Source organism: Methylorubrum podarium, assembly GCF_040270385.1.
GTDB classification, from domain to species: domain Bacteria; phylum Pseudomonadota; class Alphaproteobacteria; order Rhizobiales; family Beijerinckiaceae; genus Methylobacterium; species Methylobacterium podarium.
Genome location: NZ_JBELQE010000023.1, coordinates 1 through 56,577, shown reverse-complemented (window position 1 = coordinate 56,577; position 56,577 = coordinate 1). Strand labels below are relative to the sequence as shown.

47 protein-coding genes are annotated in these 56,577 nt (G+C 69.9%); 29 read left to right on the top strand and 18 right to left on the bottom strand.

Going from position 1 to position 56,577, the window contains the following annotated elements:
* Positions 1 to 144: 144 nt before the first annotated feature.
* Entirely contained in the window at positions 145 to 1,158 is a 1,014-nt protein-coding gene (locus tag ABS772_RS03520) for a bifunctional riboflavin kinase/FAD synthetase (protein ID WP_350392213.1), read from the top strand.
* A 247-nt stretch (positions 1,159 to 1,405) separates the two neighbouring features.
* Here ABS772_RS03520 and ABS772_RS03515 read toward each other — a convergent pair whose 3' ends face one another.
* Positions 1,406 to 2,410 (bottom strand): 2-hydroxyacid dehydrogenase, encoded by a 1,005-nt coding sequence (locus tag ABS772_RS03515; protein ID WP_238257031.1) that lies wholly within the window; start codon positions 2,408 to 2,410, stop codon positions 1,406 to 1,408.
* 361 nt (positions 2,411 to 2,771) lie between these two features.
* Between ABS772_RS03515 and ABS772_RS03510 the strand changes: the two genes are divergently transcribed.
* Positions 2,772 to 3,365 (top strand): SH3 domain-containing protein, encoded by a 594-nt coding sequence (locus ABS772_RS03510; RefSeq protein ID WP_373875194.1) that lies wholly within the window; start codon positions 2,772 to 2,774, stop codon positions 3,363 to 3,365.
* 71 nt (positions 3,366 to 3,436) lie between these two features.
* Here ABS772_RS03510 and irr read toward each other — a convergent pair whose 3' ends face one another.
* Positions 3,437 to 3,937 carry a Fur family transcriptional regulator Irr gene (gene irr, locus ABS772_RS03505; protein WP_017482654.1) on the bottom strand — a complete coding sequence of 167 codons (501 nt, stop codon included), beginning with the start codon at positions 3,935 to 3,937 and terminating at the stop codon, positions 3,437 to 3,439.
* A gap of 275 nt (positions 3,938 to 4,212) precedes the next feature.
* On the opposite strand from irr, the gene fabA reads away from it, so the two are divergent.
* The 5 genes from fabA to ABS772_RS03480 all read left to right on the top strand — a co-directional run bounded on the left by fabA (position 4,213) and on the right by ABS772_RS03480 (position 8,695).
* Entirely contained in the window at positions 4,213 to 4,752 is a 540-nt protein-coding gene (gene fabA / locus ABS772_RS03500; protein ID WP_350392211.1) for a 3-hydroxyacyl-[acyl-carrier-protein] dehydratase FabA, read from the top strand.
* A 162-nt stretch (positions 4,753 to 4,914) separates the two neighbouring features.
* A complete protein-coding gene (fabB, locus tag ABS772_RS03495) occupies positions 4,915 to 6,141 on the top strand; it encodes a beta-ketoacyl-ACP synthase I (protein WP_350392209.1) in 1,227 nt (408 codons plus the stop codon).
* A 431-nt stretch (positions 6,142 to 6,572) separates the two neighbouring features.
* Positions 6,573 to 7,409, top strand: a complete 837-nt coding sequence (fabI, locus tag ABS772_RS03490) for an enoyl-ACP reductase FabI (RefSeq protein WP_350392207.1) — start codon at positions 6,573 to 6,575, stop codon at positions 7,407 to 7,409.
* 67 nt (positions 7,410 to 7,476) lie between these two features.
* The gene (gene fliP, locus ABS772_RS03485) at positions 7,477 to 8,238 is read left to right on the top strand and encodes a flagellar type III secretion system pore protein FliP (RefSeq protein ID WP_350392206.1); all 762 of its coding nucleotides are present in this window, start codon (positions 7,477 to 7,479) and stop codon (positions 8,236 to 8,238) included.
* 55 nt (positions 8,239 to 8,293) lie between these two features.
* Positions 8,294 to 8,695, top strand: coding sequence for a DoxX family protein (locus ABS772_RS03480; protein ID WP_350392205.1), 402 nt, complete (start codon positions 8,294 to 8,296; stop codon positions 8,693 to 8,695).
* Positions 8,696 to 8,698: 3 nt separating this feature from the next.
* Here the strand turns inward: ABS772_RS03480 and ABS772_RS03475 are convergent, their stop codons facing one another.
* The 3 genes from ABS772_RS03475 to ABS772_RS03465 form a co-directional block, all read right to left on the bottom strand.
* Entirely contained in the window at positions 8,699 to 12,058 is a 3,360-nt protein-coding gene (locus ABS772_RS03475; RefSeq protein WP_350392203.1) for a tetratricopeptide repeat protein, read from the bottom strand.
* A 118-nt stretch (positions 12,059 to 12,176) separates the two neighbouring features.
* Positions 12,177 to 12,572, bottom strand: a complete 396-nt coding sequence (locus tag ABS772_RS03470) for a hypothetical protein (RefSeq protein WP_350392202.1) — start codon at positions 12,570 to 12,572, stop codon at positions 12,177 to 12,179.
* A 150-nt stretch (positions 12,573 to 12,722) separates the two neighbouring features.
* Complete coding sequence (locus ABS772_RS03465) at positions 12,723 to 14,870, bottom strand: S9 family peptidase (protein ID WP_350392201.1); 2,148 nt, start codon at positions 14,868 to 14,870, stop codon at positions 12,723 to 12,725.
* A gap of 424 nt (positions 14,871 to 15,294) precedes the next feature.
* On the opposite strand from ABS772_RS03465, the gene ABS772_RS03460 reads away from it, so the two are divergent.
* From ABS772_RS03460 to ABS772_RS03450, 3 genes are all read left to right on the top strand, one after another.
* Positions 15,295 to 15,732, top strand: coding sequence for a MucR family transcriptional regulator (locus ABS772_RS03460; RefSeq protein WP_350392199.1), 438 nt, complete (start codon positions 15,295 to 15,297; stop codon positions 15,730 to 15,732).
* A 164-nt stretch (positions 15,733 to 15,896) separates the two neighbouring features.
* The gene (locus ABS772_RS03455) at positions 15,897 to 16,091 is read left to right on the top strand and encodes a hypothetical protein (RefSeq protein ID WP_238254588.1); all 195 of its coding nucleotides are present in this window, start codon (positions 15,897 to 15,899) and stop codon (positions 16,089 to 16,091) included.
* A 134-nt stretch (positions 16,092 to 16,225) separates the two neighbouring features.
* The gene (locus tag ABS772_RS03450) at positions 16,226 to 17,035 is read left to right on the top strand and encodes a DUF6456 domain-containing protein (RefSeq protein ID WP_350392197.1); all 810 of its coding nucleotides are present in this window, start codon (positions 16,226 to 16,228) and stop codon (positions 17,033 to 17,035) included.
* Positions 17,036 to 17,334: 299 nt separating this feature from the next.
* Here the strand turns inward: ABS772_RS03450 and ABS772_RS03445 are convergent, their stop codons facing one another.
* The 3 genes from ABS772_RS03445 to ABS772_RS03435 form a co-directional block, all read right to left on the bottom strand.
* Complete coding sequence (locus tag ABS772_RS03445) at positions 17,335 to 17,748, bottom strand: SufE family protein (RefSeq protein ID WP_238254585.1); 414 nt, start codon at positions 17,746 to 17,748, stop codon at positions 17,335 to 17,337.
* A gap of 86 nt (positions 17,749 to 17,834) precedes the next feature.
* Positions 17,835 to 18,914 (bottom strand): sensor histidine kinase, encoded by a 1,080-nt coding sequence (locus tag ABS772_RS03440; protein ID WP_350392195.1) that lies wholly within the window; start codon positions 18,912 to 18,914, stop codon positions 17,835 to 17,837.
* A gap of 152 nt (positions 18,915 to 19,066) precedes the next feature.
* Positions 19,067 to 22,759 carry a PAS domain-containing protein gene (locus ABS772_RS03435; protein WP_350392193.1) on the bottom strand — a complete coding sequence of 1,231 codons (3,693 nt, stop codon included), beginning with the start codon at positions 22,757 to 22,759 and terminating at the stop codon, positions 19,067 to 19,069.
* Positions 22,760 to 23,439: 680 nt separating this feature from the next.
* Here ABS772_RS03435 and ABS772_RS03430 point away from each other — a divergent pair.
* Together ABS772_RS03430 and ABS772_RS03425 are read left to right on the top strand one after the other, a co-directional pair.
* Positions 23,440 to 23,949 carry a PAS domain-containing protein gene (locus ABS772_RS03430; RefSeq protein ID WP_350392192.1) on the top strand — a complete coding sequence of 170 codons (510 nt, stop codon included), beginning with the start codon at positions 23,440 to 23,442 and terminating at the stop codon, positions 23,947 to 23,949.
* 100 nt (positions 23,950 to 24,049) lie between these two features.
* On the top strand, positions 24,050 to 24,214 hold the full coding sequence (locus ABS772_RS03425; RefSeq protein WP_238254349.1) for a hypothetical protein: 165 nt from the start codon (positions 24,050 to 24,052) through the stop codon (positions 24,212 to 24,214).
* 52 nt (positions 24,215 to 24,266) lie between these two features.
* Here the strand turns inward: ABS772_RS03425 and gloA are convergent, their stop codons facing one another.
* Positions 24,267 to 24,707, bottom strand: a complete 441-nt coding sequence (gene gloA / locus ABS772_RS03420; RefSeq protein WP_238254348.1) for a lactoylglutathione lyase — start codon at positions 24,705 to 24,707, stop codon at positions 24,267 to 24,269.
* Between the two features lie 402 nt (positions 24,708 to 25,109).
* On the opposite strand from gloA, the gene ABS772_RS03415 reads away from it, so the two are divergent.
* The 3 genes from ABS772_RS03415 (at position 25,110) to ABS772_RS03405 (ending at position 31,290) form a co-directional block, all read left to right on the top strand.
* A complete protein-coding gene (locus ABS772_RS03415; RefSeq protein WP_350392190.1) occupies positions 25,110 to 26,018 on the top strand; it encodes a hypothetical protein in 909 nt (302 codons plus the stop codon).
* 76 nt (positions 26,019 to 26,094) lie between these two features.
* Positions 26,095 to 28,731 (top strand): aminopeptidase N, encoded by a 2,637-nt coding sequence (gene pepN, locus ABS772_RS03410; protein WP_350392189.1) that lies wholly within the window; start codon positions 26,095 to 26,097, stop codon positions 28,729 to 28,731.
* A 198-nt stretch (positions 28,732 to 28,929) separates the two neighbouring features.
* Positions 28,930 to 31,290: a PAS domain-containing sensor histidine kinase gene (locus ABS772_RS03405; protein ID WP_350392187.1), complete on the top strand. Its 2,361-nt coding sequence runs from the start codon at positions 28,930 to 28,932 to the stop codon at positions 31,288 to 31,290.
* A 69-nt stretch (positions 31,291 to 31,359) separates the two neighbouring features.
* On the opposite strand, the gene ABS772_RS03400 is transcribed toward ABS772_RS03405, so the two are convergent.
* The gene (locus ABS772_RS03400) at positions 31,360 to 31,698 is read right to left on the bottom strand and encodes a polysaccharide deacetylase family protein (protein ID WP_350392185.1); all 339 of its coding nucleotides are present in this window, start codon (positions 31,696 to 31,698) and stop codon (positions 31,360 to 31,362) included.
* Positions 31,699 to 31,891: 193 nt separating this feature from the next.
* Here ABS772_RS03400 and rocF point away from each other — a divergent pair, with 193 nt between their 5' ends.
* Complete coding sequence (gene rocF, locus ABS772_RS03395) at positions 31,892 to 32,821, top strand: arginase (RefSeq protein ID WP_350392183.1); 930 nt, start codon at positions 31,892 to 31,894, stop codon at positions 32,819 to 32,821.
* A gap of 35 nt (positions 32,822 to 32,856) precedes the next feature.
* Here the strand turns inward: rocF and zwf are convergent, their stop codons facing one another.
* Entirely contained in the window at positions 32,857 to 34,335 is a 1,479-nt protein-coding gene (gene zwf / locus ABS772_RS03390) for a glucose-6-phosphate dehydrogenase (RefSeq protein ID WP_238257149.1), read from the bottom strand.
* Between the two features lie 259 nt (positions 34,336 to 34,594).
* On the bottom strand, positions 34,595 to 35,137 hold the full coding sequence (locus ABS772_RS03385) for a PilZ domain-containing protein (RefSeq protein WP_350392181.1): 543 nt from the start codon (positions 35,135 to 35,137) through the stop codon (positions 34,595 to 34,597).
* Between the two features lie 280 nt (positions 35,138 to 35,417).
* Between ABS772_RS03385 and ABS772_RS03380 the strand changes: the two genes are divergently transcribed.
* The gene (locus ABS772_RS03380) at positions 35,418 to 35,579 is read left to right on the top strand and encodes a hypothetical protein (RefSeq protein WP_238255297.1); all 162 of its coding nucleotides are present in this window, start codon (positions 35,418 to 35,420) and stop codon (positions 35,577 to 35,579) included.
* Between the two features lie 68 nt (positions 35,580 to 35,647).
* On the opposite strand, the gene cutA is transcribed toward ABS772_RS03380, so the two are convergent.
* On the bottom strand, positions 35,648 to 35,971 hold the full coding sequence (gene cutA / locus ABS772_RS03375) for a divalent-cation tolerance protein CutA (protein WP_350392179.1): 324 nt from the start codon (positions 35,969 to 35,971) through the stop codon (positions 35,648 to 35,650).
* A 105-nt stretch (positions 35,972 to 36,076) separates the two neighbouring features.
* Here cutA and ABS772_RS03370 point away from each other — a divergent pair, with 105 nt between their 5' ends.
* Positions 36,077 to 36,847: an NAD kinase gene (locus ABS772_RS03370; protein WP_238255299.1), complete on the top strand. Its 771-nt coding sequence runs from the start codon at positions 36,077 to 36,079 to the stop codon at positions 36,845 to 36,847.
* Between the two features lie 28 nt (positions 36,848 to 36,875).
* On the opposite strand, the gene ABS772_RS03365 is transcribed toward ABS772_RS03370, so the two are convergent.
* On the bottom strand, positions 36,876 to 37,115 hold the full coding sequence (locus ABS772_RS03365; RefSeq protein ID WP_407942957.1) for a DUF1674 domain-containing protein: 240 nt from the start codon (positions 37,113 to 37,115) through the stop codon (positions 36,876 to 36,878).
* Between the two features lie 101 nt (positions 37,116 to 37,216).
* Here ABS772_RS03365 and ABS772_RS03360 point away from each other — a divergent pair, with 101 nt between their 5' ends.
* Positions 37,217 to 38,581 (top strand): RsmB/NOP family class I SAM-dependent RNA methyltransferase, encoded by a 1,365-nt coding sequence (locus ABS772_RS03360; protein ID WP_350392176.1) that lies wholly within the window; start codon positions 37,217 to 37,219, stop codon positions 38,579 to 38,581.
* 46 nt (positions 38,582 to 38,627) lie between these two features.
* Here ABS772_RS03360 and ABS772_RS03355 read toward each other — a convergent pair whose 3' ends face one another.
* Positions 38,628 to 38,792 carry a hypothetical protein gene (locus ABS772_RS03355; protein ID WP_350392175.1) on the bottom strand — a complete coding sequence of 55 codons (165 nt, stop codon included), beginning with the start codon at positions 38,790 to 38,792 and terminating at the stop codon, positions 38,628 to 38,630.
* 306 nt (positions 38,793 to 39,098) lie between these two features.
* Here ABS772_RS03355 and ABS772_RS03350 point away from each other — a divergent pair, with 306 nt between their 5' ends.
* Complete coding sequence (locus ABS772_RS03350) at positions 39,099 to 40,172, top strand: hypothetical protein (RefSeq protein WP_350392173.1); 1,074 nt, start codon at positions 39,099 to 39,101, stop codon at positions 40,170 to 40,172.
* Between the two features lie 320 nt (positions 40,173 to 40,492).
* On the top strand, positions 40,493 to 41,689 hold the full coding sequence (locus ABS772_RS03345; protein ID WP_350392171.1) for an aminotransferase class I/II-fold pyridoxal phosphate-dependent enzyme: 1,197 nt from the start codon (positions 40,493 to 40,495) through the stop codon (positions 41,687 to 41,689).
* Positions 41,690 to 41,813: 124 nt separating this feature from the next.
* Here ABS772_RS03345 and ABS772_RS03340 read toward each other — a convergent pair whose 3' ends face one another.
* A complete protein-coding gene (locus ABS772_RS03340; RefSeq protein WP_350392170.1) occupies positions 41,814 to 42,143 on the bottom strand; it encodes a hypothetical protein in 330 nt (109 codons plus the stop codon).
* A gap of 423 nt (positions 42,144 to 42,566) precedes the next feature.
* Between ABS772_RS03340 and fabD the strand changes: the two genes are divergently transcribed.
* The 5 genes from fabD to mltG all read left to right on the top strand — a co-directional run bounded on the left by fabD (position 42,567) and on the right by mltG (position 47,748).
* On the top strand, positions 42,567 to 43,499 hold the full coding sequence (gene fabD, locus ABS772_RS03335; protein ID WP_350392169.1) for an ACP S-malonyltransferase: 933 nt from the start codon (positions 42,567 to 42,569) through the stop codon (positions 43,497 to 43,499).
* A gap of 30 nt (positions 43,500 to 43,529) precedes the next feature.
* Positions 43,530 to 44,270 (top strand): 3-oxoacyl-[acyl-carrier-protein] reductase, encoded by a 741-nt coding sequence (gene fabG / locus ABS772_RS03330; RefSeq protein ID WP_350392167.1) that lies wholly within the window; start codon positions 43,530 to 43,532, stop codon positions 44,268 to 44,270.
* A 261-nt stretch (positions 44,271 to 44,531) separates the two neighbouring features.
* Positions 44,532 to 44,768 carry an acyl carrier protein gene (locus ABS772_RS03325; RefSeq protein ID WP_003599981.1) on the top strand — a complete coding sequence of 79 codons (237 nt, stop codon included), beginning with the start codon at positions 44,532 to 44,534 and terminating at the stop codon, positions 44,766 to 44,768.
* 117 nt (positions 44,769 to 44,885) lie between these two features.
* The gene (gene fabF, locus ABS772_RS03320) at positions 44,886 to 46,148 is read left to right on the top strand and encodes a beta-ketoacyl-ACP synthase II (RefSeq protein ID WP_238258777.1); all 1,263 of its coding nucleotides are present in this window, start codon (positions 44,886 to 44,888) and stop codon (positions 46,146 to 46,148) included.
* A gap of 208 nt (positions 46,149 to 46,356) precedes the next feature.
* Entirely contained in the window at positions 46,357 to 47,748 is a 1,392-nt protein-coding gene (gene mltG, locus ABS772_RS03315; protein WP_350392165.1) for an endolytic transglycosylase MltG, read from the top strand.
* A gap of 166 nt (positions 47,749 to 47,914) precedes the next feature.
* On the opposite strand, the gene ABS772_RS03310 is transcribed toward mltG, so the two are convergent.
* Positions 47,915 to 48,667 (bottom strand): HAD family hydrolase, encoded by a 753-nt coding sequence (locus tag ABS772_RS03310; protein ID WP_350392163.1) that lies wholly within the window; start codon positions 48,665 to 48,667, stop codon positions 47,915 to 47,917.
* Entirely contained in the window at positions 48,651 to 51,038 is a 2,388-nt protein-coding gene (locus ABS772_RS03305) for a glycoside hydrolase family 65 protein (RefSeq protein ID WP_350392161.1), read from the bottom strand. The genes ABS772_RS03310 and ABS772_RS03305 overlap by 17 nt, the downstream gene beginning before the upstream one ends.
* A 508-nt stretch (positions 51,039 to 51,546) precedes the next feature.
* Between ABS772_RS03305 and ABS772_RS03300 the strand changes: the two genes are divergently transcribed.
* The 3 genes from ABS772_RS03300 to rbbA are packed head-to-tail and all read left to right on the top strand — an operon-like array spanning position 51,547 to position 56,542.
* Positions 51,547 to 52,749: an acetate/propionate family kinase gene (locus tag ABS772_RS03300; RefSeq protein WP_350392159.1), complete on the top strand. Its 1,203-nt coding sequence runs from the start codon at positions 51,547 to 51,549 to the stop codon at positions 52,747 to 52,749.
* Positions 52,746 to 53,777 carry an HlyD family secretion protein gene (locus ABS772_RS03295; RefSeq protein WP_350392157.1) on the top strand — a complete coding sequence of 344 codons (1,032 nt, stop codon included), beginning with the start codon at positions 52,746 to 52,748 and terminating at the stop codon, positions 53,775 to 53,777. The genes ABS772_RS03300 and ABS772_RS03295 overlap by 4 nt, the downstream gene beginning before the upstream one ends.
* Entirely contained in the window at positions 53,774 to 56,542 is a 2,769-nt protein-coding gene (rbbA, locus tag ABS772_RS03290) for a ribosome-associated ATPase/putative transporter RbbA (protein WP_350392155.1), read from the top strand. The genes ABS772_RS03295 and rbbA overlap by 4 nt, the downstream gene beginning before the upstream one ends.
* The last annotated feature ends 35 nt before the right edge of the window (positions 56,543 to 56,577 follow it).

Here is a 56,577-nt window from a genome sequence, read left to right as displayed (position 1 = left end):
CGCTTGACCGGGGAGACTGATTTCGCCAAGTCTCCGGCCCCGCGAGCCGGGCCGCACGATCACGGACGCGCCGGCGCTCTCCGTCGGTCCTCTCCCTCCTCGACACGCCCTCGACACCCGCAAGACATCCGATCGCAGGAGCCGATGCCCTCAGGCGACGAGAACGCCGTGCCGCCCGCCGGGACCGGCCTCCCCTCCTCCCCGACGCCCTTCACGGTCTGCCGTGAGGACGATCCGGTGCCGCCGGCCCTCGCGGGTGCCGTCGCCGCGCTCGGAAATTTCGACGGCGTGCATCGCGGCCACAGGACGCTGATCGAGACCGTGCGCGCCGAGGCCGGGTCGCACCCCGCCGCCGTGCTGACCTTCGAGCCGCATCCGCGCGCCTTCTTCGCGCCCGACCAGCCGATGTTCCGGCTCACCGGACCGCGGGCCAAGGAGATCGTGTTCGCGCGGCTCGGGCTCGACGGGCTGATCGTCCGCCGCTTCGATGCACGGCTCGCCGGCACCGGCGCGCGGGACTTCGTGGAGGGCTGGCTGCGCGACGAACTCGGCCTGTCCGGCGTGGTGATCGGCCACGATTTCCATTTCGGCCGCGGACGCGAGGGCTCGCCGGGCATGCTCGCCGATCTCTGCGCGGCGGCCGGCCTCTCCTGCCGGATCGTGCCCGCAGTCTCGGCCGATCCCGGCGACGCGCCGATCTCGTCGAGCGCGATCCGCGCCGCCCTCGCCTCCGGCGACGTGGCGCGCGCCAACGACCTTCTCGGCTATCGCTGGTTCGTGCTGGCCCAGGTGCGCCACGGCGACAAGCGCGGGCGCACGCTGGGCTACCCCACCGCCAACCTCGCCCTCGACTCCTGCGGGCTCGCCCACGGCATCTACGCGGTGCGCGTGCGCCTCGCCGACGGCCGCCTGTACGACGGCGTGGCGAGCTACGGCCGCCGCCCGACCTTCGACGACGGGGCGCCGCTCCTCGAAGTGCACCTGTTCGACTTCGCGGGCGACCTGTACGGGCAGGAAGTCGCCGTCGAGCTTCTCTCGTACCTGCGCGGCGAGGAGAAGTTTACGAGCGCCGAGGCGCTGGTCGCGCAGATGGACGTGGATTCGGCGCGGGCCCGTGCGGCGATCCGGGCCGACCGCGTGCCGTCGATGCTGGACTGAGTAGGCCGGGACGGCGACGACGTTTCGAAGCGCGCCGACCCTCCACGCGATCGCTCCGGCCACTCCGGCAAGCCCATCGCTCCTCATGCTGAGGCGCCCGCGTCGCGGGCCTCGAAGCACGCCCGAACGATCGATCCGACGGCGCCGCCCGCTCGGGAGGAGCGTCGAGGCCTGCTTCGAGGCTGCGGGCGCAGCGCCTCAGCATGAGGACGGGGAGAGACGCCGGAACAAGTCCGTCGAGCACGCCTCAGAGCATGCTCGGAAGGATCCGATCCGGCGGCCGGTGGCCGTCCATGAAGGTCTTGATGTTGATGATGACCTTCTCGCCCATGTCGGTCCGGCTCTCGTGGGTCGCCGAGCCCATATGCGGCAGCAGCACCACCTTGCCGGTACGGGCGAGCCGCACGAGGCGCGGGCTCACCGCCGGCTCCTGCTCGAACACGTCGAGGCCGGCCGCCGAGATCTCGCCGCCCTCGATCAGCCGCGCCAGCGCGTTCTCGTCGATCACCTCACCGCGGGCGGTGTTGACGACGATCGCCTCGGGCTTGAGCAGCTTGAGGCGGCGGGCCGAGAGCAGGTGATAGGTCGCGGGGGTGTGCGGGCAGTTGACCGACACGATGTCCACCCGCGCCAGCATCTGGTCGAGGGATTCCCAGTAGGTCGCGTCGAGGGATTCCTCGATATGCGTCGGCACCCGGCGGCGGTTGTGATAGTGGATCGACAGGCCGAACGCCCGCGCCCGGCGGGCGAGCGCCTGGCCGATGCGGCCCATGCCGACGATGCCGAGGCGCTTGCCCGTGATGCGTCGGCCGAGCATCCAGGTCGGCGACCAGCCGGTCGTCCAGTCGTCGTCGGGAATGATGCGGGCGCCCTCCGCGATCCGGCGGGCCACCGCCAGGATCAGCGCCATGGTCATGTCGGCGGTGTCCTCGGTCAGCACGCCCGGCGTGTTGGTGACCGTGATGCCGCGCTCCAGGGCCGCCGCGACGTCGATGTGATCGACGCCGTTGCCGAAATTGGCGATGAGCCGCAGGTTCGGCCCGGCCTGGGCGAGCAGTCCGGCCCCGATCTCGTCGGTCACGGTCGGCACGAGCACGTCGGCCTCGCGGATCGCGGCGGCGAGCGCCTCCTGCGACAGCGGCGCGTCATCGTGGTTGAGGCGTGTATCGAACAACTCGCGCATGCGCGTCTCGACCGCGTCCGGCAGACGCCGGGTGACGACCACCAGCGGCTTGCGCTTCAACGACGACATGTTTCCTCCCGACGACGCCGCCCCGCGTTCCCGGCCTGCGCCGACCGCCTCCCCGCTCTGCCGCGGAGGCCCGGCTTACGCTCCCTTAACCATGGCGCGGTCAGATGGAGCGGAGGCGGACCGGACGAACCGGCCTGCCGCAGGACGTTCGGCCTCTCTAGCAGAGAGGTCGGCGAACACAATGCGGCCCCGCCCCTGATGGATGAGTGCCGAACGGCCGATCGATCGGGCACCCGCCCGCCGACGTTTGCCGCAGGTGGTCCCGGCATCCGCCGGCCTCGTGCGGAAACGTCACCGCGAGAACGACTTTGGAGCCACGGATCGGAGACGAGGCACGATGCGCCCGCCTGAGCTTCCCTCGATGAACCCGCCCCTCAATCCGCCCATGAATCCGACCCGCCTCGCGCTGCTCGCAGCCCTGTTCGCCCTTCTGGCGCCCCTGACGGCCGAGGCCGCGCCGCCGCCTCCGTCGGAGGTCGGCAAGGGGCCGGTGACGAAGCTGCCGGTTCCGCGCTACGCCAGCCTGAAGACCAACCGCGTCAACCTGCGCGAGGGCCCCTCGAAGGACCACCGCACCTTGTGGGTGTTCCAGCGCGAGGGCCTGCCGGTGGAGATCGTCGCCGAGTTCGAGACGTGGCGGCGCATCCGCGATTCGGAGGGGACGGAGGGCTGGGTGCTGCACTCGCTCCTCTCGGGCCGCCGCACCGCCGTGGTGATCCCGCCCTCCGGCGAGCGCGCCGACGCGACCAAGGCCACCGTGCCGCTGAACGCCCGCGCCGACGACCAGTCGGCCGAACAGGCGCGGCTGCAGCCCGGCGTGATCGGCAGCGTGAAGAGCTGCACCGGCACGTGGTGCCGGCTCGTCGTGCCGCTTCCGGACAAGCGTGGCGACGTCGACGGCTACATCCGCCAGAGCCGCCTTTGGGGCGTCTACCCCGACGAGCGCGTGGAATAGGCGAGAGCCGGAAACGAAGAAGGGCCCGGTGATCCGGGCCCTTCTTCGTCACGATGGCGGCCGGAGCCGAATCAGGCGCGGCCGGACACCTTGCGGCGGCGGAGGCGGACGATCACCTCGACGCCGGCGATCTCCATGCCCTCGGGGGCCTCGGGCAGCGAATCGACCGAGATGCCGCATTCCGGCATGTCGAGAACCTCGCCTTCCTCCTCGAGGAAGAAGTGGTGGTGCTCGCTCGGGTTCGTGTCGAAATAGGCCTTCGACCCGTCCAGCGCGAGCTGCCGCAGCAGGCCCGCCTCGGTGAACTGATGCAGCGTGTTGTAGACGGTCGCCAGCGAGACCGGCACCTTGGCGCGCATCGCTTCGTCGTAGAGCATTTCCGCCGTCAGGTGGCGGTCGCCGCGGCCGAACAGGAGCCAGCCAAGCGAGAGGCGCTGACGGGTCGGGCGCAGGCCGGCCCGGCGCAGGCGGTCGCGCAGGTCCGAGAGCGGGCAGCCCCGGCGCCCGGCGCCATCGACCGGCGAGAGGGACCGGGCGTTCAGTACGGCCTGTAGAGGCATCAGATCGGACATCGCTGGGAACGATTCCCACTTATTTAGAATGAGTATAGCAAGCAAATTATACGGATCATGAAGCCCTGCGGCAACCCGTCCGGGATCCAGGTCAGGCTTGATAGGTGGATGACGCATGGCTCATCCCGCTTCCGCGCGTATCGGACCGTCGTTCACTTCGGGTCGGCGCGCTTTGTGACGGCGGGAAGGCTGTGCTAACGAGGCGCCCATTCCGTCACGCCCCGTCCGCTCTCCGGCATCGGACCCGTCCGTCACTGAGGACCCGTACGTCATCCATGGCCTCTCTCGACCAGCATTCCGACGGCGCTTCTCCGCAGCGCGCTTCGAGCTTCTCCTACGAGGATCTCCTGGCCTGCGGGCGCGGCGAGCTGTTCGGAGCCGGCAACGCCCAGCTTCCGCTCCCTCCGATGCTGATGTTCGACCGGATCACGTCGATCGGGGCCGAGGGCGGCGCCCACGGCAAGGGGCACGTGCTGGCCGAGTTCGACATCCGGCCGGACCTCTGGTTCTTCCCCTGCCACTTCAAGGATGATCCGGTCATGCCCGGCTGCCTTGGGCTCGATGCACTGTGGCAGCTCGTCGGCTTCCATCTCGGCTGGCTCGGTGCGCCGGGCCGCGGCCGGGCACTCGGCGTGGGCGAGGTGAAGTTCACGGACCAGGTCCTGCCGAGCGTCAAGCAGGTCGTCTACGGCATCGACATCAAGCGGGTGCGCCAGGGCAAGCTCGTGCTCGGCATCGCCGACGGCTGGCTGGAGGCCGACGGCCGGCGCATCTACGAGGCGAGCGACCTCCGCGTGGCCCTGTTCCGCTCCTGAGACCGGCGCCGCGCCCCCGCTCCGGAGGATACTTTTCGCGCCGGACCGACGGCCGGATCGGCGGCTGCCCCACGAAGCGCGGTTGAGATTGACCGCGCATCATCCTAACTGACCTCCCGAGGAAACGCCGCACCAGCCGCGGCGCCAGCAGCACGAGCCATCATGCGGCGTGTCGTCATCACCGGGATGGGCATCGTCTCGTCCATCGGCAGCAACACCCAGGAGGTTCTGGCCTCCCTGCGCGAGGCCCGCTCGGGCATCTCGCATGCCGAGGCGCAGGCCGCGCACGGCTTCCGCAGCCAGGTCGCGGGCGCGCCGTCGATTGATCCGGAAGGGGTCGTGGACCGCCGCGCCATGCGCTTCCACGGCGGCGGCACCGCCTGGAACCACATCGCCATGGATCAGGCGATCCGCGATGCGGGCCTCGAGGAGCGGGAGATCTCCAACGACCGCACCGGCATCATCATGGGCTCGGGCGGTCCCTCGACCCGCACCATCGTCGAGTCCGCGGCCATCGCCCGCGAGAAGGGGCCGAAGCGCGTCGGACCGTTCGCGGTGCCGAAGGCGATGTCCTCGACCGCCTCGGCCACGCTCGCCACTTGGTTCAAGATCCGCGGCGTGAATTATTCGATCTCATCGGCCTGCGCGACCTCGAACCACTGCATCGGGAACGCCGCCGAGATCATCCGCGGCGGCCGGCAGGACACGATCTTCGCGGGCGGCTGCGAGGAGCTCGACTGGACGCTCTCCGTCCTGTTCGACGCCATGGGCGCCATGTCCTCGCGCTACAACGACACCCCGGCCCGCGCCTCGCGCGCCTACGACGTCAACCGCGACGGCTTCGTCATCGCCGGCGGCGCGGGCGTGCTGGTCTTGGAGGAATACGAGCACGCCAAGGCGCGCGGCGCGCGGATCTACGGCGAGGTCGCGGGCTACGGCGCCACCTCGGACGGACACGACATGGTCGCACCCTCCGGCGAGGGCGCGGTGCGCTGCATGCGCCAGGCCATGGAGGACCTGAAGGGCGCCAGGATCGACTACATCAATCCGCACGCTACCTCGACGCCCGTCGGCGACGACAAGGAGATCGAGGCGATCCGCGAGGTGTTCGGCGCGGGCGAGGCCTGCCCGCCGATCTCGGCCACCAAGTCGCTGACCGGCCACTCCCTCGGCGCCACCGGGGTGCAGGAGGCGATCTACGCGCTCCTGATGATGAACAACGGCTTCATCTGCGAGAGCGCGCATATCGACGAGCTCGATCCGGCCTTCGCCGACATGCCGATCCTGCGTCAGCGCCGGGACGGGGTGCAGCTCGGCCACGTCATGTCGAATTCCTTCGGTTTCGGCGGCACCAACGCGACGCTCGTGCTCAAGCATCCGGACGCGTGACCGGCGCCGTCTTCGCAACTGCGAGACAATAGCCAAGCATAGCCCGGTCCGTCTTCTGACGGATCGGCGGAACCGACCAATGACCCTCGCGTTCCTGCTTCGATAGGCAGGCAAAGAGCATGATCGTCGCCCTCGCATTGTTCACCGTGATGAGCCTCGCTTTCGCTGCGACTGTCGCGGTGCGGGCCAAGCAGACGCTGATAGACGACGCGCAGGCCGGGACCCGCGGCTACTTCTGAGGAAATTCTTCACCTCCGCACATCGCCGCGCCCCGCCGCACCCGCGCCGGGGCTTTTTCGTGCGTGCCGTGAGTGTGGGCCTGACCTTCGTACACGCGCGGGCGAGCGCGACGCGTGGACAGGCCCTCGCCCGGCGGGCTAAGCCTCGGACGGGGCGCCGCGGCGCCGGGCCGAACGCGTACGGATGAGAGAATGACGGGTTTGATGGCGGGCAAGCGCGGCCTCATCATGGGGGTCGCCAACGATCACTCGATCGCGTGGGGCATCGCCAAGACCCTGCACCGGCACGGAGCGGAACTCGCCTTCACCTATCAGGGCGAGGCTCTGGGGCGCCGGGTGACGCCGCTGGCCGCCTCCGTCGGGTCGGACATCGTCCTGCCCTGCGACGTGGAGGACATCGCCACCGTCGACGCCGCCTTCGCCGCCCTCGACGAGCGCTTCCCCGAGGGGATCGACTTCATCGTCCACGCCATCGGCTTCTCGGACAAGGCGCAGCTCAAGGGCCGCTACGTCGACGTCACGACCCGGGTGAACTTTTCGCGGACGATGACGATCTCCTGCTTCTCCTTCACCGAAATCGCCCAGCGCGCTTCCGCGCGGATGCCGCGGGGCGGCGCGCTGCTGACGCTGACCTATGCCGGCTCGACCCGCGTCATGCCCAACTACAACGTGATGGGCGTGGCCAAGGCCGCGCTCGAAGCCTCGGTGCGCTATCTCGCCACCGACCTCGGGCCCGACGGCATCCGCGTCAACGCCCTCTCGGCGGGGCCGATGCGGACGCTCGCCGGCGCCGGCATCGCCGATGCCCGGCTGATGTACAACCACCAGAAGGCGCACGCGCCGCTGCGGCGCACGGTGACGCTCGACGATGTCGGCAATTCCGCGCTCTACCTGCTGTCCGATCTCTCGGGCGGCGTGACCGGCGAGATCCATTTCGTCGATTCGGGCTACAACATCATCTCGATGCCGCGCCCGGCGGTGCTTCAGGCCCAGGACGAGGCGGGCGTCGTCGGCGACGACGACGTGTGATCCCGCGGGCAGCGTGTCGTCGCGTCGCTTGTGCGCGACCGCGTCACGCCGCAGGGTGCGGTCCGCGATGACCCCCTCCCCCCGCCGGCGCCTGCCGCGATTCACCGCCCTGACGATCGTCACGGCCGTCCTGCTGCTGGCGGGCGGCTCGAGCGCGGCCTGGGCGCAGAGCGTCACCCTCGATCTCGGCGCGGGCGGCACCACCGAGCGGGCGCTCCAGCTCGTCGCGCTGATCACGGTCCTGGCGCTCGCGCCCTCCGTGCTGGTGATGGCGACTTCGTTCACCCGGATCGTCGTGGTGCTGTCGATCCTGCGCTCGGCGCTCGGGACGCAGACCGCCCCGCCCAACACGGTGATGGTGAGCCTCGCCCTGTTCCTGACCGCCTTCGTCATGGCGCCGACGGCGCGCGAGGCCTATCGGGCCGGCGTCGAGCCCCTCGTCGCCGGCCAGATCAGCCAGTCCCAGGCCTTCGAGCGGGCCTCCGCCCCGTTCAAGACCTTCATGCTGCGCAACGTCCGCGAGAAGGACCTCAAGCTGTTCCTCGACATGGCCCGCCAGCCGGCTCCGGCGGGGCCCGAGGCGATCGGCCTGGAGATCGTCACCCCCGCCTTCATGATCTCGGAGCTGCGGCGCGCCTTCGAGATCGGCTTCCTCCTCTTCATCCCCTTCCTGATCATCGATCTCGTCGTCGCCTCGGTGCTGATGGCGATGGGCATGATGATGCTGCCGCCGGCCACCGTCGCGCTGCCGTTCAAGCTGATCTTCTTCGTCCTGGTCGACGGGTGGACGCTGGTGGCGGGCTCCCTCATTCAAAGCTACGGAGGGTGAGGCCCCGGCGTCACGATTCGAGGTTGCGGCGGCCGCGTCGAGAGGAAGTCGAGGCATGGATCTGACGACCGCCACCGCGCAATGGGCGCCGCGGATGCTGAGCATCCTGCGGATCGTCTCGGCGCTGATCTTCATGGCGCACGGCACGCAGAAGATCCTCGGCTTCCCGCCGAGCGCGATGAACCCTCCGCTGATGTCGATGTCCGGCATCGCCGGACTGCTCGAACTCGTCGGCGGCGCGCTGCTCGTGGTCGGGCTGTTCAGCCGACCAGTGGCCTTCATCCTCTCCGGCGAGATGGCGTTCGCCTACTTCATCGCCCACGCGCCCAAGAGCTTCTTCCCGGCCCTGAACGGCGGCGACGCGGCGATCCTGTTCTGCTTCATCTTCCTCTACATCGCCTTCGCCGGCCCCGGCCCGTGGAGCATCGACGCGCAGCGCGGACGGGGCCGCTACTGACCCTCACCCCGGCGGCGGGGACGGCGCCTCCGCGCGGTTGGCCGTCGCGGCGCTGCCGGGCTCCGGCACGGCGCTGTCGGGGTAGCGCTTGCGGTACTCCGAGAGGAAGGCGGCGAGCGTTTCCGCCTTGGTGGCGCGCAGAGCCGCGTCGCGGAAGGCGGCGGAGCGGGGCGCGTCCGGCCGCGTCAGCATGGCGAAGGTGCGGGCATCCGCGCTCTCGGCCATGGGGCCGGCGAACTTCGCCTTGAGCCGCTCGAGCCCGAGCGATTCTCCCGCGAGCCCGTAGGCGATGCCGGCACGGATCACGTCGGCCCGCGCCGTGTCGTCGAGGGGTTTTCCGGAGCGCCAGGCCGGCCCGAGGATCATCTCGTGCGCCTCCCCGGCCTCGCGCCAGCGCCGGGCGGCCCACAGGATGTCGGCCCGCAGCCGCTCGGCATCGGCGCCGGTCTCGCCCTCGACGGTCTCCAGGGCGAGATCGGTGCGGGACAGGTCCGACAGGGCACGCGCGCGCAGCAGCGCGCGGGCGCGGCGCACGTCCTCGGCAAGCTCGGGCAAGTGCGTCGCATCGAGCGTCTGGAGCGCTTCGAGCGGCTTGCCCTCCATCAGGCGGATCGTGGCGAGCCGCGCCGACACCGAGGAGCGGGCCGCCCCCTCCAGGCGGTGATCGATCTGGTACTGCAGCAGCTCGTCGGCAGAATCGAGCAGGTCGAGGGCGACGAGGCGGTCGGCCAGGCGCCGCACGATCTCGTCGGCCCGCCGGCCCGCGGGCGCGAAGTCCTTGAAGTCGAAATACAGCGCCAGCGCCTCGACGCCGCCGAGCTTCTCGCCGCGCGGGCCCAGGAACAGGTCCTCGAACACGGCCATCGCCCGCTCGTGCAGGGCGCGGGCGATCGGCGCCTGCGGGTTGAGGGTGTTGGCGCGGCGCGCGGTGGTGAAGATCTTGCGCCAGCGCCCGGCTTCCTCGTAGAGGCCGCCGAGGGCGCCGAGCGTCCCGATCTCGGTCGGGCCGCCGTGCCAGGTCAGGGCCAGGACCTCCAGCTGGTCGATCGCATCGGGCAGGGTCGTCTTCCCGAGCGCGTGGCCGAGGGACGCCGCGCGCAGCGTCGCCTCCGCCGCCAGCGGCCAGGGTGCCTGGCTCCGAAGCGTCTCGTAGGCTGCCAGCGCCGCCGCGCCGCGCCCGGTCGCCTCGTCCATCTTCGCCCGCAGCAGGGTCAGCCGATCCCGCGTGTAGTCGGTCGCGGCACGGCTGGCGGCGACCGATTCCCGCGTGACCGCCTCCCAATCGCCGGTCTCGACCGCGGCTTCGGCGGCGGCGGCGTGGAACACCGAGGCGAGAGGCTCGGGGTAGCGCTCCAGGACCGACTCGCCGGCGCGCAGGGCGCTCGCCGCCTCGCTCCACCGGCCGGCCAGGGCGTCGGTGTAGCCACGCCAGAGCCGGGCTTCGGGATTGGTGGTGAGCCGCTCCTCCGAGAGGAGCTTGCGCGCCTCCTCGGTCCGTCCGATCCGGGCGAGCAGGATGCCGCGCAGCAGCACCGTCTGGCGGTCGCCGTCGATCACGACGTCCTCGGCGGCGGCGGCATTCAAGGCGCCCAGCGCCTCCACGTCGAGGTCGTTGGCGATCATCGCCTTGGCCAGGGCGAGGCGGGCGGCGCCGCGGTCGCGGCGATGCGCCTCGACGGCGGCGGCAAGGCCCTCCCGCAGCGTGGCGCGCACGTCGCCGCGTTGCGCCTTCTCCCAGGTTTCACGGTCGATCGCCAGTTCCGTGACCGCACCGACGGGCGGATCGGCGGGGCGGGAGACGCCCGACACCGAGAGTCCGCTCTCCCGGCCTTCCTTGCCCGCCTCCTTGCCGCCCTCACGGCCGATCGTCACGCCGTCGAGGTCGGGCCGGACGATGAGGTCGTCGGCATTGGCGAGCACGGCGAGGCCGAGACGGCTCGGTATCAGCTCGAACTCGACGAAGCGCTGCGCCTTGACCACCCCCGCCGGACGCGTGCCGTCGGAGGTGACGACGGCGATGCGCTCGCCGTCGAGATCGAGCCAGCCGGCGGGACCGGCCGCGGGCAGCCGCAGGGTGATCCCGAGCCGGCCCTGCGCGGACGGGATGCGCTGGGCGGTCAGGCTCTCGCTCGGCGAGAGGCCGTCCCCGGTCACCAATTCCCAGCCGTCGGGTTCGGTCACCGGCAACAGGTCCACGAGCCGTCCCTTGGGCATGGCGAAGCGAAGGACGGTGAAGCTGCCGACGCGCCGCGGGGGCGCGACGGCGACGAGGCCGGTGGCGCCGGGCGGCGGCACGGCGACGGGATCGGTCGTGGCGAAGACGAGGGTGGCAATGCCGCCGCGCTCGAACAGGGCCGCGGGCACGCGTTTGGCGAAGGGAAAGACGAGGCCCGATCCCGCCTTGCGCGACACGGGTGCCGGCGCCGCGCGGCGCATCGCCGACGCGTCCGCGGCCTGCGCGGCCGGTGCCGCCGCTGTTTTCGCGGCGTCCTTCGGCTCCTCCTTCGCCTCGCCTTTGGCGCCGGCGGCCGATGGTGCCGGGCTCTCCGCGGGCTTCGGCTTCGGGAGGAAGTCGATGGTGACGACATCCTCGTCCCGCGCGGTGGCGAGGCTCACGCCCTCGGCCGGGCTCGCGACGATCCGCGCTTCGCCCGCCTCCGTCTCGACGGCGACACGGCCGATGCTCGGGGACAGACGTCCCCGCAGCGCCAGGTCGTCGATGCGCCACGTACCGGGCAGCGTCAGGCGCGTGCCCGCACCGTTCGGAGCGAAGGCGGCCTCGGTGCCCTCCGGCAGGCGCAGCGCGAGCCGGGTCCGCGCTTCGGTATGGGCGAGTTCGAGGGTGAGCGGGCGCGGCACCGGAGCGGGATTGCGCGCCTTCAGGCTCGCCTCGGCGGCCGCCGCCCGTCGGGCGAGGTCGGCCACCACCTCGATGGGAAGCGGCGGCAGAAAGCCCTTCCAGTTCTCCGGCAGCAGGTCGATGAAGACCTGCTCGCCGGCATCCTGCACGTTGATGCGGTAGGGGCGCTGCAGGGCGAGGCGCAAGGCCGAGCCGTCGGGGTCGCGCCGCACCACCGCGACGAAATCCGGCATGCCCGCCGCGATCCGCTCGGGGCCGGCGCCCACCGATTCGCCGAAGCTGAGCACGAGGATCGCGCCCGAGAGCCGCGCCTTGACGGCGACCGGTTCATCGAAGGTGAGGACGATGCGGCCGTAGCCCTCCGGCGGCTGCGCGCCCTTGGCCGAGACGAGCCGGGCCGCCTCCGCCCCCGACATCCAGGCGCAGAGACCGGCGGCGAGGCCGGCGCGGAGCAGAGCCCCACCCAGACGCAGCCGCTTTCCCTGACCGGCCCGTCCCCCCATCGCGCGAAACGCCCGCCTGTTCGCGGCGGCCAACCTCCGAAGGAGGCGTGCCGCCGAACGCCACTCGTGCGGGCACTCTCGCTCAGCGCGGTGAACGGGCGCTTAAAATGGGCCTCGGTTACAAGGCCTTGCGCAGGACGAGGCCGGGGATCGCCGTGCCCTTCTCGCCGAACATCTCCTGCGCCTTGCGGCAGCTCTCATCGACGTTCTTCCGGTAGGCTTCGGTGTAGCCCATGCTGCGCATGAGCAACTCGCCCTTCGAGATCGCGTCGAGATCGACGCCCATGGCGGCCACCACCGACTTGAACCGCTCGTAATCGGGCCGAGCCTCCTTGCACGATTCGCCGACGAAGCGGACGAGCCCCGCCAGCTTGGCGGCGTTCGCCTCCTTGCGCTCCTGCGCCGTCTGCGGCGCCTTCGGAGCGGTCGCGCCGGCCTCGGGCGCGCCCTCCTCGGCCATGGCGGCGAGCGGCAGCGCGAACAGCATCGCGGCTGCGATCGCGAGATGCTTCATCGTGTTCCTCCCTAATGGTCTGCTTGATTATTATTCTGATCTTATTTTTGCTGGGGCAGCATAGCAAAGACGCGCGTGTTGTTCTGCCCTCTCCGCCCGATTTTGTCGAAGCCCGGCCGCGCGATCGGTCGCGGCCGGGCTCGAACGTCCTCAGGCCGCCGTCCCGGCGCGCCCGGCCGCCATCAGGGCGAAGGCGTAGATCAGCCCGACCTCCTCCAGGCGGTCGAACCGGCCGGCGGCGCCGCCGTGCCCGGCCTCCATGTTGATCTTGCACAGGATCGGGCCGCCGCCGGTCATGGCGGCACGCAGCCGCGCCACCCATTTGGCCGGCTCCCAGTAGGTCACGCGCGGATCGGTGAGACCGCCGAGCGCAAGGATCGCCGGATAGGCCTTGGCGGCAATGTTATCGTAGGGCGAGTAGGACAGGATCGTTTGGAACGCCGCCTCGCTCTCGGCCGGATTGCCCCATTCGGGCCATTCCGGCGGGGTGAGCGGCAGGTCCGCGTCGAGCATGGTGTTGAGCACGTCGACGAAGGGCACGTCGGCGACGATGCCGGCGAACAGCTCCGGGGCGAGATTCGCCGCCGCCCCCATCAGCATGCCGCCCGCGCTGCCGCCATGGGCGACGATGCGCCCCTGCCTCGTATAGCCCGCCTCGATCAGCGCCCGGCCGCAGGCGACGAAATCGGTGAAGGTGTTGGGCTTCTTCTCGCGCTTGCCGTCGAGGTACCAGTTCCAGCCCTTCTCGGTGCCGCCGCGGACATGGGCGATGGCGTAGACGAAGCCGCGATCGACGAGGCTCAGCAGGTTGGTGCGGAAGCCCGCCGGCATCAGCGTGCCGTAGGAGCCGTAGCCGTAGAGCAGCAGAGGCGCCGAGCCGTCGAGGGTGAGCCCGCGACGGTGCAGGAGCGAGATCGGCACGCTCTCGCCGTCCGGCGCCGTCGCGAACAGGCGCCGGGTGACGTAGTCGGCGGGCTCGTGGCCGCTCGGCACGGCCTGGCGCTTGCGCAGGATGCGGGCGCGGGTGACGCAATCGTAGTCGTAGGTCTCGGCCGGCGTCGTCATCGAGGAATAGACGAAGCGGATGCGTGCCGTTTCGAACTCGTAGCCGGGCAGGAGGCCGAGCGAGTAGGCTTCCTCGGCGAACGAGACGGTGTGCTCGTCGCCTTTCATGTCGCGCACGACGATGCGCGGCAGAGCGTTCTCCAGTTCGAGCCGCACGAGGTGATTGCCGAGCACGTGGAGGTGCCGGATCATCACGCCGGGCCGGTAGGGCACCGCGTCACGCCAGTTCTCCCGCCCGGTGGCGTCGAGGGGGCAGGTGACGACCTTGAAGTCCACCGCGCCGTCGGCATTCGTCAGGATGACGAGATACGAGCCCCAGTGCTCGACCGAGTAGATCAGCCGCTCCTGGCGGACCGCGACGCAGCGGAGCGCTCCCTCGTCGTCGGCGCGGTCGAGCAGGTGGACCTCCGCGGTCTCGTGGTCGCTCGCCGTGACGGTGAGGTAGGTGCCCGACTGCGTGCGGCCGATATGCACGAAGAAGCCCGGATCGGCCTCCTCGTAGACGACCGAGTCCTCCGCCTGATCGGTGCCGAGGCGGTGGCGCATGACGCGGGCCGGACGGTGGTTCTCGTCGAGCGCCACGTAGAAGAAGGCGGTGCCGGTCGCGTTCCAGACGGCGTCGCCCGCGGTCGATTCGACCCGTTCCGGCCGGTCCACGCCGGTGTCGAGATCGCGCACGCGGATGGTGTGGAGTTCCGAACCCTTTGTGTCGACGCCCCAGGCGAGGAGGCGGTGGTCGTCGGAATGGGCGGCGCCGGCGATCTCGAAGAAGGCGAGGCCCTCGCCCTCCTGATCGCCGTCGAGCAGGATCTGCTCGCCGATCTCGCCGTCCTCCGGCTCCTCCGCGATGCGGTGGACGGTGCGCGGGCGGCGGCAGATCAGCGGGTGCTGCCCGCCCTCGCGGTGGCGGGAATAGTAGGCGAAGGGTCCGTCGGGCTCCGGCACCGAGGCGTCGTCCTCGCGGATGCGCCCCCGCATCTCGGCGACCAGGGCCTTGCGCAGGTCCGCGGCGCCGCCGAGCGCCGCCTCGGCATAGGCGTTCTCGGCCTCGAGATAGGCGCGGATGTCCGGCGCCAGCGCCGCGGGGTCCTTCAGCACCGCGCGCCAATTCTCGTCCTTGAGCCAGGAGAAGGGATCCTCGACGCGCCGACCGAACAGTTCGAAGGCGTGCGGGCGCGCGTCCGCCGCGGGCGCCGCGGGCGGCAGGGCGAAGGGGGGTGGCACGAAGGTCATCGCCGAACTCCGGTCGGAACGCGTGGGTGACGCTGATTGGGACGCTGATGGGAACGCGTGGACTGGCAGGCGGTGTGCCGTGCCGCGGCGCCCGCCGCAAGGCGGCCGAGCGCCCGGTGCCGCGATCGGTCGTCCGGCCCGTCGCAGCCGATCGGACGCTCGAAGCGACGCGAGCTGGAGCATTCACGGCAAATTGTGCACGTGCCGGAGGCGGCGAACCCGTTCAGTTGTGCATACCCGTTCTGTCTTGCAGGTCTAAAGTAGATGTTCTAGGCAGAACCGGTGACTGAGGGGGCGTCACTCCAAACCGAAAACAAGCGGCACGATTGCACAAGCCGGTCCTTTCCTGTCCGTTTCGCGTCTTCCTGTTGGACGTTGGGCTGGATCGATTGTGCGCGATGCATGCGAAGGGACAACCCAGAACATGAACGAACCCGAGACGTCGGTCGATTACGTCGCTCTCACGGCCGACATCGTCGCCGCCTACGTGAGCAACAACCCGGTCCCCGCCGCCGAGCTCGCCGGCCTGATCGGCGGCATCCACGGCGCCCTGATCCAGGTCGGAAGCGGCCGTGTCGCCGCACCGCAGCCCGTCGTGCAGGAGCCGCAGCAGCCGGCCGTGCCGATCAAGAAGTCGATTCAGCCCGACTACATCGTCTGCCTGGAGGACGGGCGGACCTTCAAGTCGCTGAAGCGGCACCTGCGCGCCAAGTACAATCTGTCTCCCGAGCAGTACCGCGCCAAGTGGGGCCTGTCGCCCGACTACCCGATGGTGGCGCCGAACTACGCCAAGGCCCGCTCCGATCTCGCCAAGGCGATCGGTCTCGGCCAGGTGCGCCCGGGTTACGACGCGGCCGCCTGATCGCGGTCCGACGCTCGTCTCAGGCGGAATCCACTGCGCCGCGCTCGGCGTCGGCGCAGTGGATTGCCGACTCATCTTCGACCGGCCCGGTCATCGGACGGACCGAATCATCTTATCAACACGTTTGTCGTGGAACGGAGGAAGCGTTGCTGCATTCCTTCGACATGAGCGACGACGATCTCCACGAACAACTGTCCAAGACCAATACGGCGTTGGCGGAGTGGGCCGCCCGCTCCGCCTGCGAGAGCGATCAGCTGATCGAGCGCTTCGAGCGGATGGGCTACGAGGTGCGCGGCAAGTCCGAGGACGAGATCACCGAGATCCTCAAGAAGGCGCCGACCAAGCCGGCTCAGGCCTGACGCGGATCCGATACCAGCGTGACGGTGCAACCAGTGGCAGCACCGAAGGCTGTCAAGACTTGTATTAGGACGATTTTCCCTTAGCTTCCCGCCGTCGGTTCGGTTCGGGTGGCACGATGAGTAAAGAACAAAACATGAACGAAGCGGGCTCCCTCGGTCGAGAGGCCGAACGCCTGCTGGCGGCGCTGGCATCCGATGGCGCCTACGCCTTCCCCGATCCGAGCGCGCCGGAGACGCTGATCGTGCGCAGGGGTGGTCAGGGTGTCTCGCTGGGGGCGGGGCGCTTCTCCGCGCGGGCGGGCGAGACCCTGGTGGCGGCCGATCTCGCGGCCCGGGACGACGGGCGGCGCAACCGGCTGGTAATCGGGGCGGCCGGACGGGCGCGTCTGCGGCGCGCCGAGGCCTGCGGACCCGACAGCTTCCGGATGCAGCATCTCGCCGTCGTCCGGGAGACCTCGGGTGACGCGGAGCGGCTGCGGGACACGGCCGAGAGCCCTCTCGCCTGGATGGCCCGCCGGCGCGGACGCGACGGAGAACCGATGATCGACGCGGCCGCGTTCGCCGCGGGGGAGCGGTTGCGCCACGACCTCGCCGCCGCGCAGCTGCTGCCGCAGCTCTCGGCCGACTGGACCGCGCCGCGGGTCGATGGCGGCGGCCCGCGCGATCCGGCCTCGGCCTCCGACCGGGTCATCGCCGCGCGTCAGCGGGTCGATCTCGCGCTGGCGGCGGTTGGCTCGGATCTGTCGGGCCTGCTGATCGACCTGTGCGGCTTCCTGAAGGGCCTGGAGCGGATCGAGGCGGAGCGGCGCTGGCCCGCACGCTCGGCCAAGGTGGTGGCGCGCATCGCGCTGGGGCGACTCGCCGAGCATTACGGCATCGCCCGCGAGGCGACCGGGCCGGAGCGGGCGCGTAGCCGCGCCTGGCGCTCGCCGGAAGTCGGTTAGCTGTGAATCCTACGCGTTCCGGTTGATCACTTCGGTTTCACCATCCGCCGTCATCCCGGGGCCGCGCAGCGGTACCCTGGATCCACCCGTGATGCGCGGCTGGAATATGGCGTCCAGGCCAGTCGTGGATTGCACGCCTCCGGCGCGCCCCTTCGGGTCCGGGTTCGCTTGTCAGCGCCCCGGAATGACGGGAAGCAGTATCAGACCCAAAGTCTCCCTCGAGAGCCGGATGTCGGCTTATCGGAGGACGCTCCGGTATGGCGCGCGACGCTCCGATGCGCGCCGCCGGCCTCGACCGATCAGGACACCCGGCTCGCGTCGCGCTGGATCTTCTCGACCATGGCACGGACGCCGTTCGAGCGCTTCGAGGTGACGTGCGCGCCGAAATTGAGCTGCTTGAGCAGGTCGAGCCCGTCCAGCTTCGCGGCCTGTTCCGGGCTCTTGCCGGAATAGAGGGCGACCATGAGCGCGACGAAGCCCTTCACGAGGTGCGAGTCGCTGTCGCCCACGATCGTCAGCCCGCCGCGGTCCTCGTCCGTCGAGACCACGAGCCAGACCTGGCTCTCGCAGCCGCGGACGAGGTTCTGCTCCGATTTCCAGGCCTCCGGCATGGGCGGCAGGGCGCGGCCAAGCTCCATCACGTAGACGAGTTGCTCGTGCGGGTCGTCGATGAGTTCGAAGTTCTCGATGATGGTGTCGAGGTCGGGCAGCATGGCACACGCGTTCAGGAGCGTCGGACGGTCGAAGCGGATATAGCGACCGCGGGCCGGGCCTGCGAGGGTTCCCCCTCGCGGACGTGTCAGCGCAGGGCGGGCGGCAGCGAGGGCGGCACGTAGGCCCGGGCCTCCGGCAGTTGCAGCAGGAGCGGATCGGCGGCCGTCGCCGTGCCGCTCACGGCGATCTCAGCCTGGGCGGCGTAGGCGGCGATGAGACGGGGGCCGAGCTTCGGCACGCCCTCCCGCCCCTCGACCGCCGCCTCGCCGGAGCCGGAGATGATCGCGAGACGCACCGGCGCCCCGACGCCGGCATCGATGCGGATGACGATGCCGCAGGTCACGGTCTCGTTCGTGGCATCGAGGCATTCGGCGACGATCTCGGCGACGATCATGCCGAGAGCGTTGGCCGTGCGGGGCTCGACGAGGCTCGTCCCCTCCCCCTCGATCCCGACGCTGATCCGTCCGGCCCGGCGCAACTGCCCGAGTCCAGATGCGAGCCGGCGTAGATAGTCGCGCAGGTCGATCGACGCGATATGCGGCGCCTCGTGGAGGTGCTGCTGCACCAGGGCGATCGCTCGCACCCGTTGACCCAGAGCATCGAAGCTGCCGCGGCACGCTTCCGGCGCAGCGCGGCCGTAGAGGCCGATCAAGCTCACCATCACCTGGAGGTTGTTGCGCACCCGGTGATAGATCTCGGCCAGCAGCGTCTCCTTCTCGAGAAGCGCGTGCTCGGCATGCTCCTCGGCGTTCTTGCGATCGGTGATGTCGAAGCACGAGCCGAGATAGCCGTGAAAGACCCCGTTCTCCTCCAGCGGACGGCCGGTATCGAGGAGCCAGCGATAGGCGCCGTCGTGGCGGCGCAAGCGGAACTCGACGGTGAACGGCAGGCGCGATTCGAAGGCTTTCGCGACGATCTCGGCGTGCCGCGTGAAATCGTCCGGATGCAATCCCTGGCGCCAGCCATCGCCGATCTCGTCGGCCAGGAGGCGCCCCGTGAACTGGAGCCAGCACTCGTTATGATAGCTGGAGCGCCCGGAATCGTCCGTCCGCCACATCATCAGCGGCACATGGTCGGCAAACCGACGGAAGCCATCGCCGAGGTCGAACGGGGTCTCCATCCCGCCAATCCCCGAAAAGCCGCCCTCTGGCGTATCAGCACCCATTCCGCTCGTCTGTTCGCTCGTCGCAACCCGGAAACAAGTTCATCTCTGCGCCGGTCAACGTCCGCGATGTTGGCCCGTTCCGGCCCGTCCACAACTCGATAAATCCGTCCGGCCAAGCAAGCCCCCGCGGCACGCTCAAGCCCGGCCAAGCTTCACGAATGCTCGATCATCTCCTGGATGCGTTCAGCGAACCGCTCAACCGGAAAGGGCTTCGTGATCATCTGGATGTCCGGGTCGAGCCGGCCGCCGCCGAACATCGCGTTCTCGGCATATCCCGTCATGAACAGCACCTTGAGACCGGGGCGCAGGGCGCGGGCTTGCTCGGCGAGAAGGCGGCCGTTCAGGCCCGGAAGGCCGACATCGGTGACGAGGAGATCGACCCGGGCGCGCGAGCGCACGATGTCCAGGCCCGACGGCCCGTCCTGCGCCTCGATCGTCCGGTAGCCGAGATCGCGCAGCACCTCCGTCACGAGATCGCGCACGACCGGCTCGTCCTCGACCACGAGCACGGTCTCGTTCCGCTGCGAGCGCATCGGTTCGGGAGCAGACGCCGGCGCCGGCTCGTCCGGCAGGGCGCCGCGGTGGCGGGGCAGGTAGATCGTCACCGCCGTTCCCCGGCCGGGCTCCGAGCTGATCCTGACCTGCCCGTCCGATTGGCGGGCGAAACCGTAGATCATCGAGAGACCGAGACCGGTTCCCATGCCGAGCGGCTTCGTCGTGAAGAACGGCTCGAAGGCCCGCGCCGCGACCTCCGGCGGCATGCCGAGCCCGGTGTCGGTCACGCGGACGCAGACATAGGCGCCCTCGAAGGCCTCCGGGTCGCGCGCCCCGGGCTGCAGGCTCAGCTCGGCGGGATCGAGCCGGGCATTGCTCGTCTCGATCATCAGCCGGCCGCCGTTCGGCATCGCGTCGCGGGCATTGATGGCGAGGTTGAGCACCGCGTTCTCGAGCTGATGCGGATCGCAGAGCGTGAGCCACAGCCCCTCCGCGGCGACGATCTCGAGGCGCACCTGTTCGGGCAGGGAGCGGCGCAGCATGTCCTCCATGCCGGTGACGAGGGCGTTCATGTCGACGGGCTTCTGCTCCAGCGGCTGCCGCCGGGCGAAGGCGAGCAGGCGATGGGTGAGCGAGGCGGCGCGGTGGGCGGAGGACAGGGCGGCCGCGGCGTAGCGCTCCAGCGCATCGACGCGGCCCTGGGCTATGCGGGTCTGCATCAGGTCGAGCGAGCCGACGATGCCGGTGAGCAGGTTGTTGAAGTCGTGGGCGATGCCCCCGGTGAGTTGCCCGACCGCCTCCATCTTCTGTGCCTGCCGCAACTGCTCCTCGGCGAGGCGCTGCTCGGTGATGTCGCGGCCGATGATGTGGAAGCAGTCGCCCTCCGGCACCGCCGTCCACATCACCGTGCGCCGGCGGCCGTCCCGAGTGAGGATGCGATCGACGAAATCGGTGACCCGCTCGCTCCCGGCGAGCCGGACCAGCACCGCACCGGTCGCGGAATGATCCTCGGGATCGATGAAATCGAGGAAGGGCCGCTTGAGCAGCTCCCCCTCGCTCCAGCCGAGCAGACGCTCCCAGGCCGGATTGACGCTGCGGAGACGGCCGTCGAGCTCGGCCGTTCCCATCAGGTCGGTGGTCGTCTGCCAGAGACGGTCGCGCTCGCGGGTGCGCTCGCCGACCTCGCGCTCCAGCATCGCCTCGATCCGCTTGGCGTCCGAGATGTCCGTCACGAACAGGTAGGCGCCGTCGGTGGATCCGTCCGGCATCGGTCGCGGCAGGTAGCGGATATCGGCGATGCGGGCGCTGCCGTCCCGGCGGGGCCAGGCCCGCTCCGCGCGCACCTCGCGGCCGGCGCGGGCGGTCTCGAAGCGTGCCTGGGCCTCGGCGGAGGCCTGCGGACCGACGAGCGTCGCCAGGGTCTGGCCGAGCGCCTCCGCCGGGGAGGTTCCGAACCAGTCGGCGCTGGCGGCGTTGGCGAAGCGGCACAGCCCGTCCGCATCGAAAAAGGCAATGAGGACCGGCAGCGAGTCGGTGATCAGGCGCAGCTCGCGGGCATTGGCGCGCTCGGACTGCTCGGCACGGGCGCGCTCGGCCGCGTGCCCGACGCGCTGGGCGACGTCCTCGACGAGCCCGATCTCCTCCGCCCGCCAGAGGCGCGGCCTCGGCTCGTGCAGGTAGAGGATCGCCCGCAACCGTCCGTCGCGGAGCAGCGGCACCACGACGAGGGACCGGCAACCGATGGAGTCCCAGGTCACGGCGTAGGTCCGCCCGGCGCGGGGGTCGGCGTAGCAATCCTCGACCACGAGGGTCTGGCCGGCCCAGAGTTCCGCGATCACCGCGGGGCCGAACCCTTCGAGGATGCGCGACTCGCCCGCGAGGCTCGTCACCGACGGGTCGCGGGTCCAATCGCGCTCGACCCGCACGATCTCGCCGGTCTCGTCGATCTCGCCGTAGCCGGCCCGGGCCGCGCCGAGATGGGCGCCGAGCGCCGCGGCGGCGGCCAGCGTCACCGCGTGCGGATGATCCGCCTCCCGCAACCGATCATTGAGGCCGAGCAGGAAGGCCTGCCGGTCTTCCGCCAGCCGGCGGTCGTGGATGTCGGTGCAGGTGCCGAACCAGCGCACGATCCGCCCGTCCGAGTCCCGCACCGGCTGGGCCCGGCCGAGCACCCAGCGGTAGAGGCCCGAGCGGTGACGCAGGCGATACTCGATCTGGTAGGATTCGCCCGTGGCGAGGGCACGCCGCCATTCCGCCCAGGCCCGATCCTGGTCGTCGGGGTGGAACATCCCGTTCCAGGCCTCGCCGTCGGTCGAGCCGGCGGGGACGCCGGTATATTGGTACCATCGGGCATTGTAGAAATCGTGGTATCCGTCGGGCCGCGTCGCCCAGATCATCTGATCGATCGAGTTGGTGATGCCGCGGAAGCGGTCCTCGCTGTCGCGCAGGGCCTGCTCGGTGCGCTTGCGCTCGGTGATGTCGAAGCTGACGCCGGGAAAGCTCTGCGGCGTTCCGTCCGCCGCGAGCGCGCAGCGTCCCTGGGCGGCGACCCAGCGGATGCCGCCATCCGGCTGGACGAGACGGTATTCCGCATCGAATCGCCCGCCCGTCCGCAGGGCCGCGTCGATGCTCGATTTCAGGTACGGCACGTCGTCGGCATGCACGCCGGCGAAGAAATCGCCGAGGGGAGCCCCGGCTGCCGCCTTGGCGGGATCGACGCCGTAGAGCGCGGCGAATCGCGGATCCGCCGTGACGCGGTCGGCGGCCACGTCCCAGTCCCAGATGCCGATGCTGCCGCCGGCCGAGAGAGCCATCTCCAGGCGCTCGTCGCTGCGGCGGCGCGCCCGCTCGGCCAGGACCTCGGCGGTGGTCTCCGCCGTGACGCAGATCATGCCGTTGATGCGGCCCGCATCGTCGCGCACCGGAGAGTAGGTGAAGCTCCACCAGGTCTGCTCGGGCACACCGTAGCGGTGCATGACGAGCGGCAGGTTATGCTGCGACACGCTCTCTCCCCGCAGCGCAGCATCGACCAGCGGCCCGATATCGTCCCACAGGTCGGCCCAGATCTCGCGGAAGCGTGCGCCGAGCGCCCGCGGCAACCGATCACCGAAGATCGGCCGATAGGCGTCGTTGAAGAAGGAGATGCCGTCGGGCCCCCAGGCGAGGAACATCGCCGCCGGGCAGGCGAGCATCGTCGCCAACGTCGTGCGCAGGGAGACCGGCCAATCCTGCAGGGGTCCGAGCGGCGTGTCGGGCCAGGGGTGAGCCAGGATCTCGCGGCCCGTCTCACCACCTTCCAACAGAAAGCGGAGATGGGCCGGGACGTTGGCGCCGTCGGCCGGCGGAATCATCGAGCAAGGCTCCGGAGGCCGCAACCGATATCTGTACGGGAGAGGGACAAGGCGTTTCCGAGGAGACGGGACGGCTCCTCCTCTTAAGCCGATGCAACCGTGACGGCGAGCCACGCTGCCCCGGTTTCGTGGGCGCCATCCCGCCGATCACCGCAGAATCACACGGCGCGAACCGGATCGGGAAACCCTCGGCGACCCGCAAAAGCCTCAGATTTCGAAGCGTTCGCGGAAGACGGAGCTGAGATACGATTCACAACAAATGAGAAATTTTCCGCATCGGCAGAGATGAAATTCGTCCGACCGACGACGACGTCCAGTCCTATTTCGCATTGCAACAAGTTCACTCGGCTTTTCATCGCCGAGGCATCAACGAAATGTGATTAAGACGCTTGCCTCATCCGGCGAGACGTGCATTCTACCCCTTGTCCGCATCAGACCCGGCGAGAGAGCCCAGTCCGGCCTAACCGGCCGTTCATGGCGTCGAGGAGCGACCGCCCCCGGAAGCTTCGAGGCACAATCCCGCAAGGGTTGGACGATCTGGAGGGTGGTGCCCCGGCGCCGCTCCGAAGGACCCATCGGGCCGGCCGAAGCGTCGGAGGGTCCCCAGGAACCCATGACAGAGGGGGGCACGAAGTGCTGGCAGCAGGCATTTCGAATGCCTGCCCGTCGTGGGGAGCCTGATGGATACGAACGATTTCGCCTACGATTTCGACGCTCCGGACTCGGATTGGAATTACGAGCCGTCGCGAGCCGATCTGTTCCGGCAGATCGATGCGCCTCTCTACACCACCGACTCGGACGGCTGGCTGACCTACTACAACGACGCCGCCGCCCAGCTCTGGGGGTTCCGCCCCGTGCTCGGCAAGGCCCGCTGGTGCGGGTCGTGGCGGCTGTTCGAGGCGGACGGCACGCCGCTGCCGCACGAACTCTCGCCCATGGCTGTCACCCTCAGGGAGGGCCGCGCGCCGCGCGGCATCCAGATCGGCCTCGAGCAGCCGGACGGGAGCCGGATGGCGTTCATGCCCTACCCCACGGCCCTGCGCGACGGCGAGGGTGCCGTGGTCGGCGGCTGCAACATCCTCCTCAAGGTGGAGCGGCCCAGCCTGCGCGTCACCCTCCGCAGACCGCTGCGGGGCCGGCCGACCCTCCGCGCTGCCCAACTTGCGGGCATGCACAGATGTTCGGCGTGACATTGCCGGTCACGACGCACCGATCCACCTCACCGGAGCGGGGCACTCCGCGGAATGATCCGGCGGCGCGCCCCGCGGCCTGAAAGAACAGGAGGAAGCCATGTCGGTCGAGACCAACTGGAGCCTCGACGCCGTCCAGAGCCTGCGCAGCATGGCCCGCGAGGGCGTGCCCGTTTCCGTCATCAGCCTGAGGCTGAAGCGGCCGGTCGACGCGGTCTGCGCCAAGCTCGCCGAACTCGGCATCACGCCGAAGGTCGAAGTCTGACCGGTCCGGATGGACGCCCGCGGCGGCGAGCCCGGGCGCCCACCCGCCGGATTCACCAGGATCCGGTGTTCTCCATGGACGCCCACGGCTCCTGCGGCGGCTTCGATCCGCCCTTCTGCAGGATCTCGATGGAGATCCCGTCGGGCGAGCGCACGAAGGCCATGTGCCCGTCGCGCGGCGGCCGGTTGATGGTCACTCCGGCATCCTTCAGCCGCTGGCAGAACGCGTAGATGTCGTCGACCTGGTAGGCGAGGTGCCCGAAGTTGCGCCCGCCCGAGTACTCCTCCGGATCCCAGTTGTAGGTCAGCTCGATCAGGGGCGATTTCGTCGCCTCGGCGCGCTCGACATCGCCCGGAGCGGCGAGGAAGACGAGGGTGAAGCGGCCCTTCTCGTTCTCGACCCGCCGCACCTCCTTGAGGCCGAAGGTGTCGACGTAGAAGGCGAGCGCGCGGTCGAGATCCGCGACGCGAACCATCGTGTGCAGGAATTCCATGGCCACACCGGATGATGACAGGGGTGGCCGGCTATCTGGCCCGAGGCGCGCACCCGTCAACCGCTCCCGCGAACGGGACGCGGGCTTCGTGAGCCGGAGGGCTGCACGGGTGACGAAACGCAGCCGCGCGTCATGGACCACAGCAATTTGAAGTAACAAATATTTGACGGGTCCGTAGCATCCTCGGAATTGCTCGACGTTGCTGCATCGCCTACCGGGTTTTGCGAATTTTCATCAGACGATGCCAAAGATGAATTGCAGGAATTGTCACACAACGTCCGTCTCTGAATTGGCTCAGACGCAACGATTCAAGCCGAAACAATCGACTGCCCGGCAACCAATTCGAGAACGATTGCCTGCCGTGGCGGCTCGATCGAATGCGGCGAACGCCGGATACGACGCGTGACGACGGGATCGATCATCCGCGGGATCGGCGTGGTCGAACATGCCACCCCCGAGCAGATCCTGGCGCATCCCGAGTTCCCGACGGCGCGGCGCGTCTACGTCTCGGAACACGCCAAGGTCTACGAGGCCGCGATGTTTCCCGCTCAGTTCGGGGCCGATGCCGGGCGCGTCACCACGCTCGCCATCATCGTCTGCCAGCATGCCGGCTACGATCCGGCCGACAGGGCGAGCTGGCCGACGCTGAGCTACCTGAAGGACACCGTCGCCCGCTTCGGCTTCGCGAGCCCCAGGCTGATCGACAGCTTCGTCGCGCGTCTCGTGCAGACCGGCTACCTCGAACTCCGGCAACAGCCGGAGGACAACCGGGTGCGTCTCCTGTGCCCGACCGAGCGGCTGCTGGCCTGGGACCGCGAGTGGATGGCGGCCCATTACGCCGCCCTCGACGTGCTCTATCCCGAGCCGGGCTTCGCCCCGCCGCGGCAGCGCGACCCGGCCTTCCAGGCGGCCCATGCCCGGTCGGCCATTGCGGCGTTCGACGCGATCATCGCGATGATGTGGAGCAACCTGGAGATCATCTTCTTTCTCAGCAGCACGAGCGCGCTGATCATCCTGCTGTCGCTCTTCGAGATGGGGGGCAGCGATCCGGAGAGCCGCATCCGCGAAGCCGACCTCGTCCAGCTCGCACCGCGCTTCGCCGTCTCCCGCAGCCATGTGCGCAACATCCTGGCGGTGGCGCAGGAGCGAAACTTCATCGTCCGCGCGGGGCCGCGCAACGCCTACATCCATCTCACGCCGCACTGGATCGCCGCCTTCGACCGCTTCATCGCCGGCAGCCTCGCCCAGAGCGACCTCACCTACCGCCTCGCCCTGCGGCATCGGGCGGAACAGGCGTGCTCCGAGGCCTGATCGAACCGCGACGGATTTCGCTTCCCGGCGATCGCATCTAGAAGGCGAGACCCATTTCGATGGCGAGCCTGGCCCGATGCGCACCGAGACACCCCCGACCGTCCGCCTCGAGGATTACCGGCTGAGCGATCATCTGATCGACCGGGTCGAGCTCGACGTGCGCCTCGACCCGCACGATACGCGCGTGACCGCGACCCTAGCGCTTCGGCCGAACCCGGCGGGCCGCGCGGCCGCGCCCCTCGTCCTCGACGGCGACGACCTCACCCTGCTGGCGCTCGAATGCGACGGGCAGGCGGTGGCGCCCGATGCCTACCGGGCCGACGCCTCCGGCCTGACGCTGCACCGGCCGCCCCAGCGCCCCTTCACCCTGCGGATCGAGACGCGGCTCGACCCGACCGCTAACACCAAGCTGATGGGGCTCTACCGCTCCAGCGGCGTCTACTGCACCCAGTGCGAGGCCGACGGCTTCCGGCGCATCACCTACTTCCTCGACCGGCCGGACGTGCTCGCCGTCTACACGACCCGGATCGAGGCGGATCGCGACTCCGCCCCCGTTCTCCTCGGCAACGGCAACCCGGTCGAAGCCGGGGATGTCCCGGGGACGGGGCGGCACTACGCGGTGTGGCACGACCCGCTGCCGAAGCCGGCCTACCTGTTCGCCCTGGTCGGCGGCCGCCTCGACCGGGTCGCCAAGTCGTTCACGACGATGGAAGGACGCGCCGTCGAGATCGCCGTCTACGTCGAGCCGGGCAAGGGCGACCGGGCCGCCTACGCGCTCGACGCGGTGGAACGCTCCATGGCCTGGGACGAGACCGCGTTCGGGCGCGCCTACGATCTCGACGTGTTCAACGTCGTCGCCGTCTCCGACTTCAACATGGGGGCGATGGAGAACAAGGGCCTCAACATCTTCAACGACAAGTTCGTGCTCGCGAGCCCCGAGACCGCGACGGACGCCGACTACGCGGCGATCGAGGCGATCATCGCCCACGAGTACTTCCACAACTGGTCGGGCAACCGCGTCACCTGCCGCGACTGGTTCCAGCTCTGCCTGAAGGAGGGCCTCACCGTCTTCCGCGACCAGGAATTCTCCTCGGACATGCGCTCGCGCGCCGTCCACCGGATCGCCGAGGTGCGCAACCTGCGGGCCCGCCAGTTCGTCGAAGATGCCGGCCCCCTTGCCCATCCGGTGCGGCCGAAGCAATATGCCGAGATCAACAACTTCTACACGGCCACCGTCTACGAGAAGGGCGCCGAGATCGTGCGGATGCTGCGCACGCTGATCGGCGAGCCGGCGTTCCGCGCCGGAATGGACCGCTACTTCGCCGACAACGACGGCACAGCCGCGACCGTCGAGGACTTTCTGAGTGCCTTCGAGGCGGTGACGGGCCGCGACCTCTCAAGTTTCGCCGAGTGGTACGAGCGGCCGGGAACGCCGCGGGTCGCCGTTTCCGGTACCTATGACCCGGCCGCCCGGACCTACCGCCTCGCCTTCCGCCAGACGCGCCCCGGCGCCGGGGCGGATGCGCCGCCCCTCGTCATCCCGGTCCGCGTCGGCCTCGTCGGTGCCGAAGGCCCGCTCGACGGGGCGACGAGCGGGCGCGTCGAGGCCGGCGTCTTCGTGCTGGAGGCGGCCGAGGATGCGCTGACCTTCGAGAACGTGGCGGACGAGCCCGTACCGTCGCCGTTTCGCGGCTTCTCCGCACCGGTGCGGGTGGAGAGTCCCCTCGACGCCGCCGCGCGCCTGACCCTGCTGCGCCACGATCCCGACAGCTTCAACCGATGGGAGGCGGCGCAGCGCGTCGCCCTGGGTCTGATGGCGGCGCAGGCCCGCGGCGAGGCATCGGAAGACGCCGGCGCCGACGCCTTCGTCGCCGCGCTGGATGCCTTCCTCGACACGGAAGCCCTCCGCGATCCGGCTTTCGCCGCCCAGATCCTCACCCTGCCGGGCGAGGGCGAGCTCGCCGACGAGATCGGAACGGACACCGACCCCGACGCGATCTTTTCCGCGCGCCAAGCGCTGCGCCGTCGCCTCGGCGCGGGCCTGCGCGAACGCCTGACGCGCCTTCGCGAGACCCTGGCCGAGCCGGCGGGCGCGGCCTTCTCGCCGGACGCTGCCTCCGCAGGGCGGCGGGCGCTGCGCAATGCCGCCCTCGACCTGATCGCCGCGGCCGACGCGGAAGCCGGCACGGCCCTGGCGCAGGCGCAGATCGAAGCGGCCACGAACATGACCGACCGCCTCGCCGGGCTCGCGACCCTCGCGCTCCTGCCGGGCGAGGCGCGGGAGGCCGCGCTGACCGCCTTCGCCGGGCGCTACGCCGACGAGCCGCTGGTGCTCGACAAGTGGTTCGCGATCCAGGCGATGATCCCGGAGGACGGGACGGTAACGCGGATCCGCCGTCTCCAGACCCATCCGGCCTTCGCGATGACCAACCCGAACCGCGTGCGCTCCCTCATCGGCAGCTTCAGCCTCGCCAACCCGACCCAATTCAACCGTCCGGACGGCGCCGGCTTCGACCTTCTGGCCGAGGCTGTCCTGGCCATCGACGGCGCAAACCCGCAGCTCGCCGCGCGCCTGATGACCGCCTTCGGTCCCTGGCGTCGCCTCGAACCGGGGCGTCGGGCCGCGGCCGAGAGCGTCCTGCGTCGCATCGTTGCCACGCCGGCTCTTTCTCGTGATGTGACCGATATCGCGACAAGGAGCTTGGCCGGCTAGTTAAGACTCTGTTGAGTAATGTATTTCGGCGACTCGCAGCCGTTGGGACAGCCGGCGGAGCGTCGTGTTTTGTCAACGCTCCGGCCAAAAAACAGCGTGGACAAACCCACGCCACCGTTGTCCAATGTGAATACGATTCGAAGCAACCGGCGCGGCCCAAGCCGAGGCGCCGTTTCCAGACAATGTAGAGGTGTCGCTATGTCGGGGGCGGTTTCCGCGTCCCTGTCCGCGCGCGCGCGTGCGGACACGATCCTCGGGATCCAGCGTACGACCGGCACCGCCCAGGCCCGTCTCATGCGGGCGGAGACGTGGCTCCGCTACGCGCTACCGGCCCTGCTCGTTGTCTTCATGCTCACGCTCCTCGGCGTGGCGATCCTGCAGATGCGGGGCCGCCACGAGCAGGCGATGCACGTGGCGACACGCGAGGTCGAGGCGTTCGCCCGACTGGCAGCCCTGTCGCTGTCGAACGAGGCCGCTGCGAGCGAGACGCGGCTCGAGCGCGTGCTTCCGGTTCACCTCCTGCCGGCCGGTCGCGAGGTTCTCGTGATCGGGCCGACCGGCCGGATTCGCGCCGCCTATCCCCAGCCCGGCCCGGCCGGCACCTTCGCGGGCTATCTCGCCGAGGGGGAACCGATCGTCATGCTCGGCGAGAGCGCCGGCCCGATGAGGGTGAATCTGCAGGCGGGCGGGCAAGCGGTGGTCGTCACGCGCCGCTTGTCCGACGGCTCGGGCGAGGTGGCGGTCGTCCAGAAATTCGAGCCGTTCGTCGCCGACTGGTGGCGGGCCTTCGGTCACCACGCGATCTCCCTCTCCGCCATCGGCCTCGTGCTGGCGGGGATGGCCACGGCCTACATCCTCCAGACGCAGCGGGCGCAGGCGGCGGACGAGGTCTGCGAACTGGTCAAGCAGCGCCTCGACACGGCCTTGGGCCGCGGGCGCTGCGGCCTCTGGGACTGGGACATCGCCCGCGGCACGATCTTCTGGTCCGATTCGATGTACGCCCTGCTCGGCTACACCCCGGAGAAGGACCTTCTCTCCTTCGGCGACGTGAACGCCCTGCTGCATTCCGAGGACGGCGATCTCTACAGCCTCGCCCGCCACCTCGCGGCGAGCCACGCCACCGTCGATCACGAATTCCGCATCCGCAACGCGTCGGGCGAGTGGATCTGGCTGCGCACCCGCGCCGAGATCGTGGAGGATGCGGCCGACGGCAGCCGCCACCTCGTCGGCATCGCCATGGACGTCACCGAGCAGCGCCGCCTCGCCGAGTTCACCGCCACCGCCGACATGCGCCTGCGCGACGCGGTGGAGGCGATCTCCGAGGCCTTCGTGCTGTGGGACGCCGGCAACCGGCTCGTGCTGTGCAACTCGAAATTCCGCGACCTGCACGCGCTCGCCAGCGAGGACGCCGTTCCGGGCCGCCGCTACGACGAGGTCATGGGACAGGGCGCCCTCCCCCCGGTGCGCCGAGGCATCCCCGGCGCGGAGCGCGGCACGTCCCGCACGTTCGAGGTCGAGCTCACCGACGGGCGCTGGCTCCAGGTCAGCGAGCGCCGCACCAAGGACGGCGGCTACGTCTCGGTCGGCACCGACATCACCAACCTCAAGCGCCACCAGGAACAGCTCGTCGCCTCCGAGCGCGAACTGATCGGGACGGTCAAGGATCTGAAGCGTTCCCGGCGCACCCTGGAGACCCAGACGCAGCAGCTCGCCGACCTCGCCGAACGCCATCTCGACCAGAAGGCCCGCGCCGAGATCGCCAACCAGGCCAAGTCCGAGTTCCTGGCCAATATGAGCCACGAACTGCGCACGCCGCTCAACGCGATCATGGGCTTCGCCGAGCTGATGGAGAGCGAGGTCTACGGAGCCCTCGGCTCACCCCGCTACGCCGACTATTGCCGCGACATCCAGCAGAGCGGCACCTACCTGCTCTCCGTCATCGACGACATCCTGCACATGTCGCGCATCGAGGCGAAGCGGGTGAAGCTCGTTCGCCGCACCATCGATCTCGACACGGCGATCGCCTCGGCGGTGACGCTGGTGGCCAAGGAGGCTTCGAGCAAGTCGGTCTCCATCGACATCGAGCTGGCCGGAACCCTGAACGTCCTGGCCGACGAGCGGGCGCTCCAGCAGATCCTGCTCAACATCATCCAGAACGCCGTGAAGTTCACGCCGGAGGGCGGCCGGGTCGCCCTGCGCGGACGCTCCTGCAACGGCTTCGCCCACCTGTTCATCGGCGATACCGGCATCGGCATCCCGAAGGCGGCGATCTCCAAGCTCGGGCGGCCGTTCGAGCAGGTCGAGACCAACCTCACCCGCAGCTACAAGGGCTCCGGCCTCGGCCTCGCCATCGCCCGCTCCACCGCCGAGCTGCATGGCGGCTCGCTGCGCATCCGTTCGGAGGAAGGGGTCGGCACCCTGGTGCTGGTGCGGCTGCCGATGCCGACCCCCGACCGACTGGCCGAGGTCGGCCGGGAGGCCGAGCGGGACACGCTGACGGCGATCGGTGAACTGGCCGGCGCCACGCGGGCCAGGGTCGACACGATCGCGGCCCTGTAACGACCGGTCCGCCCGGTCAGTCCGGCGGATACGTCGCGATCCAGTGGCGGGCGATGTCGAGGCGGCGCGTCACCCAGACACGGTCATGGGCTGCGATGCGGTCGAGGAAGCGGACCAGCCCCGCCGCGCCTGCGGGAAGACCCGCCACAGCTGCCAGAAGCCGGCGCGGGCGCCGTACTCGCAGACCGATTCGACGCTCAGGCTCCGCCGTCCCGGCGAGGGCAGCGGCGGCACCGCCTCCGTCTGGTAGCCTTCGGAGGCCGCGTCGCCGTCGAGGATGCTGTTCTCATCCCCCTCCTCGTGGTTCACAACAACTGCACGGCGATGCGGGCCCCTTTCGGCCGGATGGGCTGCGGGGCGACCGTAGCCGACGTGGTCGCGGGGATAGGCGGAGTCGCTCGGACGCACGGCGTGTTCTTCAGGCCGGGACGGCCCGGCATTTTCCGCACGGCGAAGGCCGGACCTCAATCACGCCGACACATCGTTGATGTCCTTTCCTCTCTCGCGAGACAAAGGTCGCGGGGGTCGGCGGATCGGGACCGCATCGTGACGCCGAGGCCGGCGCGGCCCCCCGGCGCATCGTGTTCGGAAGGAAGCATCCATGCCGTCATCGTCCACCATCGACCTCATCGGCGCACCGATCGAGATCGGCACCAGCGAGCCGGGCGCGGTGATGGGACCGGCGGCGCTGCGAACCGCCGGGCTGGTGCGGGTGCTGCAGGATCTCGGCTTCACCGTGACCGACCGGGGCGACCTCGCCCCCGACGGCGCACAGGGCGAGCGCGACCTCCCGGCGATCCGCGCCTGGATGACCGGGATCGCGCGGGCGGTCGAAACCGCCCTCGATTGCGGAAGCCTCCCCCTCGTGGCGGGCGGCGACCACAGCCTGTCGCTCGGCTCGATCGACGGGGTGCTGCGCCATTGCGGCCGCACCGGTCAGCCGCTCTTCGTGCTGTGGCTCGACGCCCATGCCGACTTCAACACCCTGGAGACCTCGCCCTCGGGCAACGTCCACGGCATGCCGCTGGCCGCCCTGTGCGGCGAGCCCGGCTTCGACGGCCTGTTCGATGGCGGCGAGCGTCCCTTGCTCGATCCGCGGCGCGTCCACCTGTTCGGGCTGCGCTCGATCGATGCCGGCGAGCGGGCCATCGTGACCCAGCGGCAGGTGAACATCGTCGATATGCGCACCATCGACGAGTTCGGCGTGGTGGCGCCCCTGCGGCGCATTCTCGACCGGGTGGCGGCCGAGAAAGGACACCTGCACGCGAGCTTCGACGTGGACTTCCTCGATCCCACCATCGCGCCGGGCGTCGGCACCACGGTGCCGGGCGGCGCGACGTTTCGCGAGGCGCATCTCATCATGGAGATGCTGTGCGATTCGGGTCTCGTCGGCTCGCTCGATGTGGTGGAGCTGAACCCCTTCCTCGACGAGCGCGGGCGCAGCGCCCGGGTGCTGGTCGAGCTGGTGGCGAGCCTGTTCGGCCGCCGCATCCTCGACCGGCCGACCGAGCTCCCGCCGCTGGAGGCGTGAGCCGCATCGGCCGGCCTCCTCCCACCGACGCGGCGTCAGCCGATCTCTTCATGCCACGTGCGGCCGTCGCGCTCGATCAGGGCGATCGAGGCGGTCGGCCCCCAGCTTCCGGCGGCGTAGGGGCGCGGCGGCTCGGGACGGTCGGCCCAGGCCTTGAGCAGCGTGTCGGCCCAGGCCCAGGCCACCTCCACCTCGTCGCGGCGCATGAACAGGGTGGCGTTGCCGCGCACCACGTCCATCAGGAGCCGCTCGTAGGCATCCGGATAGCGCTGCTTGAACGTCTCCTCGAAGGAGATGTCGAGGTTGGTCGGGCGCAGGCGCATGCCGCCGGGGCCCGGATCCTTGGTCATCACTTCGAGCTTCATCCCCTCCTCCGGCTGGAGGCGGATGACGAGGCGATTCGGCTCGCGCCCGAAGGCGTCGGCCGGGAAGATCGAGAACGGCGAGGCGCGGAACTGCACCACGATCTCGGACAGCTTCTTCGGCAGCCGCTTGCCGGTGCGGATGTAGAACGGCACCCCGGCCCAGCGCCCGCTGCGGACTTCGAGCTTGAGGGCGACGAAGGTCTCGGTCCGGCTCGCGGCGTCGCTGCCGAGATCCGCCTGATAGCCCTCGACCGGCCGGCCGCCGACCGCGCCCGCCGCGTACTGCCCCCGCACCGTCACAGCCTGCACGTCGGCGGATGTGATCGGCTTGAGGGCGCGCAGCACCTTCAGCTTCTCGTCGCGCACCGAATTGGCGTCGAGCGAGATCGGGCTCTCCATCGCCGTGAGGCAGAGAAGCTGGAGGATATGGTTCTGCACCATGTCGCGCAGGGCGCCGGAGGTGTCGTAGTAGCCGCCGCGCCCCTCGACGCCGACCGTCTCGCCGACCGTGATCTGCACGTGGTCGATCACGTCGGCGTTCCAGAGCCGCTCGAAGATCGTGTTGGCGAAGCGCAGGGCCAGGAGGTTCTGCACCGTCTCCTTGCCGAGATAGTGGTCGATCCGGAAGATCTGGCTCTCGGGAAACACCGCGCCGACGGCGTCGTTGATGGCGCGGGCCGATTTCAGATCCTTGCCGATCGGCTTTTCGAGGACGACGCGGCTGTTTTCGCCGATCAGGCCGTAGCGATCGAGGTTGCGGCAGATCGAGCCGTAGAGATCGGGCGAGGTGGCGAGATAGTAGGGCCGGATCCGGTCGGGCCGCTCATCGAGCATGGCCTTCAGATCGTCCCAGCCGTCGTCGCCCAGCGCGTCGACCGCCACGTAGAACAGGTGATCGAGGAAGCCGGCGAGCTTGGTCTCGTCGATATCGGCCGCCGGCACGAAGCTCTTCAGGGCGTCGCGGGCGCGCTCCCGGAACTCTTCCAGGGTCATGTGGCTGCGCGAGGCGCCGATGATGCGGCTCGTCTCGGGGATCTGGGCGTCGCGGTAGCGCTGATAGAGGGCCGGGAGCAGCTTGCGCTGAGTCAGGTCGCCGGTGGCGCCGAACACGACGTAATCGAAGGGCGAGACGGGGATGATGGTGGCCAAGAGCGGCTCCCGGGTTTCGCGCGGGTTTCGAAGCGCCGATGCGCGTCGGAGGGCATTCCGGCGGCTCCGCACCTCTCACCCGACAGTCCGCCGAAGCGCCCAGCGGCGTCCGGCACGGTGGGTTATCGGTTTGCAGCGACGCCGCGCAAGTGCGCTGCCGAACAATCGATCGGCGTTGCACGGCGACGGCGGGCGGACGGCGGGACGATCCCCCGTCCGGCGCGGGCGGCGGCGGACCGACACCCGAGGCCTGATCGCCTCAGTCGGAAAAGCTGCGGCTGCGGCGCTTGCCGATCGAACTGTAATTCGGGGTCTGCTCTTTGACGGCCGACTTCTTCTCCTCGACGACCGGCAGCTTGGCGATGCGCTCGATACGGACGCCGGCGTAATTGCCCCTCCGCCACGCCAGATTGACCCGCAGCACGAAGTCCCGCCCCAGGATCCGGAGCATGAACGAGGACGGCAGCACGTAGGCCTCGGGCACGCCGAGCTTGGCGCCGGATTTCGAGATATCCTTGACGTTGCAGGGAATTTCGGTGCCGTCGAACAGCCGGATCAGCGCGATCCAGTTGGTGGAGGTCCGCTCCTCCCGCCGCGCGACGACAGACGCCTCGTCCTCCGCTGAGGCATCCCCCAACGTCAGGTCTGACGGAAGTTCGGCGACCGGTGGATGCGGGCTCGGCATAGGGGCCATGGAAGAGGGCGTCTGGCGATCGATGCTAACGGGAAAGTGTTGATGCAAAATTTGCGTTGCGGCAGGCTGCCCTGGCACGCGCCGGCCGAGGCGCGCGAAGCCGATCACATGTTCGTTGAGAGGCGACGCCCTCGACGTCCCCGGGGCAACCACGGGCGGGGCCGCGGCGGCGGCATGCGGAGCATGTCGAGGATTGACTTGCGCGACGGTGAGCCGAACTCTTCTTGGAGAGTGCCGACCGCGTCGCAAAACGAGCCGGCTCTTCTTGCGCCGCAGCGAAAATAGTTAGTGAAGCCCCGCTCAAACCGGCTTGCAAGACATGAACGGCTGATTAACGTGGCCCCATCGTAACGCGTCCGATGTTCGACCCCTGGCAGGGAGCGGTCCCATGTCCGAGCTCATCCGCGTGAAACCGACCCAGGACGGCACCTACACCGTCTATCGCGGGTCACTGGCCCTCGTTTCGGGCCTGACGAGGCTGCAGGCCGAGCGCTACGAGGCGAGCATCGCTCGCCAGCAGCGCGGTCTGTCACCGCTCGTCGGCGCCTGACGCGCCCAAACGACGACCCGAGGGCGCGGCTCCGGCGAGGAGGCCGCGCCCTTCCCATGTCGCCCTCGTCAGACGGGACCGGTCTCCGCCCGGATCCAGGCGGCGGTGTCCGGGTCGGCGTCCGAGACCGCCAGGTGCAGGATGATCGGCGTCTCGTAGGGATGGCGCCGCTTCAGCTCGGCCGCGAGGGCATCGGCCAAGCCTTCGCGGCTCTTGAGGATCGCGACGACTTCGGTGCCGCGCTCGACCGCCCCCTTCCAGGCGTAGACCGACTGCATCCCCGGAATCACGTTGACGCAGGCCGCGAGGCGCGCGCGCACCAGGGCCTCGCCGACGTCGAGCGCGGTCGCGGCATCGGGAAAGGTCGTGTAGACGAGGAGCGGGCGCTCCATGCTATGGCTCTCCCCTGGCAGGCCAGGACCCGATCGCGGGTGCCCGGCGCGTGCCCCGAGTGAGACCGGCTCGGCCTCTTCCCGTCAACAGGGCTGACAGCACGGATGCCGCGTCGCTTTTCACGGATCGCCTTCGTGGCGAGCCCCACGCCCGAGGCGCGGGAGGCGGCGGACCTTCTGATGCGCCGTTACGACCACGTCCCGCCCGAGGAGGCGGACGTCGTCGTGGCGCTCGGCGGCGACGGCCTGATGCTCCAGGTGCTGCACCGCTTCATGAACGCGCCCAAGCCGATCTACGGCATGAATCGCGGCACGGTCGGCTTCCTGATGAACGAGTTCCGGGAGGACGGGCTGCTCGACCGCCTGGAGGCGACCAAGCGCTCGACGATCCACCCGATGACGATGATCGCCACCGATACGGAGGGGCGCAGCCACACGGCGCGGGCGATCAACGAGGTCTACATGCTGCGCCAGACCCACCAGACCGCCAAGCTGCGGGTCTCGGTGGACGACCATGTGCGCCTGCCGGAACTGATCGCCGACGGCATCCTCGCGGCGACGCCAGCCGGATCGACCGCCTACAACCTCTCGGTCGGCGGGCCGATCCTGCCGCTCAACGCGCATCTTCTGGCACTGACGCCGATCTCGGCCTTCCGGCCCCGGCGCTGGCGCGGTGCGCTGCTGCCGAATTATGCCCGCATCCGCATCGACGTGATCGACGCCGAGCACCGCCCCGTGGCGGCGGTGGCCGACCACACCGAGTTCCGCCGCGTCTGCACGGTGGAGACGTGGCTCGACCACGCCACCAACCTCGTGCTGCTGCACGACCCCGGCCACAGCCTCGAAGAGCGCATCCTGCGCGAGCAGTTCGGCTGATTGTGCGGGAGGGTCATCGGGGTTCGCGTCAGAAATCGCTGGCGAGGCCCTTTACCTCCCAATCCGCGTAGCGGACGGGCTCCAGGCCGCCGCGTCCCAGCGATTCGGGCCGCTCGGCGATCTTGGCGGCGCGGGCATCGATGGCCGCGCGGCGCTCGGCCGCCTCCGCCAGCGCCCGCTGCGCCGCCGGGGACAGAATGCGCGGCGCCGCGTCCGGCTGCTTGCCGTCCTCCTTGGCATCCGCCTCCGCCATGCCGATCTCCTTCATCACTCGCTTCACGTCTTGCATCCTTTGCCGACAGATGTGACTGCGTCGGCTCCGGGACGAGACCCCGCCGACCCCTTTTCGCTGAGAACGGCCTTTCACGCGTGGCATCGCCCCCCAAAAGCCGCACGCCGCCCTCTTTCGACCCGTCCGTCCCGGGTCTCGCGGCGCGCCACGTCGCCCGCGAGGCGGTCGCGACCCTCCTCGGACCGGCCCGTGGCCTGGCGCTGGAGGATGCCCTGGCGCAGGCCGGGCGCGGGGCGCGGCTGGAACCCGGCGAGGCCGCGCTCGCCCGGGCGATCGCCACGGCGAGCTTCCGCCGCCTCGGCTTCATCAGGGCAGCGCTCGCCGCCCGCCTGCGCGACGGCCTCCCGGAAGACCGGCCGCACCTGCTCGCCCTGCTGGTGACCGGCGCCGCGCAGATCCTCGACCTCGCGGTGGCCGATCATGCCGCCGTCGATCTCTCGGTGCGCCTCGCCAAGGCGGATCCGCAGATCCAGCATCTCGCGCCGCTGGTCAACGCGGTGCTGCGCCGGATCGCCCGCGAGCGCGACGCGATCCGGGCGCAGGAAGACGATCCGCTCGCGCACAACACGCCGGACTGGCTCGCCCGGCGCTGGCGGGCGGCCTACGGCGAGGAGGCGGCGCGGCGCATCGCCGCCGCCCATCTGGAAGGCGCGGCGGTCGATCTCACGGTTCCGCGCGATCCCGAGGTCTGGGCCGAACGCCTCGGAGGCCTGCGCCTCGATCTCGGTTCGCTCCGGCTCGCCGAGGTGCGGGAAGCGGTGGCCGAACTTCCCGGCTACGCGGAGGGGGCATGGTGGGTGCAGGACGCCGCCGCCGCCCTGCCGGTGCGCCTGCTCGCGCCCGCGCCGGGCGAGCGTGTCGCCGACCTCTGCGCGGCGCCCGGCGGCAAGACGGCGCAGATCGCGGCCGCGGGCGCGGTGGTGACTGCCGTCGATCGCTCGGCGGCGCGGCTGGAGCGCCTCGGACGCAATCTCGAACGCCTTGGCCTGTCGGCGGAGGTGGTGACGGCCGACGCCCTGGCGCTCCCGGAGGACGCCCCCTTCGATGCGGTGCTGCTCGACGCGCCCTGTTCGGCGACCGGCACGATCCGCCGCCACCCCGACGTCGCCTGGACGAAGAGCGAGGCGGACGTGATCCGCCTCGTGGGCCTCCAGCGCCGGCTCCTCGACAAGGCCGCGCGGCTGACCCGGCCCGGCGGACGCCTCGTCTACTGCACCTGTTCCCTGGAGCCCGAAGAGGGCGGCGGGCAGGTGGCGGATTTCCTCAGTCGCAACCCCGATTTCGAGCGGATCGCGATCACCCCCGACCGATTGGCCGGCCATGCCGAGCTGATCGATGGGTCGGGCGACCTTCGTACTCTGCCGAGCCATCTCGCCGGCGGCACCGGCCGGGCGGGCGGCCTCGACGGCTTCTACGCGAGCGTCCTGCGGCGGCGGGGCTGAGCCCGCGCCTGTGATCCTGTGATCCGGGATAAGCGGGCGGCGCGCTTCAGCAGCAATAGGTCCTGAGGCCGGCGCCGACCATGGCGAGCCCGGTCACGAGCGACACGCCACCGGCCATCTCCATCCGGGCGGTCCAATCGGGGTAGCGCGGCGCCCGGCCGGCCAGGACGACGCCGCAGGACAAGCTCACGAGGCTGAGCAGCGCAATCATCCATCTTCCCCGTCGAGCGACCATCGCGGCGCCGCTCCAGCCGTCACCACACGGTCTTCGATGGCGTTAACGCGCGAGCCGCGCCGACGGGCATCCCCGCTGTTCCCCTTCTCCACAGCCGAGCCGAGCGAGCGGAAGGCTAGCTTTGGACAAAAGGCGGTGCAGCTCATGCCCTTTGCATAACCTTTGTTGCGCAACCGCTGTTAACCAATCGTTGAATTGGGGTAAACAAAGCCTTAGCAAGGTCGCTCGACTTCGTTTAAGTATTTTTTGCACAACGAACCTTCCTCCCGTTTCGGCGGCCCTATGACCCACGTGTCCAGCTTCTGGGTGCGCTCTTCCGTCATGCTTGCAGGCGCAGCAAGCTTTCTTCTGCTCGGAACCGGGGCGGCCAGCGCCCACGTCAAATGGTTTTGTGCGTTCGACGTCGCCGGCCAGCCGCGCGGCCTCGAACAAGTCCTCTGCGTCGACTTCGAATTGCTGACCGGGCTCGCCCTCGTCTGCCTGATGTTCGGTTGCCTGACCGAGGGGACTTCGCTCGGCACCTCGATCCTCAACGCCCTCGACCGCGTCACCGCGACCGTGCGGGACAACAGCGTCCTGATCGTGCGGGCGGTGGTCGGCTTCTTCCTCGTCTCGCTCTGGAACCAGGGCGGGATCATCCTGACGCCGGAACTCAAGACCGACCTCGCCTGGATCTCCTGGCTTCAGCTCGCCATGGCTGGGGGCCTGCTCTGGAAACGCACCCTGCCCTTCACCGCCGCGGGCATCGTGTTCCTGTTCGGCTTCGCCATCTGGAACTACGGCGTCTTCCACCTCGCCGACTATCCGGTGTTCCTGGGCGTCGCCGCCTTCCTGGCGCTGACCGCCTTCGACCGCACCCTGTTCGGCCAGCGCCCGATCGACGTGGTTCGCATCGCCGCCGCGATCACCCTGATGTGGGCCTCCGTCGAGAAGTGGGCCTACCCGCACTGGACCGACCCGCTCATCGCCGCCAAGCCCGGCATGACGATGGGCGCCTCGCCGGAGCTCTTCATGCAGGCCGCCGGCGTCATCGAGTTCACCCTGGCCTTCGCCCTGGTCTGGACCCCCCTCGTCCGCCGCGCCTCGGCGATCATCCTGACGGCGGTCTTCATCTCGGCCATCTTCGAGTTCGGCAAGATCGACGCGATCGGCCATTCGGGCATCATCGCGGTCCTGATCGCCATCGCCGCCGACGACGCCCGGGTTCCCGCCACCCGCCGCGACGTGGTTCTCGCCCCGGTCTACTATGCCAGCGCCCTGATGCTGTTCCTCGGCGTCTACTACTTCGCCCACAGCGCCCTCTACGGCGACCGCTACGGGATCGGCGCCGGCCTGAGCGGGCTTCCGGTGATCTGACCCGGCGCCGTCCTCACGCTCGAACGGTTCGGGGCGCCTCCTGCACGAGGGGGCGCCCCCGAACCGTTACGAGCCGGGCGGCATCAGCCTGAGAAAGATGTCCGCAAGCGTTCCTTCATGGTTCGCTAAGTTTACCGATCTCAAACGCTCATGATCTCGGCGCCTGAGCAGAAAGACCACGCCCTGTCGAAGGTCGCGGAAGAAGCAATTCGTTAAATACGACCTGATGCATTTTTCCTACACCGGCGCCGTTTAACGCGATGGCAAGCCGCCCGGACCGAAAGTCTGCCCCGTAACGACGCGGCACCGGACGGGATGGCATGAGACATCGTGAGCAGACCGACGCGACGACCCAGGACCGCGCGGAGGGCGTGCGCCGCCTTCCGGGCGCTCCGGCGCCCGGCGACGCGCACGCCTTGCGCGGGCTCGATTTCGCCTCGCAGGATTGTCTAGGCCTCTCCACCCATCCCGAGATCGTCGCCACCGCGGCCGACACCCTGCGCCGCTTCGGCGTGCGCAGCGTCTGCGCCGCGGCCGAAGCCGGCGACCCCGGCCTCGCCGTGGCGCTGGAACGCCGGATCGCCGACTTCCTGCAGATGGAGGAGGCCCTCCTCTGCCCGACGGGCCGGGCCGCCGTCCACGCCGTGATCCGCGGCCTCGTCCGCCCGGCCGACCACGTGGTGATCGATGCCGCGATCCGCGGCAGCCTCCGGGAGAGCGCCGAGGACGCGACCGACAACCTGCGCGCCTTCCGCCACCTCGATCCCGAGGATTGCCGCGTTCGGCTCCGGGCCATCCGCGCCCGCGACGGGGAGAACGGCATCCTCGTCGTCACCGAGAGCCTGTCCTCGCTCGATTCCGGCACGCCGGACCTCGTCGCCCTGCGAGCCCTGTGCGACGAGTACAGCGCGACGCTCCTCGTCGACGTCGCCCAGGATCTGGGCTGCCTCGGCGAGGACGGGCGCGGCCATCTCGGCCTCCAGGACATGCTGGGCAAGGCCGATCTCGTGACCGGCAGCTTCTCGAAGAGCTTCGCCTCGAACGGCGGCTTCGTGGCCGCCCGGACCCGCGCGGTGACGGCGTGCCTGCGCGCCGGCGAGGCGGCCGCTCAGGCCCTCTCGCCGATCCAGCTCGCGGTGATCCTCAAGGCCTTCGCCATCCTCGACGCGGCCGAGGGACGGGAGCGCCGCACCCGGCTGATGCGCAATGTCCTGAACCTGCGCACGGCCCTGCGGGATCGCGCGCTGATCGTCTGCGGCGAGCCCTGCACCTGCGTCTCCGTCGAGATCGGCTCGGGCGAACGCGCACGCCGCGTCGTCCACCACCTGGCCGAATTCGGCCTGCTGGCCGACCTCGCCGCGCTGGATGAGACCGGCCGTCTGCGCCTGCACGTCACCGCCGGCCATTCCGATGCCGAGATCGCGCGGGCTGCCGCTTGCGTCGCCGAGGCTCTGGACCGGGCGCGGGCCGATGCAACCGGCGCCGCGCGCCGTCCGAGGCTGCGCGCCGCCGCTTGAAGCAGCGCTCGATTGCGTCGCGATCGTACGCTGCTCTGAGTCTTTGATTTGCCGCGTTTTCTGCGACGAGCCGGCACCCGTTTCGTTGGCGAATGCGTTATCCGTGCGGCTTCCGGACGAGCCGTCAGAGAACCATGCCGCGGGCATCCGCTTCCCGCTCGACGGCGTCGAGCAGGGCGCGGGAGGCGATCAGGCGTCGGTCGATCATCGGATCGGTCAGCCGATCGATCCAGAGCGGCCACGTCGCCCGCGCGTCGAGAGCCCGGCCCTCGAGATCGTTGCGGACGACGCGCAGATAGGGTGCCCCGCCGGGTCCGAGCCGGTCGAGGGTGACGCGCAGGTCGCGGCGAAACTCCTGCGAGATCCGGGCGAGGCCGGCATGGGCGGATTCGTAGGCGCCGATCAGAGCATGGGCGTGCCCGACCGCCTCCTGGGGAAACATCGTGCGGAACATGGCGGGTGTCTCCGGCAGGTGTCTCGTCAGGCTTGTCCAATCAATGCACGGAAACGTTCCGGGTTCTGATCGTCGCATGGATAATGTCCGGCGGTCGGAGCCAAGCTCGACGTCGATCCGAACGCCGCGACCCGGTTGGAGCTTGGCTATTTCGACCGTCTGATCTTGTGCAGCGCATTGTTGACAGTCGCCGCACGTGATGCGACTGCGCCGCACCTTGGTGCCTCACGAAACGCTCGCCGTGCCGTCGCGGTCGACGCGGGCGCGGTCCGTGACCGGGCGTTTCGTGAGGCACTGTCAACAGGGTCTCTCGACGATCCCGGTCAGCGGCAGTCCATCTCCCGGCTGCCCGCCTGCGGCGTGATCTCGGGCGCGACCCGATCCGCCGGGGCCGCCGCTCCGGTGCCGAGGCGACGGGACGACATGACGCGAGCCTTCATCTTTCCGGGACAGGGCAGCCAAGCGGTCGGCATGGGCAAGGCGCTGAGCGAAGCGTCCCCGGCCGCCCGGCAGGTGTTCGAGGAGGTCGACGCGGCCCTCGGCCAGAACCTCTCCCGGCTGATGTTCGAGGGCCCGTCCGAGGAGCTGACGCTGACCGCCAACGCGCAGCCGGCGCTGATGGCGGCGAGTCTCGCGGTGCTGCGCGCGCTGGAGGCCGAGCGCGGCCTCGATCTCGCCCGCGACGCCGCCTTCGTCGCCGGCCACTCGCTCGGCGAGTACTCGGCGCTGGCCGCCGCCGGCACCGTCTCGATCTCCGACGCCGCCCGCCTGCTGCGCATCCGCGGCGAGGCGATGCAGCGGGCGGTCGCCCCGGGCGTCGGCGCCATGGCCGCCCTGCTCGGGCCCGATCTCGCGACCGCGCGCGACATCGCGGAGGAGGCGGCGCAGGGCATGGTCTGCGACGTCGCCAACGACAACGGCGCGGGTCAGGTCGTCCTCTCCGGCCACCGGGAGGCGGTCGAGCGGGCGATGGCGCTCGCGCAAGGGCGCGGCGTACGCCGCGCCGTGCTCCTCAACGTCTCCGCGCCCTTCCACTGTGCCCTGATGGCGCCGGCCGCCGAGGCGATGCGCCGGGCACTCGCCGAGGTGGCGATGAAGCCGCCCGTCGTGCCGGTCTACGCCAACGTCACCGCCGGCCCGCTCACCGATCCGGACGCCATCCGCGACGCGCTGGTGACTCAGGTCACCGGCACCGTGCGCTGGGCCGAGAGCGTCGCCGCCATGGCGGAGGCCGGCATCGACCGCTTCCACGAACTCGGCGCCGGCAAGGTGCTGACCGGCCTCGTCAAGCGGATCGCCCCCAATGCGTCCGCGAGCGCGGTCGGTACACCCGACGACGTCGCCGCCTACGCCTGAATTTCCACGACGATCAGAAGAGCCGACACCATGTTCGACCTCACCGGCCGCAAGGCCCTCGTCACCGGCGCGACCGGCGGGCTCGGCGGAGCGATCGCCCGGGCGCTGTACGCGCAGGGGGCGCACGTGGCGCTGTCCGGCACCCGCCGCGCGGTACTCGACGAGTTGGCGGCCGAACTCGGGGGCGAGCGCGTCGCGGTGGTCGAGGCCAACCTCGCCGACAAGGACGCGGTGGAGGCGCTGCTGCCGGCGGCCGAATCGGCGCTCGGCGGACTCGACATCCTGATCAACAATGCCGGCATCACCCGCGACAACCTCTTCATGCGGATGAAGGACGAGGAGTGGGAGGCGGTTCTCAACGTCAACCTCACCGCCGCCTTCCGCCTGTCGCGGGCCGCCCTGCGGGGCATGATGAAGCGCCGCTATGGCCGCATCATCGGCATCGGCTCGGTGGTCGGCGCCACCGGCAATCCGGGACAGGGCAACTACGCGGCAGCCAAGGCCGGGCTCGTCGGCATGACCAAGGCGCTGGCGGCGGAGGTCGCCACCCGCGGGATCACCGTGAACTGCATCGCGCCCGGCTTCATCGCCTCGGCGATGACCGACGCGCTGAACGAGAAGCAGCGCGAGACGATCCTCACCCGCGTGCCCGCGGGCCGGCTCGGCACCGGCGCCGAGATCGGCGCGGCGGCCGTCTATCTGGCCTCGGAAGAAGCGGGTTACGTGACGGGGCAGACGCTGCACGTCAATGGCGGCATGGCGATGTATTGAGAATGTCCACAAAGGCGTGTTTCGACCCGAAAACCACGGCGATGAACGCTTTCTGAACCGCCCCTCGCCAGAGCGGAAACCCTGTGTTAACACCCGGCTCAGCCGTGCAGGGGAGTTGACGGTTCAGCGGGTTGCGGCTTTTCCAAACCACGCGCGATCGAACACCGGCCGTCCAGAAGAAGCCCCGAAGCGGGAAGGCGGCCACGGCGCTTTCGTCAGAAGCACACACCATCACGATCGAGAAGACGAGGACCAACAACGATGAGCGATATCGCCGAGCGCGTGAAGAAGATCGTCGTCGAACACCTGGGCGTCGAGCCTGAGAAGGTCACCGAAGCCTCCAACTTCATCGACGATCTCGGCGCCGACAGCCTCGACACCGTCGAGCTGGTGATGGCGTTCGAGGAGGAGTTCAACGTCGAGATCCCGGACGACGCGGCCGAGACCATCCAGACGGTCGGCGACGCGATCAAGTTCCTGGAGAAGAACTCCGCCTAAGGCGGTGTCCTCGCGCGGGCGGGGTCGACGAGACCCCGCGCGCCACCAGTTTTTGAACCAAGAGTCCTTCGGGGCGGATGAGTCCTTCCAAGGACAGCGGATCGTTGGGATCAGGCAATGCGTCGGGTGGTGATCACGGGTCTGGGGATGGTGTCGCCGCTGGGTGGCAACGTCGAGCACACCTGGAGCCGCCTCGTCGCCGGTGACAGCGGAGCTTCCGCGGTCACGGCCTTCCAGACCGACGATCTCGCCTGCCGGATCGCCTGCACGTTGCCCTTCGGTGACGGCTCCAACGGCACCTTCAATCCCGATCAGTGGATGGAGGTGAAGGAGCAGCGCAAGGTCGATCCCTTCATCGTCTACGCCATGGCCGCCGCCGGCCAGGCGCTCGACGATGCCGACTGGCACCCGAAATCCGACGCCGACCAGGAGGCCACCGGCGTCCTGATCGGCTCCGGGATCGGCGGCATCGGCACGATCTACGACGCGTCGGTGACCCTCCACGAGAAGGGGCCGCGTCGCATCTCGCCCTTCTTCATCCCCGGCCGCATCATCAACCTCGCCTCGGGCCAGGTCTCGATCCAGCACGGGCTGAAGGGCCCGAATCACGCGGTCGTCACCGCCTGCTCCACCGGCGCGCACGCCATCGGCGACGCCTCGCGGCTGATCGCGCTGGGCGATGCCGACGTGATGGTGGCCGGCGGCACCGAGGCACCGGTCAACCGGCTGTCGCTCGCGGGCTTCGCCGCCTGCCGCGCGCTCTCCACCGGCTTCAACGACCAGCCGGCCAAGGCGTCGCGCCCCTACGACCGCGACCGCGACGGCTTCGTCATGGGCGAGGGCGCCGGCATCGTCGTGCTGGAGGCGTACGAGCACGCCAAGGCGCGCGGCGCCAAGATCTACGCCGAGGTGATCGGCTACGGCCTGTCGGGCGATGCCTACCACATCACCTCGCCCGCGCCCGACGGCGACGGCGGCTACCGCTGCATGAAGGCCGCGGTGAAGCGGGCCGGGATCGATCCGTCCGAGATCGACTACATCAACGCCCACGGCACCTCGACCCCGCTCGGCGACGAGCTGGAACTCAAGGCGGTGGAGCGGTTGCTCGGCGACGCCGCCTCCAAGGCGTCGATGTCCTCGACCAAGTCGGCCATCGGCCACTTGCTCGGCGCCGCCGGCGCGGTGGAGGCGATCTTCTCCGTCCTCGCGATCCGCGACGGGGTGATGCCGCCGACGCTCAACCTCGACAACCCGTCGGTCGAGACCGCGATCGACCTCGTTCCGCACGAGGCCAAGCGCAAGCGCGTCGACACGGTTCTCTCGAACTCCTTCGGCTTCGGCGGCACCAACGCTTCGCTGCTGATGCGCCGGGTCGCCTGAGGGCGGCCCTCGCCCGACGGTGTGTGGCCGCCTAGCCGCAGGCAACGCCATTTCGCCACAAAACGGCTTACACTGCCTCGCAAAACGCCCGGTCCGCAGCCGGGCGGAGATTTTGTGAGAGACGCCCGTCGAACGCTCGGCAACGGCCGAGCGACCGGGGGACGGCACCCTGAGCGGGGCGCCGCGAAGGGCCACAGCAGGATTCCGGATGTTTCGCAGACGACAAGATCCGCCGTCTCCGCCGCCCGCTTCCGAGGAGCCGTCGCTGCCGAACCGGCCCTCGCCGCGCAGTCCGAGCGAGGCGATCAAGCCCACCGTCGCCCCTCCCCCACCCGAGAAGCCCGAGCGCCGCCGCGGCGGCCTGCTCGCCACCATCAGCGGGTTTCTCACCCTCGCCGTCGTCCTCGCGCTCGGCGCCCTCGTCGGGCTCACCCTGCTCAACCGTCAGACCTCGGAGCCGGGACCGCTCCCCGCCGACAAGGTCGTGGTGATCCCCAGCCGCAGCGGCACCTCGGAGATCGCCAGCATCCTCGCCCGCGAGGGCGTGATCGAGCATCCGAGCCTGTTCGAGATGGCCGCCCGGTTCAACGGCAAGGGGCCGCTGAAGCATGGCGAGTACATGTTCAAGGCCCATGCCAGCGTGAAGGACACGATCGAGACCCTGACCAACGGGCGTCAGGTCCAGCACGCCATCACCTTCCCCGAGGGCCTGACCTCCGAGCAGATCGTCGCCCGGCTCAACGACAACGACATCCTGTCCGGCGAGGTGGCCGAGACGCCGCCCGAGGGCTCGCTCCTGCCCGACACCTACAAGTTCGAGCGCGGCGCCACCCGCCAGCAGATCCTCAACCTGATGCGCGCCAAGCAGCGCGAGGTGCTGAACCAGATCTGGCAGCGCCGCAGCGCCGACGTGCCCGTCAAGACGCCGGCCGAGATGGTGACGCTGGCCTCCATCGTCGAGAAGGAGACCGGCCGGGCCGACGAGCGGCCGCGGGTGGCGGGCGTGTTCGTCAACCGCCTGCAGAAGCGGATGAAGCTGCAATCCGATCCCACCATCGTCTACGGCCTCGTCGGCGGGCGCGGCACCCTCGGGCGCGGCATCCTGCGCTCCGAGATCGAGCGCCCGACCCCCTACAACACCTACGTGATCGAGGGCCTTCCGCCCGGTCCCATCGCCAATCCGGGCAGGGCGGCGCTGGAGGCGGTCGCCAACCCGTCGCGCACCAAGGATCTCTATTTCGTCGCCGACGGCACCGGCGGCCACGCCTTCGCCGACTCGCTGGAGGGCCATCAGCGCAACGTGACCCGCTGGCGGCAGGTGGAACGCTCCCGGCAGCAGTCGCAGCAAGCCGATCCGGGCGCGGTCGACAAGGTCGATCCGAACACCGCCGAGCCGAATGCGGGCCAGCCCGGCCGCGCCTCGGCCTACGCGCCGGGCTCGAACGCGACCTTCGCGCTCGACGGCGCGACCACCGACGGCGCGGGTGGGCAGCGACCGAAGGCGTTCGACGCCTCGGAGGGAACCAAGCTCGACCCCCTGCGCAACAAGACCTACGATCTCGGCTCGCCGAAGACGGTCCCGGCCCTGCGCAACCCGTAACGGGGCCGGTCGCGGACCGGCTCGTTGCCTTCGACTCCCCCGAGCTTTTCCCAATCCCGTCATCGCGAGCGGCGGCGAAGCGATCCAGGGCGCGAGCCCTCCGGAAAGGTCGCGCCCTGGATTTCTTCGGCTTCGCCTCGCAAGGACGGAGGCGGAACCGAAGCGGTCAAACGGATGAGGTATGCGGGTCAGGCCCGGACCGTCGTTGCAACACTCCGTCCGACAAGGCGCTCACATCGAGGTCATCGAGCGAGGTGAGCACGAGGTCGGCGCCCGCCGCCCGCAGCAGGGCCGCGTCGCCGAGCCGGGCGATGCCGAGCCCCGCCATTCCGCCGGCCTTCGCCGCCCTGATCCCGGCCGGCGCGTCCTCGACGACGAGGCACGCGGCCGGAGGGACCTCCACCGCCCCGGCGGCGAGTCGGAACAGGGCCGGATCGGGCTTGCCGCGCGGCACGTCGCGCCCGCTCACGTCGGCGTCGAACAGCGACAGCAGAGTTCGTCCGTCGGGCAGGATCACGCGGGCCAGCATCGCGTCGGCGTTCTTCGAGGATGAGGCGAGCACCGTGCGCAGAGCCGTCTCCCGCAGCGCCACCGCGAGACGGATCGCGTCGGGAAAGGCCGTGAAACGGTCCTCGGCGATGAGCCGGTCGATCACCGCCTGCTTCTTCCGCCCGAAGGCGGCGGCATCGGTCGCCGCCCCGGCGGCGCCGAGACGCTCCAGCGTCGCCCGCGCCCCCTCCAGCCGCGGCTTGCCCGCGACATGAGCCTGATAGAAGGCCGTGGTGAAGCCGGTCGGATCGGCGAAGTCGGCGAGCGCATCGCGCCACGCCTGCTCGTGGGGCGAATCGACCAGCACGCCGTCGACGTCGAAGATCACCGCGCGCAAGGCCCCCGACACGGCGTCAGGGCTCGCAGGCATGGGCGTCCCCATCGGTCGGGCGGATCGCCCGCGTCACCGTCGGCTCGGCCGGCGTCAGGCGGACGCGCTCCCCGGCATGCCACAGGGTCAGTTCCTCGCCCGCCTCCAGCCTGTAGGTCGCGGCGGCGTGGTCGAGTTCGACCCGGATCGTCCGGCCGCGGATCCGGAGGGTGAAGCTCAGCCGCTTCCAGGCATCAGGCAGGCAGGGTTGGAAGCTGATCCGCCCGCGCGTGTCGCGCATCCCCGCGAAGCCGTAGACCAGCGCGAGCCACGTGCCGCCGATGGCGGCGATGTGCGCGCCGTGCATCATGTTCCCGCCGATATCGGACAGGTCCATCGCCAGGGCGAAGTTGAAGTAGTGGATCGCCTTCTCGCGCAGTCCGATCTCGTTGGCGACGATGCTCTGGATGCAGACGGACAGGGACGAGTCGTGGGTCGTCAGCGGGTCGTAATACGCGAAGTTCCGCCGCTTGGCCTCGGGCGTGAACTGCTCGCTCAGTAGGAACATCGCGAGCACCATGTCGGCCTGCTTGATCACCTGCGAACGGTAGAGGTTCAGCGGGTGGTAGTGCAGCAGGAGCGGGTAGCGATCCTCCGGCGTGCCGGCGAAATCCCACCGCTCCAGATCGAGGAAGGCGTCGTCCTGGGGATGCACCTTCAGCCGCTCGTCGTAGGGCAGGTACATCCGCCCGGCCGCCTGATCCCAGGCTTCGGCCTCGTCCGGCTCGAGGCCGGTGCGGCGCACGAGCGTCGCGAAGCTGTCGGGGTCGTTGCGCTCCAGCCTCCGCACGGTCTCGGCGGCGTAACGCAGGTTCTCCCGCGCCATCAGGTTCGTGTAGCAGTTGTTGTTGACGATGGCCGTGTATTCGTCCGGCCCGGTCACGCCGTGGATGCAGAAGCGGCCGCCCATGCGTTCCGAGAAGAAGCCGAGATCGCACCAGAGGCGCGCGGTCTCGACCAGGATCTCGGCGCCGTAGCGGCACAGGAAATCCGCGTCGCCGCTGACCTCGACGTACTGGCGCAGGGCGAAGGCGATGTCGGCGTTGATGTGGTACTGCGCCGTCCCCGCGGCGTAGTAGGCCGAGGCTTCCCGCCCGTTGATCGTGCGCCAGGGAAACATCGCGCCGCGATGGCCGAGTTCGCGTGCCCGGTCGCGGGCGCTGTCGAGCATGTCGTAGCGCACCTTGAGGAGGCTGCGCGCCATCGGCGGGTTGGTGTAGATCAGGAACGGCAGGACGTAGATCTCGGTGTCCCAGAAATAGTGGCCCTCGTAGGTCCGGCCGGTCAGCCCGCGGGCGGCGATGCCGTGGCCCTCCGCCCGCTCCGAGGCCTGCATCAACTGGAACAGGTTCCAGCGGACCGCCTGCTGGATCCGCGGGTTCTCGGCCTCCACCGCGACGTCGGCGCGCTCCCAGAAGCGGGCGACGTCGGCGTGCTGGCGGGCGCGGATCGACGCGAATCCGCTCTCGACCGCGCGGTCGAGCGTCCATCCCACCTGCGACCGGATCGCCTCGGGCGCCGCGCCGGCGGAATAGTGATAGCTCAGGTATTTGTGGATGCGGATCCCCCGCCCCGGCGCGAGGGTGGCGCGGAAGACGACGCGGGCGAGGTCGTCGCCGACGCTCGCCTGGACCGCGAACGGGCCATCGGCCGCGACGACGTGGTCCATGCCGCAGCCGAGCACCAAACCTGAACTCGCGGTGCGATAGCTGAGGATCGCGCGCAGCGCCTCCGCTCGGGTCCCCGTGGGATGCAGGACGCGGCCGACGAACCCTTCCGCCAGGCGCGGGTCGCTGGTGTCGGCGGCGAGCGGCTGGTCGTTCCGCAGCGCGGAGGCGATCACCACCTCCGCCTCGGCCTCCTCCGCCGTCAGTTCGTAGGCGAGCGCGGCGAGGTGGCGGTGGGCGAGCGAGACGAGGCGAAGCGTCCGCAGGCGCAGGCGCTTGCCCGCCGGCGTCGCCCAGGTGACGTCCCGCTCCAGGGTTCCGGTCCGGAAATCGAGGGCGCGCCGATAGGATAGGATCTCGGCTTCCGGGAGGGTGAAGGGTTCGTCATCGACGGAGAGGGACATGACCGTCCCGTCGGGGCAGTTCAGGATACTCTGGCCAACCGTGGGAAAGCCGTAGGCGCGCTCGCCGTACGAGATCGGGCGGTGCTCGTAGAAGCCATTGAGATAGGTGCCCGCCTCCCGGACCGGCACGCCCTCGTCGGTGATCCCGCGCATGCCGAGATAGCCGTTCGAGAGGGCGAACATCGTCTCCGCCTGCCCGGTGAAGTCCCGCGCCAGCGCGCCGTCGTAGCGGACGGCCTCGATGGCCCACGGGTTCGGAGGGAAGATGTCGGTGGGCGGATTCAGGCGCGGGCGCAGCATCGGTCGTCCACTCGCTCCATCCCGGGACCGGGCAGCCCACCACGATCGAGGGGCGGAGCCGGCGCGCCTGCGAAGATGCAACCTGAGCAGAGCCGATACCGGCACCGGGGATGATCGGGGATGCTTTCGATCGATGATCCATACAATCGACGCAACCAGACGGTGTCAACACGTGTTGACGATCGAACATTCTGATTGCTTGAATCAAATTCGTCTATCTTATAGCATTTGTTATGAGATAATCGTCATATTTGTCTCTCATACACCCTCAGGGACGCCTCTGCCGAAAGCATCTCATTTGTTTCATCATCGAAACTATTGGAATCTTCGGGAGGCTTCGGCCCACACCGTCACGGCTGGCCGAGCCTGCGAAGGATGGAAGGAGCAGATCCGATGGGGTTTCGCCTCGCACCGTCAGAGGGATCCGGACGCATCGCCGGCATGGCAGTGACGACGGGGCCGGCCGGGGATCGGCCGTCTCGCGAGGCGGCTCCGGCGCGGGGCTGAGATGAGCGACGGCATCCTGGTCGTGAATGCGGGCAGCTCGTCCATCAAGGTCAAGCTGTACGCCATCGACGACGCGGATCTCGTACCCCTCCTGAGCGGGGGGATGAGCGGCATCGGCAGCGCGCCCCTGCTGAGCGTGACGGACGGGAACGGTGCGGTCCTGGAGGAGCGCCGCTTCGAGCCCGGCGAGATCGCCGACGCCTCGGCCGCGCAGCACCAGCTCGCCGACTGGTTCAGCCGTCACGGCAGCGCGGAATCGATCATTGCGGTCGGTCACCGGGTCGTCCATGGCGGGCCCGATTTCGCGGAGCCGGTGCTCGTCGACGATGCGGTGCTGCGGAGGCTCGAAACCTTCATTCCGCTGGCGCCCCTGCACCAGCTCGGCAACCTCGATCCGATCCGGGTGCTGCGGCAGCGACGGCCCGACCTGCCGCAGGTCGCCTGTTTCGACACCGCCTTCCACCGCGGCCATCCGGAACTGGCCGACCGCTTCGCCCTGCCCCGCTTCCTCCACGGCGAGGGCGTGCGGCGCTACGGCTTCCACGGCCTGTCCTTCGAATACGTCGCCGGGCGCCTGCGGGATCTGGCGCCCGGGACGGCGGACGGGCGGGTGGTGGTGGCCCATCTCGGCTCCGGCGCCTCGCTCTGCGCCCTGAAGGCGGGGCGGAGCCAGGAAACCACCATGAGCTTCACGGCGCTCGACGGCCTGCCGATGGGCACGCGCTGCGGCGCCCTCGATCCCGGCGTCGTGCTGCACCTGATCGAGCACAAGGGCATGACGCCGGCCGAAATCGGCCACATGCTCTATCGCGAGAGCGGATTGCTCGGCCTGTCGGGCCTCAGCAACGACGTGCGGACTCTGCTGGCGAGCGACCGGCCGGAAGCCGCCATGGCCGTCGCCTACTTCTGCCGGCGGGTGGCCCAGGCCACGGCCGCTTTGGCCGTGACGCTCGGCGGCCTCGACGCCTTCGTCTTCACTGCCGGGATCGGCGAGAACGCGCCCGAGATCCGCCGCCGCATCATCGCGGAATTGGGCTGGGCGGGTTTGATCCTGAGCAATGACGCCAACCGCTCCGGCGCCGCAAGACTCGATGCGGAGGGGAGCCGGGCGCAGATCTGGATCGTCCCGACCGACGAAGAGCGGATGATCGCGAGACACACGATGCGTCTATTGGGGAGAACGGCGCCGGGAGCCGCCGCATGAAGCGGACGACGTCCGGCCCGACATCGCGCGGCGCCCTGCTCGCGATCCTGCTCGCCACCGGTCTCGCCGTCGCCGTGCCGCCGCCGTCCCTGGCGCAGTCGCGCCTGAAGCAGCTGATCGACCGGCTGCGCGGCCAGCGGATGCCCGACGGCATCGCCAAGTCGAACGGCCGCATCGAGGCGACGCAGGTCGATGTCGCGGCGAAATATGCGGGCCGGATCGCGCAATTGCTTGTCAGGGAAGGCGACGAGGTGAGCGCGGGTCAGGTCGTCGCCACGATCGCCTCGCCCGAGACCGAGGCGCAGCTGCGCGGCGCCCAGGCCCAGGTGCTGCGGGCCAAGAAGAGCCTCGCGGAGGCCGTGGCCCTTATCGCCCAGCGCAACAGCGACCTCACCTTCGCCGACGCCGACTTCGCGCGCGGCAAGGAGCTCGTCGGCAAGGGCTTCATGACCCGGCAGATCTTCGATCAGCGCAAGGCCAAGGCGGAGGCGGCGAAGGCCGGCCTCGACGCCGCCAAGGCGCAGGAGGAGCAGGCGACGTTCGCCGTGCAGAGCGCCGAGGCCGACGTCCAGCGGCTCCAGGCCGTCCTGGTCGATCTCGTCCTGCGGGCGCCCCGCGACGGGCGGGTGCAGTACCGGCTCGCGCGCGAGGGCGAGGTGGTGGGCGCCGGCACCCGCATCCTGACGCTGCTCGACCTCGCCGACGTCTACATGACGATCTACCTGCCGGCCGCGCAGGCCGGGCCGCTGGCGCTGAACGACGAGGCCCGCATCGTCCTCGATCCGGTGCCGCAATACGTCGTCCCGGCGACGATCAGCTTCGTCGCCTCCGAGGCGCAGTTCACGCCCAAAAGCGTCGAGACCGAGGAGGAGCGCGAGAAGCTGACCTTCCGGATCAAGCTGCAGATCGATCCGAAGATCCTGAAGAAATACCATCGGCGGGTGAAGACGGGCGTGCGCGGCATGGGCTTCGTCCGCACCGATCCCAAGGTCGCCTGGCCCGCCGACCTCGCCGTGAAGCTGCCATGAGCGGGGGGGCCGCCGTCGCGAGGCTGGAGCAGGTCTCGCATCGCTACGGCCGGACGGTCGCGCTCGACGACGTGTCGCTGGCGCTGCCGGCCGGGCGCATGGTGGGGGTGATCGGCCCGGACGGCGTCGGCAAGTCGACGCTGCTGGCGCTGATCGCGGGGGTGCGCCGGATCCAGCGCGGCCGCGTGACGGTGCTCGGGGGCGACATGGCGCAGCGCCGCCACCGCACGCGAGAGGGCGCGCGGATCGCCTACATGCCCCAGGGGCTCGGCCGCAACCTCTACCCGACGCTGAGCGTCTTCGAGAACATCGACTTCCACGGCCGCCTGTTCGGCCAGGGGGCGTCGGAGCGCCGCCGCCGCATCACCGACCTGCTGACCGCCACCGGCCTCGACCCGTTCGAGGGACGGCCGGCGGGCAAGCTCTCCGGTGGCATGAAGCAGAAGCTCAGCCTGTGCTGCGCGCTCATCCACGACCCCGACCTCCTGATCCTCGACGAACCGACCACGGGCGTGGACCCCCTCTCGCGCGGGCAGTTCTGGGAGCTGATCGGATCGATCCGGGCCGGGCGGCCCGGCATGAGTGTCGTCGTCGCCACCGCCTACATGGACGAGGCCTCGCGCTTCGAACGTCTGGTCGCCATGGACGACGGCCGCGTCATCGCGGAGGGCAGCCCCGCCGACCTGCTGGCGCGGACGGCCAAGCCCGACATGGAGGCCGCCTTCATCGCGCTCCTCCCGCCGGAGAAGCAGGCGCAGCACCGCCCCGTGGTGCTGCGGCCGCGGCCGCCCCGGCTCGACGCGGTGCCGGCGATCGAGGCCGAGCACCTGACCCGACGCTTCGGCAGCTTCACCGCGGTCGACGACGTCAGCTTCCGCATCGCCCGCGGCGAGATCTTCGGCTTCCTCGGCTCGAACGGCTGCGGGAAATCGACCACCATGAAGATGCTCACCGGCCTCCTTCCGGTCTCGGAGGGAAGCGCCAAGCTGTTCGGCCGCCCCGTCGGCGACAACGACATGGAGACGCGCCGCAACGTCGGCTACATGTCGCAGGCCTTCTCGCTCTACAGCGAGCTGACGGTGCTGCAGAACCTCGAACTGCACGCCCAGCTCTACCACCTGCCCCCGCGCGACCGCCCGGTGCGGATCCGGGAGCTGCTCGACCGCTACGAGCTCGAACCGGTCAAGCACGCGCGGCCCGACAGCCTGCCCCTCGGGATCAAGCAGCGCCTTCAGCTCGCGGTCGCCGTGCTGCACCGGCCGGCGATGCTGATCCTCGACGAGCCGACCTCGGGCGTCGATCCGATCGCCCGCGACGCCTTCTGGCGGACGCTGATCGACCTCTCGCGGGACGAGGGCGTCACGATCTTCCTCTCGACCCATTTCATGAACGAGGCGGAGCGCTGCGACCGCATCTCGCTCATGCATGCCGGCCGGGTCCTCGCCGTCGGCACCCCGGCCGAGCTGGTGCGGGATCGCGGCAGCGCCTCGCTGGAGACGTGCTTCATCGACTATCTCGCCGAGGCCGCCGGCCTCGACCCCAAGTTGGCGGAAGAGACGGCGGCGGGAAAGGCGCCCGCGGAGCAGGCGCCGGCCGCACCCGCCGCGGCCCCTCACCGCGCCGCAGCGCCGCGTCACCGCTTCGATCCCCGCCGCCTCTGGGCCTATGCCCGGCGCGAGACGATGGAGCTGCTGCGCGATCCCATCCGGATCGCCTTCGCCTTCCTCGGCCCCCTCCTGCTGATGATCGCCTTTGGCTACGGCATCTCGTTCGACGTGGAGAACCTGCGCTTCTCGGCCTTCGACCAGGACAACACCCCGGAGAGCCGCCAGCTCGTCGATGCCTTCACCAGTTCGCGCTACTTCAGCGAGCAGCCGCCCATCCGCTCGGCGGCGGAGCTCGACCGGCGCTTCCGCAACGGCAGCGTGCAGATCGCCCTGGAGATCCCGCCCCGCTTCGGCCGCGATCTGCGATCGGGGCGCGCACCCGAAGTCGCGGTCTGGCTCGACGGCGCGATGCCGTTCCGGGCCGAGACCAGCCGGGGCTACGTCACGGGTCTGGCGAACCAGTACGCCCACCAACTGGCCGTCGAGCGCCTGGGCGCCGACCCCTCCGCGACGCGGGTGAGCGTCGAGACGCGCTTCCGCTACAACCAGGCGTTCCGCAGCGTCAACGCCATGGTGCCGAGCGTGATGATGCTGCTGCTTATCCTGATCCCGGCCATCATGTCGGCCATCGCGGTGGTGCGCGAGAAGGAGACCGGCTCGATCGCCAACTTCCGCTCGACGCCGGTCACCAAGTTCGAGTTCCTGCTCGGCAAGCAGCTTCCCTACATCGCCATCGCCATGATCAGCTTCGGCCTGCTGGTGCTCGTGGCGCTGCTCGTCTTCGACGTGCCGGTCAAGGGCTCGTTCGCCGCCCTCGCGCTCGGGACGCTGTTCTACGTCGCGGCGACCACCGGCTTCGGGCAGTTCATCTCGACCTTCATGAAGACCCAGGTCGCGGCGGTCTTCGCCACCGCGCTCCTGTCCATCATCCCGGCGGTCAACTTTTCCGGTCTGCTGGTCCCGGTCTCCTCGCTCTCGGGCAGCGCCCGGCTGATCGGGCTGTCTCTGCCGCCGGCCTGGTACCAGCCGGTCACCGCCGGCGCCTTCACCAAGGGCCTGCCCTTCTCCGAACTGGCACTCAACCTCGCGGTGCTGGCGGGCTTCGCCCTGCTGTTCCTGATCCTGTCGCAGTGGCTCCTGCGCAAGCAGGAGGCGTGAGATGGCCGGCGCGCCCCGCCCCAGCACGACCGCCC

Bases quoted from the DNA above. Each gene is read 5' to 3' on its own strand.
- pepN (WP_350392189.1), top strand. From the start codon at position 26,095: ATGCGCACCGAGACACCCCCGACCGTCCGCCTCGAGGATTACCGGCTG.
- fabF (WP_238258777.1), top strand. From the start codon at position 44,886: ATGCGTCGGGTGGTGATCACGGGTCTGGGGATGGTGTCGCCGCTGGGT.
- ABS772_RS03450 (WP_350392197.1), top strand. From the start codon at position 16,226: ATGAACGAAGCGGGCTCCCTCGGTCGAGAGGCCGAACGCCTGCTGGCG.
- ABS772_RS03515 (WP_238257031.1), bottom strand. From the start codon at position 2,410: ATGTCGTCGTTGAAGCGCAAGCCGCTGGTGGTCGTCACCCGGCGTCTG.
- ABS772_RS03470 (WP_350392202.1), bottom strand. From the start codon at position 12,572: ATGAAGCATCTCGCGATCGCAGCCGCGATGCTGTTCGCGCTGCCGCTC.
- fliP (WP_350392206.1), top strand. From the start codon at position 7,477: ATGACCCCCTCCCCCCGCCGGCGCCTGCCGCGATTCACCGCCCTGACG.
- fabD (WP_350392169.1), top strand. From the start codon at position 42,567: ATGACGCGAGCCTTCATCTTTCCGGGACAGGGCAGCCAAGCGGTCGGC.
- ABS772_RS03465 (WP_350392201.1), bottom strand. From the start codon at position 14,870: ATGACCTTCGTGCCACCCCCCTTCGCCCTGCCGCCCGCGGCGCCCGCG.
- fabG (WP_350392167.1), top strand. From the start codon at position 43,530: ATGTTCGACCTCACCGGCCGCAAGGCCCTCGTCACCGGCGCGACCGGC.
- ABS772_RS03380 (WP_238255297.1), top strand. From the start codon at position 35,418: ATGTCCGAGCTCATCCGCGTGAAACCGACCCAGGACGGCACCTACACC.
- ABS772_RS03365 (WP_407942957.1), bottom strand. From the start codon at position 37,115: ATGAAGGAGATCGGCATGGCGGAGGCGGATGCCAAGGAGGACGGCAAG.
- ABS772_RS03405 (WP_350392187.1), top strand. From the start codon at position 28,930: ATGTCGGGGGCGGTTTCCGCGTCCCTGTCCGCGCGCGCGCGTGCGGAC.
- fabI (WP_350392207.1), top strand. From the start codon at position 6,573: ATGACGGGTTTGATGGCGGGCAAGCGCGGCCTCATCATGGGGGTCGCC.
- ABS772_RS03340 (WP_350392170.1), bottom strand. From the start codon at position 42,143: ATGTTCCGCACGATGTTTCCCCAGGAGGCGGTCGGGCACGCCCATGCT.
- ABS772_RS03440 (WP_350392195.1), bottom strand. From the start codon at position 18,914: ATGGGTGCTGATACGCCAGAGGGCGGCTTTTCGGGGATTGGCGGGATG.
- rbbA (WP_350392155.1), top strand. From the start codon at position 53,774: ATGAGCGGGGGGGCCGCCGTCGCGAGGCTGGAGCAGGTCTCGCATCGC.
- ABS772_RS03480 (WP_350392205.1), top strand. From the start codon at position 8,294: ATGGATCTGACGACCGCCACCGCGCAATGGGCGCCGCGGATGCTGAGC.
- ABS772_RS03510 (WP_373875194.1), top strand. From the start codon at position 2,772: ATGAACCCGCCCCTCAATCCGCCCATGAATCCGACCCGCCTCGCGCTG.
- cutA (WP_350392179.1), bottom strand. From the start codon at position 35,971: ATGGAGCGCCCGCTCCTCGTCTACACGACCTTTCCCGATGCCGCGACC.
- ABS772_RS03325 (WP_003599981.1), top strand. From the start codon at position 44,532: ATGAGCGATATCGCCGAGCGCGTGAAGAAGATCGTCGTCGAACACCTG.
- fabA (WP_350392211.1), top strand. From the start codon at position 4,213: ATGGCCTCTCTCGACCAGCATTCCGACGGCGCTTCTCCGCAGCGCGCT.
- ABS772_RS03445 (WP_238254585.1), bottom strand. From the start codon at position 17,748: ATGCTGCCCGACCTCGACACCATCATCGAGAACTTCGAACTCATCGAC.
- ABS772_RS03300 (WP_350392159.1), top strand. From the start codon at position 51,547: ATGAGCGACGGCATCCTGGTCGTGAATGCGGGCAGCTCGTCCATCAAG.
- ABS772_RS03520 (WP_350392213.1), top strand. From the start codon at position 145: ATGCCCTCAGGCGACGAGAACGCCGTGCCGCCCGCCGGGACCGGCCTC.
- ABS772_RS03350 (WP_350392173.1), top strand. From the start codon at position 39,099: ATGACCCACGTGTCCAGCTTCTGGGTGCGCTCTTCCGTCATGCTTGCA.
- ABS772_RS03305 (WP_350392161.1), bottom strand. From the start codon at position 51,038: ATGCTGCGCCCGCGCCTGAATCCGCCCACCGACATCTTCCCTCCGAAC.
- ABS772_RS03455 (WP_238254588.1), top strand. From the start codon at position 15,897: ATGAGCGACGACGATCTCCACGAACAACTGTCCAAGACCAATACGGCG.
- ABS772_RS03295 (WP_350392157.1), top strand. From the start codon at position 52,746: ATGAAGCGGACGACGTCCGGCCCGACATCGCGCGGCGCCCTGCTCGCG.
- ABS772_RS03475 (WP_350392203.1), bottom strand. From the start codon at position 12,058: ATGGGGGGACGGGCCGGTCAGGGAAAGCGGCTGCGTCTGGGTGGGGCT.
- ABS772_RS03310 (WP_350392163.1), bottom strand. From the start codon at position 48,667: ATGCCTGCGAGCCCTGACGCCGTGTCGGGGGCCTTGCGCGCGGTGATC.
- gloA (WP_238254348.1), bottom strand. From the start codon at position 24,707: ATGGAATTCCTGCACACGATGGTTCGCGTCGCGGATCTCGACCGCGCG.
- ABS772_RS03370 (WP_238255299.1), top strand. From the start codon at position 36,077: ATGCCGCGTCGCTTTTCACGGATCGCCTTCGTGGCGAGCCCCACGCCC.
- ABS772_RS03345 (WP_350392171.1), top strand. From the start codon at position 40,493: ATGAGACATCGTGAGCAGACCGACGCGACGACCCAGGACCGCGCGGAG.
- fabB (WP_350392209.1), top strand. From the start codon at position 4,915: ATGCGGCGTGTCGTCATCACCGGGATGGGCATCGTCTCGTCCATCGGC.
- ABS772_RS03355 (WP_350392175.1), bottom strand. From the start codon at position 38,792: ATGATTGCGCTGCTCAGCCTCGTGAGCTTGTCCTGCGGCGTCGTCCTG.
- rocF (WP_350392183.1), top strand. From the start codon at position 31,892: ATGCCGTCATCGTCCACCATCGACCTCATCGGCGCACCGATCGAGATC.
- ABS772_RS03430 (WP_350392192.1), top strand. From the start codon at position 23,440: ATGGATACGAACGATTTCGCCTACGATTTCGACGCTCCGGACTCGGAT.
- mltG (WP_350392165.1), top strand. From the start codon at position 46,357: ATGTTTCGCAGACGACAAGATCCGCCGTCTCCGCCGCCCGCTTCCGAG.
- ABS772_RS03435 (WP_350392193.1), bottom strand. From the start codon at position 22,759: ATGATTCCGCCGGCCGACGGCGCCAACGTCCCGGCCCATCTCCGCTTT.
- ABS772_RS03425 (WP_238254349.1), top strand. From the start codon at position 24,050: ATGTCGGTCGAGACCAACTGGAGCCTCGACGCCGTCCAGAGCCTGCGC.
- irr (WP_017482654.1), bottom strand. From the start codon at position 3,937: ATGTCCGATCTGATGCCTCTACAGGCCGTACTGAACGCCCGGTCCCTC.
- ABS772_RS03460 (WP_350392199.1), top strand. From the start codon at position 15,295: ATGAACGAACCCGAGACGTCGGTCGATTACGTCGCTCTCACGGCCGAC.